Source organism: Flavonifractor plautii ATCC 29863, assembly GCF_000239295.1.
GTDB classification, from domain to species: Bacteria; Bacillota; Clostridia; order Oscillospirales; family Oscillospiraceae; genus Flavonifractor; species Flavonifractor plautii.
Genome location: NZ_JH417807.1, coordinates 1 through 55,550 on the forward strand (window position 1 = coordinate 1; position 55,550 = coordinate 55,550).

The 55,550-nt window shown below is 55.3% G+C and carries 65 protein-coding genes and 2 tRNA genes (1 of these 67 running past the window's edge); 1 reads left to right on the plus strand and 66 read right to left on the minus strand.

Annotation, left to right across the window (positions count from 1 at the left end; all coding sequences use genetic code 11):
• Positions 1-157 precede the first annotated feature (157 nt).
• The 61 genes from HMPREF0372_RS19260 to HMPREF0372_RS12380 form a co-directional block, all read right to left on the minus strand.
• Complete coding sequence (locus tag HMPREF0372_RS19260) at positions 158-379, minus strand: hypothetical protein (protein WP_007492803.1); 222 nt, start codon at positions 377-379, stop codon at positions 158-160.
• A 12-nt stretch (positions 380-391) separates the two neighbouring features.
• Positions 392-646 carry a helix-turn-helix domain-containing protein gene (locus tag HMPREF0372_RS12090; RefSeq protein WP_006876445.1) on the minus strand — a complete coding sequence of 85 codons (255 nt, stop codon included), beginning with the start codon at positions 644-646 and terminating at the stop codon, positions 392-394.
• A 14-nt stretch (positions 647-660) separates the two neighbouring features.
• Complete coding sequence (locus tag HMPREF0372_RS12095) at positions 661-2,475, minus strand: type IV secretory system conjugative DNA transfer family protein (RefSeq protein ID WP_039997417.1); 1,815 nt, start codon at positions 2,473-2,475, stop codon at positions 661-663.
• A 290-nt stretch (positions 2,476-2,765) separates the two neighbouring features.
• A complete protein-coding gene (locus HMPREF0372_RS12100) occupies positions 2,766-4,211 on the minus strand; it encodes a DUF3991 and toprim domain-containing protein (protein WP_007492814.1) in 1,446 nt (481 codons plus the stop codon).
• A gap of 249 nt (positions 4,212-4,460) precedes the next feature.
• Complete coding sequence (locus HMPREF0372_RS21080; RefSeq protein ID WP_269142258.1) at positions 4,461-4,595, minus strand: hypothetical protein; 135 nt, start codon at positions 4,593-4,595, stop codon at positions 4,461-4,463.
• A 13-nt stretch (positions 4,596-4,608) separates the two neighbouring features.
• Positions 4,609-7,605 carry a MobP3 family relaxase gene (mobP3, locus tag HMPREF0372_RS12105; protein WP_007492818.1) on the minus strand — a complete coding sequence of 999 codons (2,997 nt, stop codon included), beginning with the start codon at positions 7,603-7,605 and terminating at the stop codon, positions 4,609-4,611.
• A gap of 22 nt (positions 7,606-7,627) precedes the next feature.
• Positions 7,628-8,035: a hypothetical protein gene (locus HMPREF0372_RS12110; RefSeq protein ID WP_006876451.1), complete on the minus strand. Its 408-nt coding sequence runs from the start codon at positions 8,033-8,035 to the stop codon at positions 7,628-7,630.
• A gap of 561 nt (positions 8,036-8,596) precedes the next feature.
• The gene (locus HMPREF0372_RS20130) at positions 8,597-9,052 is read right to left on the minus strand and encodes a hypothetical protein (protein WP_007492825.1); all 456 of its coding nucleotides are present in this window, start codon (positions 9,050-9,052) and stop codon (positions 8,597-8,599) included.
• Between the two features lie 165 nt (positions 9,053-9,217).
• Entirely contained in the window at positions 9,218-10,660 is a 1,443-nt protein-coding gene (locus HMPREF0372_RS12120) for a hypothetical protein (RefSeq protein ID WP_007492827.1), read from the minus strand.
• The gene (locus tag HMPREF0372_RS12125) at positions 10,660-10,920 is read right to left on the minus strand and encodes a DUF6103 family protein (RefSeq protein WP_007492828.1); all 261 of its coding nucleotides are present in this window, start codon (positions 10,918-10,920) and stop codon (positions 10,660-10,662) included. Before HMPREF0372_RS12125 ends, HMPREF0372_RS12120 begins: the two co-directional genes overlap by 1 nt.
• A gap of 11 nt (positions 10,921-10,931) precedes the next feature.
• Positions 10,932-11,672 (minus strand): hypothetical protein, encoded by a 741-nt coding sequence (locus HMPREF0372_RS12130; RefSeq protein WP_007492830.1) that lies wholly within the window; start codon positions 11,670-11,672, stop codon positions 10,932-10,934.
• 9 nt (positions 11,673-11,681) lie between these two features.
• A complete protein-coding gene (locus tag HMPREF0372_RS12135) occupies positions 11,682-13,145 on the minus strand; it encodes a hypothetical protein (protein ID WP_007492832.1) in 1,464 nt (487 codons plus the stop codon).
• 40 nt (positions 13,146-13,185) lie between these two features.
• Positions 13,186-14,523, minus strand: coding sequence for a hypothetical protein (locus HMPREF0372_RS12140; RefSeq protein ID WP_155117024.1), 1,338 nt, complete (start codon positions 14,521-14,523; stop codon positions 13,186-13,188).
• Positions 14,524-14,528: 5 nt separating this feature from the next.
• Complete coding sequence (locus tag HMPREF0372_RS12145; RefSeq protein WP_007492836.1) at positions 14,529-15,611, minus strand: M23 family metallopeptidase; 1,083 nt, start codon at positions 15,609-15,611, stop codon at positions 14,529-14,531.
• Positions 15,608-17,002 (minus strand): hypothetical protein, encoded by a 1,395-nt coding sequence (locus tag HMPREF0372_RS12150; protein WP_007492838.1) that lies wholly within the window; start codon positions 17,000-17,002, stop codon positions 15,608-15,610. The genes HMPREF0372_RS12145 and HMPREF0372_RS12150 overlap by 4 nt, the downstream gene beginning before the upstream one ends.
• Positions 17,003-17,020: 18 nt before the next feature.
• The gene (locus tag HMPREF0372_RS12155) at positions 17,021-17,830 is read right to left on the minus strand and encodes an adenine nucleotide alpha hydrolase family protein (protein ID WP_007492839.1); all 810 of its coding nucleotides are present in this window, start codon (positions 17,828-17,830) and stop codon (positions 17,021-17,023) included.
• Positions 17,827-19,605 (minus strand): VirB4 family type IV secretion system protein, encoded by a 1,779-nt coding sequence (locus tag HMPREF0372_RS12160; protein WP_230979292.1) that lies wholly within the window; start codon positions 19,603-19,605, stop codon positions 17,827-17,829. The genes HMPREF0372_RS12155 and HMPREF0372_RS12160 overlap by 4 nt, the downstream gene beginning before the upstream one ends.
• A 183-nt stretch (positions 19,606-19,788) precedes the next feature.
• Positions 19,789-20,370: a hypothetical protein gene (locus tag HMPREF0372_RS12165; RefSeq protein WP_007492844.1), complete on the minus strand. Its 582-nt coding sequence runs from the start codon at positions 20,368-20,370 to the stop codon at positions 19,789-19,791.
• On the minus strand, positions 20,367-20,657 hold the full coding sequence (locus HMPREF0372_RS12170; RefSeq protein ID WP_007492846.1) for a hypothetical protein: 291 nt from the start codon (positions 20,655-20,657) through the stop codon (positions 20,367-20,369). Before HMPREF0372_RS12170 ends, HMPREF0372_RS12165 begins: the two co-directional genes overlap by 4 nt.
• 8 nt (positions 20,658-20,665) lie before the next feature.
• Positions 20,666-21,214: a hypothetical protein gene (locus HMPREF0372_RS12175; protein ID WP_007492848.1), complete on the minus strand. Its 549-nt coding sequence runs from the start codon at positions 21,212-21,214 to the stop codon at positions 20,666-20,668.
• 25 nt (positions 21,215-21,239) lie between these two features.
• Positions 21,240-23,051 (minus strand): DNA cytosine methyltransferase, encoded by a 1,812-nt coding sequence (locus tag HMPREF0372_RS12180; protein ID WP_007492850.1) that lies wholly within the window; start codon positions 23,049-23,051, stop codon positions 21,240-21,242.
• Complete coding sequence (locus HMPREF0372_RS12185) at positions 23,051-23,440, minus strand: DUF7768 domain-containing protein (protein WP_007492851.1); 390 nt, start codon at positions 23,438-23,440, stop codon at positions 23,051-23,053. Before HMPREF0372_RS12185 ends, HMPREF0372_RS12180 begins: the two co-directional genes overlap by 1 nt.
• Positions 23,437-24,342, minus strand: a complete 906-nt coding sequence (locus HMPREF0372_RS12190) for a conjugal transfer protein TrbL family protein (RefSeq protein WP_007492853.1) — start codon at positions 24,340-24,342, stop codon at positions 23,437-23,439. Before HMPREF0372_RS12190 ends, HMPREF0372_RS12185 begins: the two co-directional genes overlap by 4 nt.
• A gap of 119 nt (positions 24,343-24,461) precedes the next feature.
• The gene (locus HMPREF0372_RS12195; RefSeq protein WP_006876413.1) at positions 24,462-24,890 is read right to left on the minus strand and encodes a hypothetical protein; all 429 of its coding nucleotides are present in this window, start codon (positions 24,888-24,890) and stop codon (positions 24,462-24,464) included.
• 17 nt (positions 24,891-24,907) lie between these two features.
• Positions 24,908-25,453, minus strand: coding sequence for a DUF4259 domain-containing protein (locus HMPREF0372_RS12200; protein ID WP_039997420.1), 546 nt, complete (start codon positions 25,451-25,453; stop codon positions 24,908-24,910).
• Positions 25,454-25,497: 44 nt separating this feature from the next.
• Positions 25,498-25,962 carry a hypothetical protein gene (locus HMPREF0372_RS12205; RefSeq protein WP_230979290.1) on the minus strand — a complete coding sequence of 155 codons (465 nt, stop codon included), beginning with the start codon at positions 25,960-25,962 and terminating at the stop codon, positions 25,498-25,500.
• Positions 25,963-25,996: 34 nt separating this feature from the next.
• Positions 25,997-26,338 carry a DUF3852 domain-containing protein gene (locus tag HMPREF0372_RS12210; protein ID WP_006874004.1) on the minus strand — a complete coding sequence of 114 codons (342 nt, stop codon included), beginning with the start codon at positions 26,336-26,338 and terminating at the stop codon, positions 25,997-25,999.
• A 132-nt stretch (positions 26,339-26,470) separates the two neighbouring features.
• Positions 26,471-26,935: a hypothetical protein gene (locus HMPREF0372_RS12215; RefSeq protein ID WP_007492863.1), complete on the minus strand. Its 465-nt coding sequence runs from the start codon at positions 26,933-26,935 to the stop codon at positions 26,471-26,473.
• A 14-nt stretch (positions 26,936-26,949) separates the two neighbouring features.
• Positions 26,950-27,423: a hypothetical protein gene (locus HMPREF0372_RS12220; RefSeq protein ID WP_007492865.1), complete on the minus strand. Its 474-nt coding sequence runs from the start codon at positions 27,421-27,423 to the stop codon at positions 26,950-26,952.
• A gap of 15 nt (positions 27,424-27,438) precedes the next feature.
• Positions 27,439-29,127, minus strand: a complete 1,689-nt coding sequence (locus HMPREF0372_RS12225; protein ID WP_039997427.1) for a hypothetical protein — start codon at positions 29,125-29,127, stop codon at positions 27,439-27,441.
• Between the two features lie 60 nt (positions 29,128-29,187).
• Positions 29,188-29,745, minus strand: coding sequence for a DUF6550 family protein (locus HMPREF0372_RS12230; RefSeq protein WP_007492869.1), 558 nt, complete (start codon positions 29,743-29,745; stop codon positions 29,188-29,190).
• Between the two features lie 197 nt (positions 29,746-29,942).
• Positions 29,943-30,488 (minus strand): TadE/TadG family type IV pilus assembly protein, encoded by a 546-nt coding sequence (locus HMPREF0372_RS12235; protein ID WP_007492872.1) that lies wholly within the window; start codon positions 30,486-30,488, stop codon positions 29,943-29,945.
• On the minus strand, positions 30,485-30,880 hold the full coding sequence (locus HMPREF0372_RS12240; RefSeq protein WP_414016161.1) for a DUF4320 family protein: 396 nt from the start codon (positions 30,878-30,880) through the stop codon (positions 30,485-30,487). The genes HMPREF0372_RS12235 and HMPREF0372_RS12240 overlap by 4 nt, the downstream gene beginning before the upstream one ends.
• Complete coding sequence (locus HMPREF0372_RS12245) at positions 30,877-31,197, minus strand: hypothetical protein (RefSeq protein WP_007492876.1); 321 nt, start codon at positions 31,195-31,197, stop codon at positions 30,877-30,879. Before HMPREF0372_RS12245 ends, HMPREF0372_RS12240 begins: the two co-directional genes overlap by 4 nt.
• A 15-nt stretch (positions 31,198-31,212) precedes the next feature.
• Positions 31,213-32,085 carry a hypothetical protein gene (locus HMPREF0372_RS12250; RefSeq protein ID WP_007492877.1) on the minus strand — a complete coding sequence of 291 codons (873 nt, stop codon included), beginning with the start codon at positions 32,083-32,085 and terminating at the stop codon, positions 31,213-31,215.
• Positions 32,086-32,191: 106 nt separating this feature from the next.
• Positions 32,192-32,512, minus strand: a complete 321-nt coding sequence (locus tag HMPREF0372_RS12255) for a hypothetical protein (protein WP_007492878.1) — start codon at positions 32,510-32,512, stop codon at positions 32,192-32,194.
• Positions 32,509-33,438 carry a type II secretion system F family protein gene (locus tag HMPREF0372_RS12260; protein ID WP_007492879.1) on the minus strand — a complete coding sequence of 310 codons (930 nt, stop codon included), beginning with the start codon at positions 33,436-33,438 and terminating at the stop codon, positions 32,509-32,511. The genes HMPREF0372_RS12255 and HMPREF0372_RS12260 overlap by 4 nt, the downstream gene beginning before the upstream one ends.
• Positions 33,435-34,961 (minus strand): CpaF/VirB11 family protein, encoded by a 1,527-nt coding sequence (locus HMPREF0372_RS12265; RefSeq protein ID WP_007492880.1) that lies wholly within the window; start codon positions 34,959-34,961, stop codon positions 33,435-33,437. The genes HMPREF0372_RS12260 and HMPREF0372_RS12265 overlap by 4 nt, the downstream gene beginning before the upstream one ends.
• A 260-nt stretch (positions 34,962-35,221) precedes the next feature.
• Positions 35,222-36,037, minus strand: a complete 816-nt coding sequence (locus HMPREF0372_RS12270; RefSeq protein WP_007492882.1) for a P-loop NTPase family protein — start codon at positions 36,035-36,037, stop codon at positions 35,222-35,224.
• Entirely contained in the window at positions 36,037-36,882 is an 846-nt protein-coding gene (cpaB, locus tag HMPREF0372_RS12275; protein ID WP_007492883.1) for a Flp pilus assembly protein CpaB, read from the minus strand. The genes HMPREF0372_RS12270 and cpaB overlap by 1 nt, the downstream gene beginning before the upstream one ends.
• A gap of 47 nt (positions 36,883-36,929) precedes the next feature.
• The gene (locus tag HMPREF0372_RS21085; protein ID WP_007492884.1) at positions 36,930-37,058 is read right to left on the minus strand and encodes a hypothetical protein; all 129 of its coding nucleotides are present in this window, start codon (positions 37,056-37,058) and stop codon (positions 36,930-36,932) included.
• A 5-nt stretch (positions 37,059-37,063) separates the two neighbouring features.
• Complete coding sequence (locus tag HMPREF0372_RS12280) at positions 37,064-37,483, minus strand: prepilin peptidase (protein ID WP_007492885.1); 420 nt, start codon at positions 37,481-37,483, stop codon at positions 37,064-37,066.
• A 6-nt stretch (positions 37,484-37,489) separates the two neighbouring features.
• On the minus strand, positions 37,490-37,753 hold the full coding sequence (locus HMPREF0372_RS12285; protein ID WP_007492886.1) for a DUF6133 family protein: 264 nt from the start codon (positions 37,751-37,753) through the stop codon (positions 37,490-37,492).
• A gap of 52 nt (positions 37,754-37,805) precedes the next feature.
• Complete coding sequence (locus HMPREF0372_RS12290; protein WP_007492887.1) at positions 37,806-38,201, minus strand: SpoVG family protein; 396 nt, start codon at positions 38,199-38,201, stop codon at positions 37,806-37,808.
• A gap of 55 nt (positions 38,202-38,256) precedes the next feature.
• Positions 38,257-38,808 (minus strand): YodL domain-containing protein, encoded by a 552-nt coding sequence (locus tag HMPREF0372_RS12295; protein WP_039997432.1) that lies wholly within the window; start codon positions 38,806-38,808, stop codon positions 38,257-38,259.
• Between the two features lie 23 nt (positions 38,809-38,831).
• Complete coding sequence (locus HMPREF0372_RS12300; RefSeq protein WP_007492891.1) at positions 38,832-39,563, minus strand: DUF3849 domain-containing protein; 732 nt, start codon at positions 39,561-39,563, stop codon at positions 38,832-38,834.
• 10 nt (positions 39,564-39,573) lie between these two features.
• Positions 39,574-39,993: a hypothetical protein gene (locus HMPREF0372_RS12305; protein ID WP_007492893.1), complete on the minus strand. Its 420-nt coding sequence runs from the start codon at positions 39,991-39,993 to the stop codon at positions 39,574-39,576.
• Positions 39,986-40,528: a hypothetical protein gene (locus HMPREF0372_RS12310; protein ID WP_007492895.1), complete on the minus strand. Its 543-nt coding sequence runs from the start codon at positions 40,526-40,528 to the stop codon at positions 39,986-39,988. Before HMPREF0372_RS12310 ends, HMPREF0372_RS12305 begins: the two co-directional genes overlap by 8 nt.
• Before the next feature lie 13 nt (positions 40,529-40,541).
• Positions 40,542-40,967, minus strand: a complete 426-nt coding sequence (locus HMPREF0372_RS12315; RefSeq protein ID WP_230979291.1) for a hypothetical protein — start codon at positions 40,965-40,967, stop codon at positions 40,542-40,544.
• Positions 40,951-41,787 (minus strand): DNA adenine methylase, encoded by an 837-nt coding sequence (locus tag HMPREF0372_RS12320; RefSeq protein WP_007492898.1) that lies wholly within the window; start codon positions 41,785-41,787, stop codon positions 40,951-40,953. Before HMPREF0372_RS12320 ends, HMPREF0372_RS12315 begins: the two co-directional genes overlap by 17 nt.
• 8 nt (positions 41,788-41,795) lie before the next feature.
• The gene (locus HMPREF0372_RS12325; protein WP_006874028.1) at positions 41,796-42,128 is read right to left on the minus strand and encodes a hypothetical protein; all 333 of its coding nucleotides are present in this window, start codon (positions 42,126-42,128) and stop codon (positions 41,796-41,798) included.
• A 175-nt stretch (positions 42,129-42,303) separates the two neighbouring features.
• On the minus strand, positions 42,304-43,341 hold the full coding sequence (locus HMPREF0372_RS12330) for a hypothetical protein (RefSeq protein ID WP_007492903.1): 1,038 nt from the start codon (positions 43,339-43,341) through the stop codon (positions 42,304-42,306).
• A gap of 3 nt (positions 43,342-43,344) precedes the next feature.
• Positions 43,345-44,592, minus strand: coding sequence for a hypothetical protein (locus tag HMPREF0372_RS12335; protein WP_007492905.1), 1,248 nt, complete (start codon positions 44,590-44,592; stop codon positions 43,345-43,347).
• 322 nt (positions 44,593-44,914) lie between these two features.
• Positions 44,915-45,913 (minus strand): hypothetical protein, encoded by a 999-nt coding sequence (locus HMPREF0372_RS12345; protein WP_007492910.1) that lies wholly within the window; start codon positions 45,911-45,913, stop codon positions 44,915-44,917.
• 17 nt (positions 45,914-45,930) lie between these two features.
• On the minus strand, positions 45,931-46,926 hold the full coding sequence (locus HMPREF0372_RS12350) for a DUF4314 domain-containing protein (protein WP_007492912.1): 996 nt from the start codon (positions 46,924-46,926) through the stop codon (positions 45,931-45,933).
• Positions 46,927-48,264, minus strand: coding sequence for an LPD28 domain-containing protein (locus HMPREF0372_RS12355; RefSeq protein ID WP_039997435.1), 1,338 nt, complete (start codon positions 48,262-48,264; stop codon positions 46,927-46,929).
• 75 nt (positions 48,265-48,339) lie between these two features.
• Complete coding sequence (locus HMPREF0372_RS12360) at positions 48,340-49,470, minus strand: DUF6329 domain-containing protein (RefSeq protein WP_007492918.1); 1,131 nt, start codon at positions 49,468-49,470, stop codon at positions 48,340-48,342.
• A gap of 2 nt (positions 49,471-49,472) precedes the next feature.
• Entirely contained in the window at positions 49,473-50,678 is a 1,206-nt protein-coding gene (locus HMPREF0372_RS12365) for an antirestriction protein ArdA (protein WP_007492920.1), read from the minus strand.
• Positions 50,663-51,376 (minus strand): hypothetical protein, encoded by a 714-nt coding sequence (locus tag HMPREF0372_RS12370; protein WP_006874038.1) that lies wholly within the window; start codon positions 51,374-51,376, stop codon positions 50,663-50,665. Before HMPREF0372_RS12370 ends, HMPREF0372_RS12365 begins: the two co-directional genes overlap by 16 nt.
• 85 nt (positions 51,377-51,461) lie before the next feature.
• Entirely contained in the window at positions 51,462-52,121 is a 660-nt protein-coding gene (locus tag HMPREF0372_RS12375; RefSeq protein WP_039997436.1) for a hypothetical protein, read from the minus strand.
• A gap of 190 nt (positions 52,122-52,311) precedes the next feature.
• Positions 52,312-52,387 (minus strand) — tRNA-Ala (locus HMPREF0372_RS12380).
• A gap of 693 nt (positions 52,388-53,080) precedes the next feature.
• Between HMPREF0372_RS12380 and HMPREF0372_RS12385 the strand changes: the two genes are divergently transcribed.
• Positions 53,081-53,156: transfer RNA gene (locus HMPREF0372_RS12385), tRNA-Ala, on the plus strand.
• Between the two features lie 49 nt (positions 53,157-53,205).
• Here the strand turns inward: HMPREF0372_RS12385 and HMPREF0372_RS20710 are convergent.
• From HMPREF0372_RS20710 to HMPREF0372_RS12400, 5 genes are all read right to left on the minus strand, one after another.
• Positions 53,206-54,120, minus strand: coding sequence for a recombinase zinc beta ribbon domain-containing protein (locus tag HMPREF0372_RS20710; protein ID WP_007492935.1), 915 nt, complete (start codon positions 54,118-54,120; stop codon positions 53,206-53,208).
• Between the two features lie 28 nt (positions 54,121-54,148).
• Positions 54,149-54,346, minus strand: a complete 198-nt coding sequence (locus HMPREF0372_RS20715; protein ID WP_007492937.1) for a hypothetical protein — start codon at positions 54,344-54,346, stop codon at positions 54,149-54,151.
• 3 nt (positions 54,347-54,349) lie between these two features.
• The gene (locus HMPREF0372_RS20720) at positions 54,350-54,829 is read right to left on the minus strand and encodes a recombinase family protein (protein ID WP_007492939.1); all 480 of its coding nucleotides are present in this window, start codon (positions 54,827-54,829) and stop codon (positions 54,350-54,352) included.
• 73 nt (positions 54,830-54,902) lie between these two features.
• The gene (locus HMPREF0372_RS12395) at positions 54,903-55,115 is read right to left on the minus strand and encodes a hypothetical protein (RefSeq protein WP_007492942.1); all 213 of its coding nucleotides are present in this window, start codon (positions 55,113-55,115) and stop codon (positions 54,903-54,905) included.
• Positions 55,116-55,527: 412 nt separating this feature from the next.
• Positions 55,528-55,550: the 3' end of a sigma factor-like helix-turn-helix DNA-binding protein gene (locus tag HMPREF0372_RS12400; RefSeq protein WP_007492948.1), read on the minus strand. 400 nt of this gene lie beyond the right edge of the window; only the last 23 of its 423 coding nucleotides appear in the window; its start codon lies beyond the right edge, outside the window — the gene reads right to left on this strand; its stop codon occupies positions 55,528-55,530.

The window sequence follows — 55,550 nt, forward strand, 5'->3', positions numbered from 1 at the left end:
TCAGAGTACTGTCCTTTCTATAGGTACCATTTTAGTTATTTTCTGTCTTAAATAAAATCCTTAGAGTGGGCGCTTCTGGTTGGTTCATTATGAACCGGGACTCGGTTCACATGATATGTAGACCCTCCCCTTGGCGGGAGGGTCTGCTTTTTACAGGCTATCTCACCAGACGGTTTCTTGCTTCCAGTGCTGATGCGCAGTCATGGCCTGTCAAATACTGTGCCGCATCCAGCCATTCCTGTTCGCTGCATGCACCTAAAGGGATCGCGGCAGTGAGCCTGTGCAGCCGTTCACTTTGCTGGGACAGCCGAAGATCAGAAAGAACTCCGCATCCCATTTGATAAGCCAAATAATCCAGTAGATCGATCTCAACCAGCATTGGACACCTCCGTCATACCACATGATACAGATTGGAAGTAAGACTCCCATTCTCCCGCCAGCGTGGGTCCTTTTGCAGCAGACCAGCCCTGCAGAGATCATCCAGTGCCCGCTTGACCGTAGAGCGGGAAAGCCCCAACTCCAGAGCAATGGTTCTGATGGCCGGCCAGCAGCGTCCCTCGCTGTCTGCCCGATCTTTGAGGTACATATAGACGCTCTTGGCTCTGTGGCTTAGATTGGAATTGTAGATATTTCTAAAGCTGTTCATTCTGTTTCCCTCCGTCAAGGCCGAAATACCGTTTTGCGGGAATCCGGTGCGGCCTGAATTCCCTGAGCCATACCGCCAGCGGATGTGCCGACTCCCTGCGGCTGCTCACTATCCATTACAATCGTCCCATAGTGGCGGCGGATGATGGACTCCTCCAACTCCTGCTTGTCAGCATAGGCAACGAACCGCTGGGCCTTCTCCGGCACTTCATAGGGCTTGCCGAACCGGATGCCCCAGTCGAGGAACAGCCGCAGCTTGACCTTCATGGGGTGGACGCCGGTCTTGGCCACAATAAAGCTGCCCTTGGGCATGGACTTGAGTTCATCCGGGGTCATGAGGGGACGCTCCATCATCTGGAGGGACTGGCTGGGATCGTTTTTCCCGCGGGAGATACTGCCGCTCATCACCGTCCGGCTGCCCAAAGATTTGGACAGTTCCACCGCAGTCTGACTGGCCGGGGCGAAGCCGCCGTAAAGGTTGACCTGGCAGTTGTCCACGATGATCTCAGAGCCCTCTTTTCCATAGTTTTTCTGCAGCTGTCCCGTAATACTCTGGACGATAGGCACCAACATGAGTCCTCTGGACCGGGAGGCGGAAAACATCAGCTCCAGCGACTGGATGGGCGGGCATGTCCCAAGCTCATCTGCAAAGAAGACCACCCGGTTCTTGAGCCGCCCGCCGTTCTCATCGGCCACGGTGAGGATCTCCCGGTACAGATTTTGGAGGATCAGGCTGACCATGAAATACTTGGTCTGATCCTCCTCGGGCAGTACGATAAAGATGGCGGATTTCTCATTGCAAAACTTCTCCGCGTCAATGGCGGTGTCAAAGCAGAGGATCTGCTCCATCTCCGAGTCGAGGAAGGCGTTTAGGCGGGACAGTACCGTTGAGATCACGGAGGCCATGGCCTGCTCCGCCGTGTTGAGGGCGGACCCGGCAAACCAGCGGGCCTTATGATTAGGCGGGAGCTTTTCCAGCAGGAGCTGGAACTGATTCTTTCCCTTCACCCGGCTGGGGGCCAGCAGTTCCTGCACCAGCTTGAACACCGACACGATGTGGCGCTTTTCAATGGGATTGCCGTCCGCGTCCTCGGTGGGCAGATACTCGGCCACCAGCAGGAACATGGCGGTCAGCAGGCCCTCGGCGGAATCGTAGAAAAAGGCGTTTTGCCCATACTGGGCGCTGTCGCCGCCGCTGGTGTTGATGAGCGTCTTTGCGAGGATCTTGGAGTATTTCTCCGCCTTAGCCTTTGCTGCCAGGTTTTTGGGGTCGGCCTTATAGATATCCATGTACTTGTTGATCAGATGAAGCAGGTTGTTGCCGTCCGAGCGGGTGGGATTACGCAGATCCAACACGGCGATTTGGTATCCGTAGCAGTCCTTGGCAATACCGGCATAATTGCGGAACAGGTCGCCCTTGGTATCCGTGCAGAGGAAGGACATCCCGCTGGCGAGGGCATATTCGATGTTGGGGTACAAAAAGAACGCGGTCTTTCCGGCGCCGCTGGCGGCGGTGACCATGGCGTGGATGTCATCGGTGTCCACCAGAGCTGTAACATGGTCTTTGGGCCCTTCGCAGCCAAGGACAAGGCCCTGCTTTTCCGGCAGATGCTCTCCCTTGCGCCACAGCTCTGGTTCAAAAGGGACATGGGCATAGGTCTGCCGAATCTCCTGTTTGGTAGCCCAGCGTGCGGTTCCGTGCTGGCCGTCGCCCACAGTCTTGGATTTGATTCCGTCAAGGGTATAGTAATGGGAGAGAAACGCGAGACCGCCGATCACGAGAAACATGATGGCACCTACCACGATAAGTGTTATAACTTGCGTTGGCACATGATCCTCCTTTTGATATCTACGCCTTAATATCAGAAGGGGATGTTCAGTTTTCGCTTTGTCTGCTATAATAAATTGGTATGAGGTGATTGCTTTGATTTGCGTATGTGACCATTGCTACTATCTGTTTGAGGCGCCGGAACTGCCGGAGCAATGCCCAGACTGTGGAAAGCAGGCAACTCGGCCAGCCAATAAGCAGGAGCGGGCAGAATATCTCAGCAGACAAACAAGCAGCCAGGAAGAAGCGGAGGAGTGGGACTGAGCCATTCCTCCGCTTTGCTGTTTCAGGCTTAGGCCATCACTGGCTCAGCTTCCCTCTGGGTCTTTTCCTCTTTCTGCCGCCGTTTGATCTCGTCGGCCTCGTACTTGACCGGCACCTTGGCACAAGAGATGGCCAGCTCCAGCCATGCGCTGGCCACCTCTTTTTTCTCTGCCTGGGTACGGATACCCTGGCGATTGTTCTTGGCCAATACGCTTTGGAATTGCATGGCGATCTCATCCGCCCGGTTCTTGAGGATACTCCGGTTCTGATGAGGCAGGATGTGGCTTTCTAAAAACCGGACGCCCTGCTCAGTGGTCAGCGCGATACCCATCTGTTTGCACTCCCGCAGCACCACCGAGAGGGCCAGCGCCGCCATGGTTTCCATACATTCCATCGCCTGGTCAAAGCGTCCCCAATGGAGGTCGTTCCGGTACTGTATGAGCAATCCGGGGAACTGATAAACCGCCCGGTCCGGCTGAACTTCCTTGCACCTGGCTCCGATTCGCCGGCAGACGAGCCCCGCCACCACAAACTGCGGATGCTCCTCGGCGGGCTGGGCCTCCAGTCCATTCCACGCTTTCAGATCCTCGTCCCAGTCTTTGTATTCGGATTGCAGCGAGGCAATTTGAGAATAGCCATGCTCCCGCAGAATATCCGAGAGCCGGCCGGCGGCCTCGATTCCGGCGGCATCGTGATCCAGGCAAAGGATGGCTTTCCGCAGATTTGGATTTTTCTCCAGCATCCACAGCATAGCATGTTCCGCCGTACCACAGAGAGCCACATAGCTGTGCTGCTGCCAGCCGTCCGGGTACAGGGTGAGAAAGGCAAGCAGATCGATGGGGGCCTCGAATACATAGAGACGGTCGCTGGTACCGACCCAGTGGAAACTGCACCGGGGATCACTGCCCTCTATGTTGCCCCGGTAGCTTTTGCCTTGGGTATAGAGCCCCCGCTTGTGGGCATGACGGGCAACGCCGCGTTCATCGAATCCGACGAACACGGCGTTGTGATACACCTTTGTCTGATCTATGGACAATTCCCGGCTCTCATAGATCAGTCCCTTCTGTGCGAAAGCGCTTAGTACCTCCCGGCTGATGTGCCTCTGCTGGAGCAGATAAGCATATACCCGCCGCATGGCCTGGTTTGAGGGAGGCAGGGCAAATTCCTTTGGCGGCTTTTTTTCTTTTTTCTCCGCCGGTACATACACCTCCCCCTGTTCACCATTGAGCAGACGGGTCACTGCTTCAGGGTAAGTCAGGCCGTAGAAATTTTGGACAAAGGAGATTGCATGGCCACCCCTCTCTACAGCATGATCATACCACTCATTCCCATGCACAGTAATACTGTGATCTGAGGTGAGGCGTTTGTCCTGGCCGGAGGAGATGAGTTTCTCTCCCTGCCGGCGCAGGAACTCCACCAGGTCAACGGAGTTGGCACGGAGTTTTTGGTCCTCTGTGAAGTGGATATATGGCACGCTACATCCCTCCTTATCAAAAAAAGAGACCGCAGTATGCGGCCTCTCAAATCTGTGTTAATTCATTCGGTTGGTTGGCATCTTTCGGAGCTCTTGGACTTGATCCCGACGCCCATAGACCACAGCGGTAGTGTGACTGGAAAGGTTCCTGAAAGGGTAACTGAAAAAGAGAAAAAAGATTTCAGAACTTCTTGTTGAAGCTCCAGAGGCTATTAATGGGAGTACGCAGGTTCATACCTCATATGCCTCTCACTGATTCCTTCCCTTGAGTTTCCGGTGGAACAGAACAGGTCTGCACGGGATTGGCTTTTGCCGTTTCAGCCCTTGAATGCCTTTTGGATGCGCCAATAAAATCTGCTGTTTAAACTGCTCTTTCTGTTTCAAAAGATTACCTCCCTTATAGCTGCATTTCCGGCTCATGGTCATCCGCCTTGTGGCCCTGAGCGATCTTCTTCGCCTTGATTTTTCGTAGGAGCTTCCGATCCACCGCGACCCGGACGCCACCGGAGGGCGGTGGTTGGTTTTGCTCCTGGAAAATGTTGGACAGATGGTGGAACAGCGAAATGACGGCCGCCACAGGAGGCTGGCCCAAGCGGTCATCCATGTGTTCCAGGAAATATTGAGCATATTCATTGCCCTGATCCGCTGCCAGCTGGAACCACTTGATCGCACTGGATCTATCTTTTGGGACCTCCTTCCCAAGCAGATAGAGCTTGCCAAGGGCATACTGGGCGTATTGATTGCCCTGTTCCGCTGCGGCGGTGAGCCAGCGGATGGCGGCTTTCACATCCTTTGGCGCATCTTCCCCCTGGAGCAGCAGCTTGCCCAGCCGGTACTGCGCAAACTGATTACCCCGGCCTGCTGACCGCTTCAGCAGACTTAGTGCTTTTACGCTGTCTTTGGGTACATCTTCTCCTTTGAGATAGACCAAGCCCAGAGCGTATTCCGCATACCCGTTCTCCTGTTTGGCCGCGGCAGCAAGCCAGCGGATGGCGGCTGTTACATTCTTTGGGATACCGTTGTCTCCCTTCAGCACCAGTTTTCCCAGGCGGTACTGGGCAAACTGGTTCCCAAGTTCCGCAGCGTATGTGAGCCATTTCAGTGCGGCCGCCGGGTCTCTGGGCAGGGCTGCGTCACCGGCAAGATACAGCTTGCCAAGGGCAAAGGCGGCGAAGCTGTTTTCCTTCGTTGCCGCAAGTGTGAACAGAGCCACCGCCTTTTGAATGTCTTTTTCCACGCCCTGACCATCCCGATAGATTTTGCCGAGCGCGTATTGAGCACAGTCCTGGCCGGCTTCCGCCGCCTTTGTCAGCCACTCCAATGCCTGGGCTGTCTGCTCCGGTGTAGAGGATGGATCATTGAAAATCATCCGGGCCAGTTGGTACTGTGCATGGGGATTACCCAGTTTGGACGCCTGTTCAAACCACTCCCTGGCTGCCGCCTCATCTTTACCAGTCCCTACACCATGGAGGAGCATCCATCCGATGCGGTACTGCAATTTATCGTCATGGCTCTGCTGCTCCAATTCGAGAAATCCGGCGAAGGCTTGCCGGTACCACTGTTCCGACGCTTCGGCGTCCTTCTCACAGCCAATGCCGTCCCGATACATCTTTCCTAACTCGTAGGCGGCATAGGGGAAGTCCTGCTGTGCGGAAGCTGTGTATAACTCCAGCGCCCGCGCATCGTCCTGTTCCACACCCTGTCCACGGCGAAACAGGCCGGCAAGGGAATATTGCGCATACTTGTACCCTTTGTCTGCGGAAAGTTGGAACCACCGGGCGGCATCACCATAGTCCTGCTCACAGCCGAGGCCCGCGGCATACAGTTTGCCGATCCGGTACTCCGCATAGCGTTTTTTCTTCTGCCTCTCAACAGCATAGAAAGCGGCCAGCGCCTTGCTGTACCACACATGGGCGGCCTGCATATCAATCTTCCGGCCCAGCCCGTCCGCAAGCATCCGGCCCAGATCGTGCATGGCCAGCGCATTGCCTTTTTGCGCCTCCTGTTGGAACAGGGTAAACGCCTGCTCAAGATCCTGGGGCTGATCCTTGCCGCCAAACAAACAGCGGCGGGCCAGGCGGTACTCATCGCTCCAGTTCATCTGCGCTTTGGCTGGCGCAGACACCGTTTTGTCTGGGACATCGTCCGGTGGGGACTCCGAGAAATCATTCCAGTCATTATCAGGCTGGGGCGCCTCCGGCAGCGGCGCTTCTTCCTGGTCCTCCACAGGGACACGGTCTTGCTGGTCATCTGGATGGAAAACCTGCTGGCGCGCCCCCAGTGTTACCGCTTCCTCAATGACGATGTTTTTGATCCGCTTGAATTCCTTCTGCTGGGAAAGGGGAAGGCGTGGAGGCAGGTCGTCCTTGTAGGTGCGCAGCACATCTTCCCGCAGTTCATACCACAGGGCATAGGCTGCGGCGACACATGGCTCTTTGGTCAGCTCGTCCACAATCTCATCCACCACAGCCTTCAGCGGAGCCTTGAGGTAGCCGTACTGCTTCCGGCCTCCGGTGTGCCGCAGGCGTTCCGCCAGATGCTCCATGAGCTTCTCCATGCGGTGGTTGACCACGGCGCCGCTCCACATCTGTTCAATCAACTGCTCCAGCACAGAGCGGGCGTCCTCATTCAGCGTGTTCCTACTCTGGGTCTGCTTCTGGTAAAGCTCCGTCAGCTCCTGCCGGAAGATCTCTTTTGCCAGTCCCGACTTGATTTGGGCGATGCCCTGCGTGGTGAGGAAGCCTTTCGACGGATCGGCGCTGTAGCAGACCATGTGGATATGGGGATGGTGTGCTTCATCATGGAATGCAGCGTACCACCGGAAATCCTCCCAGGGGATCTTCATCGCCTCCGCCATTTCCATGGCATACTTGGAGAGCAGTGCTTTCCATTCTTCCGCCTTGTCATAGCCGAGGCGGGCGGCGTCTTCCCGCCGCAGAGAGATGATGGGCAGCCACACATTACTGGGGTGGGCCGCGACCGCTTCCGCTACCTGCGCCAGTACGAGCTGATCTTCCTCGCCGGTAAACAATCCATGGGAACCGACGCGCTGGGCGCGGGGGCGGGTGGCGATGTACTTCAGATAGTTATCCTTCTTGGCGATCTGGTCATAGTTGTCCTCCAGAGCGCGAGTGATGAACTCCGATGCGTTGGTGCGTGTCGGCTCGACCGCATAGTCCTCGTATTCAAACATCCCACGGCTGAGCGGGAAGTCCCGCAGGATCTGTTCTACCATCTTTTTCTGCTTTGAGGTGGCCGGCCACTCACTGCGTCCCGGATCGATGCGCTCCACACCATTCCGTGTGGCCATATATTTCACATAGTTTTCAAGATGAGCGGTGGCGGAGGAGGTACCGCCCTTGATGTAGGGGCACTTGAAAATCAGGCGCGGCACAGACTGTCACCACCTTTGTGCATCACTCCACGCCCCGCTGGTAGTCGATGGCGTCCTTGAAGCTGATGCGCCCATTGGTCTGCTTCACTTCACGGACGGACCGGGCGCGGAGTGTCTTGAGATCCTCGTCACTGATTTCCATGCCCGCCGCCAGTACATTCATCATCATGTTGACCTCCACCGCCAGTTTGAAGAGCAGGCGGGCGATGCGGTTCTCACTGTCTTGGACGGTTCCGCGCATGGCTGCCACCAGTGCGGGCGGCAGATATGCTGTGGCTTCCTTGCCGGAAACATAGCCGGCATAGAAGCGGATTGCCTTTTCAATAAACTCGTTCTGGCTCTGGCAGTTATCCCTTTCACAGAGTTCTTTGACCAGTTGCTGTGTTTCGGGAGCAATACGCAGAGCGAACTTGATTTTTTCTCTCGCCATACTTTCCTCCAACCAAAAATCCCTGACCTTTGCATGGTCAGGGATTCGTCTTTTTGAGTGACTTCTTTACTTCAAAACTGGATGCCGTCCATACTTTGATTTTGTGCCTCCTTTTCTGTCCATATCCCTGTTCTAATGCCGGATAAACGCTGGAGTGATGGGCCATTCCAGCCGTGGTGACCCCCGGTGTGATCCCATCCCCTGAAAAGTGACCCCCGCAAAACCGTTCCCCGGCCCGCATTGCGGGGCGGTGTGAGCCGAGCGGGGGACGCTTTGCGACCCCCGCTCTTTATCCCGCACTGTTTTCGACCCCTCGGTTCACCCTCGCTAAAGGCGAAAGTGAGAGGCCATCAACGCAGGACGGTCACCGCTCATTTTAGGAACGGCCCGCACAAAGCCGCCGCAAGCCCCCAGAAGGGCGGCAGGTGTACGGATGCCACCCCCTCTTGGAAAAGGGGACACAGGGCCGCACAGGGGGCAACGGCGGGGGAATGCGCTCCACGCCACAAAAAGAGCCGTGCTGCCGCACGGCTTTTCATGGAGCATCGGCTATCGGCTTGCTCAGTTCTGTGTGCAGGCCATGGGCGCCTGGGCCCCCTCGTTCTCCGTCTGGCTTTTGATGATCCAGTCCGTCAGGTTCTGGCATTCGCTCAATTCCCTGGCCAGTGCGTACATCTCACGGCGGCCAGCGACGCTGTTCAGCTCCACCGCTGTCTCGAACAAGCCCCAGATATTATCCAGGGTTTGGAGGCCGCTGGCGTTTATCGGCAGGTCTTTTTCCTCCATCACATGATTCACCTTTTCGGGCTCGGCTGCTTGGGTAACTGCGATTTCTTCCTGACGGATCAAGTCCAGCCACCGCTGTGTGTCTGGTATTGGAAGTCCCCATACCGTTCCAACCTGTGTCACAGCCTTTCGATATGGAGCTACATCCACGGTTGTTCCATAGAGCACAAGGTATGCAATGGCCTCCTTTGCGAGATTTTCCTGCAGTTTACATACTTGTTTGGCTTTCATTCGTTGAACTCCTTTCCTCAGTTTTTTGGTTTGTTTCAGGCGCCGGTTGGCTGCCCATGCAACAACACAATGCCACACTTCCGGAGAGAAATCCATTCATCACTGCCAATAAAAAGCGGCTTGGGAAGCTGTGGGAAGTCGATAAAATTTACCGAGCGGCGTTTCCTACAGCCGAATCTCCAGCCCTTCTTCCGCCTGCTCCCGCAGCAGGGCGGTCCTTGTTTCCCCCAAGCTCTGTCCATTCTGTTGGTGACAGTAGGCGTCCATCTGGTTCCACAACTGGACCTGTTCCGCGGGAGTCAGCGGGTAGGAAAACTCAAACTCATGACCGTCAGAGCAGACGAGACATACGGTCAATGCGCTGTCTATCCGCCCGGTCTTCCAGTCAAAATTGGCGTACACATTCAGCCAGTCATCGTTGACGGCGGAGGCAACATTGGTACCAAATACTGCGTCAGGATCGAAGTTTATGGGGATATAGAAGCTCAGTTTCCCATCGCACTCTGTGATCTCATCGGTGAAGGACACCGCATCTACCGGCAGCCTTTTGGTACCTGCAGTGAGTTCCGGAGGGGCTTCACGCTCCATATCCAACTGCGCATAGTAGTCGTTCAGCGTTTTCCCGGTCTGCTGTTGGCAGAATTGTTCAACTATTTTGAGGAGAAGATCTCGCTCCTCCTCCATCAATGGATAGAAAAAGTCGTGCCGTACCATCCCATTTTTCTGGCGGAGGGTTAGGCCAAGTTCGTCGCTGATTCCTTGGCGGGCGGCGTCATAACCGCAGGTGATCTCCAAAGAATTCTCCGGTTTCGAGCAGTCCACCATCAGGTTCAGCACCTCTTTCTGCACCCCATAGCCGCTGAGATCCAGCCGGAACTTCAACTCCCGGCCTGCGTAAAAAGGTCCGTCAATACAGAGTATATCTCCCTTCTCCAAGGGACGCAGGCCCCCGATTTCAACAGGGGCAAAACTCTCCGGCTCGATTTGTTTCCCCTCCAGATGGCTGGTAAACTTTGCCCACTGGTCTGCCAGCGATACACGGGAACTGCGGGTGGCGTAGTAAACCGCTGCTGAGACATCTTTGATCTTAAAGGTCTGCCAGCCATCCATGATGCGGAGGCCAGAGAGCCAGCCGGCATCCAGATCGATCTCAAACGCGCCTGCAACCTTGCCGGTATTTTCGAGGTGCAGAACCGCCAGTTCGTCAAACCGCTCCCGCGTAATGGGCTGAGAATTATAAAAGTGGTGGGAGAAATCGCCCTTCACAGCCGCAGCACCTCCTTGCAGATAACGGCGCAGCCGTATGGCCACATCCAGGAACTCCTCACCGTTACCCGTTGAGAAGATACTGTCGTGGCCATGTTCCCGAACATGAAAGGCGGTGTAGACCGCACGTTCCTCAGCCTCCCGCGCTGCCTCTGCCGCCTCATCACTGATGCGTTTCTCCACCTGCTCCCACTGTTCCTGTGGAACCGTCTCGTTGTACAGCGTTATCAGATAGTCCTGCAAATGCTGTTCAATATCGCTGCCCTGGGCCTTCAGCGCCTCCTCCAGCGCGTCCCAGCGCCGCTGATCCAGCCACACCTCGGCGGATGTAGAGCCTGCCATTATTCGGCCTCCTTCCCCGAGTCAAGAGTATCCGGCATGGTGCTTCGAGGTGAGCGGGCAGACCGTGGACGGGGCTGTTCCTCCGGTTCCGCCATGCTTTCGATATACTCCCTGGTCTGGGACGGCACATATCTCTTGTAGAGCTTCTCCATGAACGCATCCAGTTCCGCCTCCAGGGAGGTGTCATTCTTTCCCGCATAGAACTGGACGGCTTTGAGTTTCTCCTGATCAAATGAAATAGTGACCGTGGCTTTTCTCATTTAGATTCCTCCTACATGGTTATTTCCTGAGTTGCCTCTGTTTCCGTGGGCAAATTACATGCTGGATAAAATTCCAGGGCGTCGTGCCATAGCCTGATGCAAATCAAATCGCCACAGGCCGTATCAATATCCTGCAATTCAAGTGCGCCGCCCCAGCCATTTTCGTACTGATCCGCAATCTGCTGCTCAAACAATTCCAGTTCCCGTTGTGTCAGGTCTTCCGTCATTTGAAGTTTCAACGCCGCATAGATTGTTTCTCCATCCACATATATTCCTGGCGTTGCGGACAGTACCTTTTCCCGGATTCGTTTTTCTATCTTTGGATGAGTGGGCAAAACGAAGTAATTCATGAGATTGTTTGAGGGGTATTCATCAGTAGAAAAGTGTTCCATCATATTCCGAAGATCCTCGGCATATCTTGCGCCGTTGTCGTAAAGAGCTTCTTCCACCTCCCCCGAAGTCCGGTCTATGAGGGATAGATGGACAGTGGACAACAGCATTGGCCGCTCCATAAGTCTTGAAAGGTCTGTTTCTGCATTCAGATTAAGGCGTCCCATGTTTATTTCGTTGGATTCCATGCAATAGCAATCCTTCAGATCAAATCCCAACAGCTCAATATCACTGTGGGTCATCCCCAAGTCATGATGCAGTATCTCATATAACTCACTGCTGTCATAATGTTCCCCAAGATAGCTGAAGAGCATATTGAGCAGTTGCTGTTCACGCTCGCTGCGGTTTATACGATAGCCCATAGCTCATCCTCACATAAAAAGCCCCAGGGTATTTTCAGCCCTGGAGTAATTGGCGATTGTTTCGTCATATTGAACCAACAGTTGAGGATCAACCCCGTCCAACATCAGCTCCACACCATAGGGGCCAGGATGAATGGCGGCGACTTTGGCGTCCAGCAGAGCTGAAAATTCTTCTTTCCCCTGGGCAGTCAGCCGAGAAAGATCCGCTGCGGGCACCCAGCCCACATCCTCTGTAGCATGAACCAGATAGACATCGTGGTCCGGCAGGCCGAGCGTGAGCAGATCCCGCACATGGATGGCAGGGGCTTCTGCCAATGCCTGGAGCTGCTGTTCCTGCACGGACTCTGGTGGGAAATACACTCTGGTTTCTCTGCCATCCCTGCAGAAATAATCGACCTTTCTCCACTCACCGCCATGAGCAACCTGCAGCTCCCCAAGATGGCTGTATCTCCAATTCCGACTATTTTCCTTGCACCACTGGGCTACATGGTCGCTGACGCTGCCGGACTTCCAGTCGAAGATGAAAAGGGTTTCACCTCTCTGCCGAAGCAGCTCCGTCCACTGTACCCGGTCTGTGAAGCCCATACTTCGGGCAACAAACGCCTCACACATCCGGATCGCCCAGTCGAACGGCTCTGCCTGATGTTCATGTTTCTTTCTGAACTCTTCCAACTGCCAAAGCAGATCCAACTGATCCTGTTTAATATTGATGTTTCTTTCCTCCTCTTTCGTGTCATCCTTTGACTGTTTATCCAGCGATAGATTGTTTCCAAAGACTTCCGTTAAGCTCTCATAGATGCTCTCCGTATCCCATTCGCCGGCAGCGGACATCCGGCCGGCGATCTCCCGCAGGGTTGTTTCATGGGAGAGTATCTCATCGCAAGAGATAAACCAGGGCCAGATTTCCGAGGTTTCCTGCTCAAAGCGAATGTAGTCCACGATGTCCTGGTATGCGTCACCGCAGTCCGGCTCATATCGGTGGGTGAGATCAAAGCCCATGGCTTCGATCTCCTGATTGGTCAGTCCCAGTTCATCGTGAAGCACCTTGTAGAGTTCCTCGCTTCCGTCATGCTCCGCAAGGAAAGCTATGAGCCGGTTCTGGATTCTGTTGGCGCCTGCCGTTGGAAAATGTTTTGACAAGGCATCCAGGCTCTCCCGCAGACTGCCGGCCCGGTGGTCATATTCCACCCGTATCCGCCCATTGTCCAGGTCAATGACCACCTGCTGTTCCACAATCCCGCCATGACCAAGGTCATGGCTCAGGGCCTCTGCTTCGTCCGCAAACACTTGCCTGAGCGGAGTACCGCGCTCTGCGGCGGCATTGGAAAGTGCCTCTGCGAACCCGCTGTTTTCCACTTCCACGATGGCAGAGGCCCGCTCCAACAGGGAGTGCAGCTCCGTAAACCCACCTTCTTTTTCGCCTACAAAAGCGGTTTGACGCCCCTGTTCCTCTACTTGATACAGCACCGCCATGGTATTCCTCCCGTCGTTCTATTACTGCATACTTCCTCTTTTACATGGAGAGGTCCTGTCCCACCTCCATCTCTGCGTCCCACATCACCTCAGCCTCATGCAGGTAATGCTCGGCCAGCTCTTTATCCTCACAAAAATAGGGGACGATGCCGCGGAATCCATAGTACTCCCCGCCAACCGCCGGGTTGTATCGGCCGAGTACATAGTGTAGGGGGACTTTTTCCATTGTGAAAAAAGTCCCCCGCACCGAGCAGGTCTTGTCCTGCTCATCCACACTCTCTATCACTCCGCCTCGCAAAGCGAAATCACCAGGGCCTCCATACGGCTCGGTAGCGACGAACAGCACTCTTTCTCCAGCCGACAGTTCTTTGGCCAGCAGGCAGTCCCGCATACGGGAAATGATCTCATCGCGGGAAGTGAATTGTCCATCTATCTGGATTTCATCGCCCTTCAGTTCGAGGGCAGACAGCGCCTGCTGGTACACAGCATGAAGCCGCTCAGACGGCACATCGGGGTCAAGGCAGTAACCAAAAGTCCCCGGAGCCGAGTGGGTGATACGCTCCTCATCTGGAAGCTGATGCAGTTCCTCATAGGCGGAGATCAAATTCGCCAGTTTCCCTGACTCCGGGAAATGGCCGGACTGTGCCCCCTCTGCATCAATTTGCTCGTCCACATATTCATCGTGCAGGGCGAAGCCGAGGTATCCAATCTCATCGTCACTCATTCCCAGATTATTATGAAGCATCTCATACAGGTCAGATTTCTCATCGTACATATCACAGAAGACAGATACGGATTTGCGAAATAATTCGGACTGTCGTGCCAATGGAATTTGTCCTTCTATCTCCTCATCGCTCAGGTTTCTGCAGTAGTTCAGGTAATAGCAGATGTCAAAGCACTCATCTGTCAGGGCGACCTCCGCCGCCTCCGGCCGCTGCTCCAGCTTCTCAAGGAGCAGGGCGTCGAAGCCATTTCCATCCTCTATCACCAGTCCCATTTGCTCATAAAGCTCACTGAAATAATAGCACCAACTGCCCTCGTTGGTGTTCTCCGTGCCCTCCTTGATGATCTTTTCCACCGCCTGTTCCAGAATGGAATCGACCACCGCTCTCGCGCCGGGCAGATAGACGAAGTGTTCGCCCGCGTCATAAGCGAAAACGCCATCTGCGCGGCCCTCTCCCAAAATGAGAACACCCCGATAGACCCGTTTGCCGTCCTCCTCATAATAGAGCGGCTGTGCATCCCAGGATAGTTCTTTCTGAGGCCAGTTCAGAAAGGTTTGAAAGTCGTTGGCCGATAGAGTGAGCAGGCGGGTCGCTTCACACTCGGAGATGCGGAACTGGCCGGCCTTGGCCGGCAATTGAAGTTTCAGACGCAAAAATATCAACCTCCAGTCGTCGGTAGATAATAGCGGGGATTTGTGCGCTCCCCATTGATACGCACCTCAAAGTGCAGGTGCGGGCCGGTGGACCGCCCGGTGGAGCCGGAGAGGGAAATGATATCCCCAGCCTCCACCGTCTGTCCCACCTGAGCCAGCAGACGGGAATTGTGGCCATATAGGGTGGACAGGCCATTGCCGTGGTCGATCATCACATAGTAGCCATAGCTGCTGTGGTACTGCGATACGGTCACTGTACCGGGTAATGCCGCACGGATAGGGGTGCCAGTGGGCACCGCCAAATCCATCCCGGTGTGGCCTCGCGTTTCGCCGGTGAAGGGGTCGCTTCGGTACCCGAATTCCGAGGTGACCACGGCCTCCCAGCCTGCTCCGATGGGAGAGCAGAAGCCATCCACCTCAATGAACGGGACATCAGCCCCAGGGAACCAGCCGCCGCTTTCCCCGCTGGGGCTGCCATAAAGGATGAGATGATAGATACCGTCAGCGTTGGCCTGATGGTCCGCGGTGACCTCGACTCCAATGGCATGGCTGATCCGCTCATAAATTTCTGCCAGGTCTTCAATAGGAACGGCCACCATGTAGGTTTCTGTGGTCTCCACCTCATTGCCTTCTTCGTCGGTGGTGGTAACCGTTCGGGTTCGCTCCTCATAATCCACGAAACAGTCCGCAAACTCATGGATGCCATCTGTATCTGGCTGTTCTGCGGCGAAATACAGAGCATAAAAAATGGCCTTGACGCGGGTATCGTCAAGGCTTTTTCCATCTTCGCATTGACTATTGATCTCCGCGATCACTTCGTCCAGTTGGTCAAAGCTGTTCCGCATATCCTCGATGTATCTCCGGTACTCCGGCGTGGCGCTGGCGGAAATGGAGCCGCCGTGGAAGCACAGCTCCACGGCGGACACATTGTGCTGTGAGGTTCCTGAGAGGATGGCGCAAAGCAGAACCACCAGAACGATCAGCGGGGAAAGGATAGCCACAATGCCCCAGCCCACCTTTTTGCGGGCTTCCTCATTGGAAAGAATTACTATCGCCGCTTTGACGGCCGCTGCAACGGTGGCACTCATAGGTTCATACCTTTCATGGGCGAATCCTCTGGCTGCGTACTGTTCTGCAGTTCAGACCAGTACGCGGCCAGCTCCTCCATGGTTTCCGTGTACCCATCGCCTTTGGGCCGATGCTCCGCCCACAGCTGGTACTGCTCCAGATCAATCCCCCGGTCCAGCAGGAGCTTGGCGGCTCCGACCGCCTGATTGCTGACACAGGCATAGAGCGCGTCATAGTTGTCCGGCTCCACCGGCATCCCGTGTTCCAGCAGCCTCTCTGCCATCCACTCCTGATGCTGGCCCGTGAGGGTGCGCAGGATGCCGGCCACCTCATCGCCCGGTCGGACGCCCTTGTCCACCAGATCCACCGCGGTCTGGAAGTCCAGCTTTTCCGCAACCCAGCGGAGAAGCTTCGGGGGCACAGAAGCAATCTGCTCCGGCGTGCATTGGGCGATCAGGTCTTTGGCGATGTTCCGGCAGTTATTTGTATAGGCATAGAGGATCACCTCACCGTGGAGGGAGGGGAGCGGCTCCGAGAGGCGGCCTTCTGATTCCTTCACCAATGTTTGTACCCGCCAACTGTCTCCCGTTTCCACCGCCCGCTTACAGGCAGTGAGATATGCCTCCGGGGAAAACCTCTCCACCGCCGCAAGAAGTATCAGGGTCATATTTCCTCCCACGACACCGGGGCGTCCCGCCACCTCGATCAGCAGGTCATCCGTCTGGCCTGATACCCTGGGATAAAGGTTTTTGAAGGCGTCAAATTCTCCGTCCCGAATGGCCAACACGGTTTTATCGTAGTCGCTGATGTGCAGGGGGTACCGTCCCACCTCATCCATATAGGCGGTGATGCTCCCGGTCATCCGCCGCAGGAGCTGTTCCGTCTGGGACATGGCCTGTTCCTGGCGTTCCTGCTGTTCCACCAGCGCCTCGATGATGGTGCGCTGCTCCGTAGGATTCAGGTGGACGATCATGCCCTCCGGCTCCGCCCGCTCACCCTGACGGAGATGTCGGGCATAGGTTTCGCCGTCCCCGTGGAACGCCTTGGTGATGGCGGAGGAGATGAGGAACATCCGGTCCAGATCTGCGCCGGTTTCGCCCAGCGTCTTGCCGGTGATGAAACTTTTGGTGACGGGGCGGCTGTCTTCATACCACTTCAGGTACACATCTAAATAGACGCCCTCGTTGCCGCCGTAGTCGGTGGTACAGAAGATGTCGGCGTCTTTGGGGATCTCCCGGCCATTTTCCCATTCCCGGTCCATGAGAAAATACTCGTCCGGCAGGTACCCCATACCCTCCAGGCGGTGCTTTAACTCCTCGAAGACCTCCTGAGCGGTACGCTGTCCGGCATACTGCGTCTGTCGGGGATCTCCCGGTAATGGCTCCCACTGTTCCAATTCAATTTCTTTCATTCGAATTCCCTTTCTCTTTTATAGATCTGCTGCTGGCAGTTCACCTTTCATACAGCAGGAACAGGGCAGATCCTCATCTGAGAAAGCGCCCGGAATCGCCAGCTGATTTTCATCCGCGCAGATAAAATCCCGCCAGGCCCAGTTCTGGCCCAACCCCCGCACTGATGTGAGGTTTGGCATGGCTGCGTCTTCAATCGCCAAAGCCCGCCGCAGCAAATCCGGGTAGCGGTGGTACAATGTCCGAATTTCCCACCGCTTCATGCTGGGGCAGAAGAAGCAGGAAGACTTGCCCGGCAGGGGAAGGCCGGCATCCCGGATCGCCTGGATGCAGTCCTTTCGGCTCCAGCCCCACTCCATCAGGGGATATTCCTTCTGGTATTTTTTATCCTGAAGGTCATGAGGAAGGGCGTTGAGCAGACGGCGCTCCTCTCCGGCATCGTATCCAATGAACTTGACGACCTTTTCTCCTTTCTCCCAGGCATCAATGCAGGGCTGGTAGTGCCTGCAGAACTTTTCCTGCGGGGCAACCTTGTGCTTGAGGGAGCATTTTTTGTACCCATAAGCAATGGAGGGCAGCGTTCCTGAGCGGAGGCACTCCTGCTCCAGCGTCAGCCTCTGGCCGTTCTTCTCGGTGTACCACACCCGCGTGATCGCCGGCATCCCATGGTTCTCCAGCCAGCGGCTCATGGTGTCCAGGTAGGCGTAGGTATGCGGCTGCTCGGCTCCGGGATCGGCAAAAAGGATCAGGTCGACTGGGACATGGTGCCGCCACAATCCTATCAGCATTGCCGTGCTGTCCGTTCCGCCTCCATACCCGACCACATTCATCGCCCGCCCGCTGTGCCGAACAGCGCCTCCTTATAGGCAGGAGCGTGAACCTCCAGCAGGTACCGCTCGTTGCCGCATTTGAACAGGCACACACCCCGCTGGGGGAATCGGATGAGGTTGTACTCCGCCTCCTCCAGCTGGAGCAGATCCATATAAAACCGCTTGTCAATGGAGCCGCAGTTGAAGATGAACTGGTGGGGCGGGATAGCGAACAGGGGCTTGGTCAACTCCCGGATGCCCTCCCGGTCAAAGTCCTCCAGATTCTGCGAGGCCATGATGAGGTTGGATTCCTTCTTGCGGACCCGCTTGAGAGTGTTGCGGATATACTCGATGATGGTGGTACCCACCGACACATTATCCGACAGCCACACATACAGCTCGTCCAGCGCCGCTGTGGTGTTGCCGATGGTCAGCAGGCGGTCGGACATATAGGACAGGATGTTGAACAGCATGGCGCCGCGCACATTCTTGCTGGCCTGCAGCAGCCCCTTGACCCCGAAGACGATAAAGCGGGAGGAGGTCACATTGGTGTGCCCGTTGAAGAACTGAGCCTCGGCGCCCTGGCACATGGAGTGGAGGCCCAGCAGGATCTCCTGCAGCAGTTCCGCTGTGTAGAGCTGGTGGCAGTTCCCATCGTACTCTCTGTACTCCTGCTCAATGAGTTTATAGAGGTCGGAAAGGATGGGATAGTCCTGGGGCTTGAGGCCGGCGAAGTTGGTGCTGTCGCTGATGCCCCATTTGGCGTACAGCTTGCCCACCATGATCTCAATGGCGTCGATGTGGCGGTCTGAGAAATCCTTGTAGGCCCGGAAAAAGTCCTTGAGAAAGGAGATGTGCTGGGAGAGCCGGGTGGATTTGCGGAATGCCTCCGGCGCGTCCCTGTCCTCCGGGCCACTGCCGTCATCCCAGCACTTGGGCTCCAGCGGATTGATGCGGTACACGCCGCCCATCAGATCCATGAAGCAGCCGCCCACCGTCTCACACATATCCTTTTGTTCGTGTTCCACATCCAGGGAAATCACGGATTTGCCCGCCTCGAGGAAGTTGAGCAGGAGCAATTTGAGCAGATAGCTCTTACCCTGGCCGGAGTTGCCGAGGATCAGGATGTTGGCGGAGGTCTTATCGTCATCTCGCTTATCAAAATCTACGAGGATATTGGCCCCGTACTTGTCCTTGCCGATGTAGAATCCGTGAGGATCGGTCTTGCCAGAATAATTGAAGGGATACAGGTTGGCCACCGAGCTGGCCGGAAGGACCCGTTCAAATTGGGCGCCGAAGGCGTTGCGGCCGGCCGGCATAGCAGAAACAAAGCCCTCCTGCTGACGGAGCATAAGCCGGTCCACATTGAGCTTGGAGCGGACCAGTTCGGTGAGCACATCGGTCTGGAGCAGCTTGAGGGCGTCGTAGTCCGGGGCGGTCAGCTCCAGGAACACCGCACAGTGGAGGAGCGGCTCCCGGTTGCGGTGCATGGAGGAGACCAGGGTAACCACATCCTGCAGGTTGGCCTCGGCGGTGACAGTCTGCTGGAGATCCTCGGTGCTGGAGCGGGACATTCGGTGCTTGTTGGCGGCGTTGTGGATGATCCGGCGCTCCTCACTGGGGGTGACCTGCCGGGTGTAGATGCGGATGGTGACCCCGTCCATCTCGCCCAGATGCCGCAGGATGGCCTGCTCATCGGTAGAAGTGGGGTACTCCCGCAGCGCCCATACACAGCGGCAGGTGTTGCCGCACAGGTAGTGGTCCACCTTGAAGTCGATGACCGAGGGGGCGACCATGTCGAGGAAATCCTTGATATATGGTTCCTCCACCACAGGCCGGGGAGAGTTCTTTGTTCTGTTTTTCGGCAATGAAAAAACCTCCTGTCCAGGCCGGCAGGAGATCTTTTATCGCACTGTTTCTTCCTGATATGGCCCGGAAGTTCTCCTGACGGCCATATCAATTAAATTGTGGGGCACGGGTCAGTCATTCAGAATGATCCAGCGTTCCCCGTCGTAATCCTCATATTTTTCCGTGGTGGCATTCTGCTCAAAATACACGCCCAGCATGCGCTTGAGATCCTCGCCGCTGGCGAGGCTTGCCTTGAAGCCCTGATCCTCGAGGCTTTTCTGGATGCGGGAGAGGTGGGTGTGCAGCTCCATCCCTGTTTCCTCACGCAACCGGACCAGTACGAAGAACTCACGGGCGGTCGCCATCTGGATCTGCAGGCGGTCCAGTGATTTAGCGTCCGCCTCCAGCAGCCGGCTGATGACCGGCAGGTCCTCCTCGGCAGCCCGCTGGCGATAGTGCCTCTTGTTGTCCTCAAAGCTCTCCTTGGAGTTGAGGGCCAACATCTCGATCTCAGCCTGCCCCTTGAGGACGGTCATGAGGGCATAGATGCGATTGCTCACAGCCTCCGGGGGCTGGACCGAGAGGTTGGTGGGCTTGATGGCAAAGAAAATCAGCCTCCCATGACTGGTCTTTAGGCCGCTGTCGGTGATCTCGTCGATCCCGATGAGCTGCCGGGTAGTCTGTTTGGCCGTTGCTTCTTTTTTTCTGCTCATTTTCTATCACTCCTATCCGTTGATGGATTACACAGCCCCCAGGCATAGGTCTGCTGGCCCAGGAGGAAATATCGGATTGCATAGCGCAGGAAGTCCAAGATACTGGTATCCTCCAGCCGAATCGAGAGGAAGGCATAGGCCGCAGTGATTACCACTGGGGGCAGGAAGCCAAGTTGGGCCATGGCAAACACAGAGATCAGGGTGCCCACGCCAATGATAGCGATGTCCCGCAGTTCCCACAGCCACAGTACGGCTTTGGATTTCAGATTATCGGGATAAATGTACATGTTTCACCTCACATCGTCATGCTCATTCCAAACCCCTGTTCATCCTGATCGGGGCCGAATTCCTGATCTTGTACTTCGTCTGGGCTTTGTTCCATCAACCAAGATTGGAGTTCCTGTGCCACCAACCCCACAACGAAGGCTCGTTTGGATACGCCATTATGCGCCTCCACATACTGCTCAACGCGGTGGAAAAGAGATTCGGGCATAGCAATGGCCAGCGTCCGTTCTTTCTTGTTGTCCTGAAGGGCCGCACTCTGGAGCGGTTCCTCGCCATGTTCCCACTGATCCAGTGCCTGATTCAAAAGGCTCTGAACCAGTGCCTTTTGGGTGAGGGGCGCATGAGCATCCAGGTAGGACTTCAGCCGCTGAAACATGTCATCTGAGATCTGAACGGCCAGGGTGCGCTGTTCCTGCTTTGCTGTGGCAGGCTGGTCCAGATAGGTAGTGAGTATCTTAGTGAGGTACTCACCGTTTGTCATTTCAGGACTTTTGCCCTCCATCAGCCGCTTGTGAAGCGACTCGGGAATCAAGCCGCAGAGGTTTTTCATCGGTTCCATGATCGCATCTCCTATTCATAATCATTCAAGCTATCTGTGCTGTGGTCGCCCATGCGATTCCTTGCAAAACATAGTCGACGCAAGGAATCGCTACACTGTTGCCCAGTGCTTTATAGCGGGCGGAGTCGGAAGCACCCTCGATATCAGTCCAACCATCCGGAAATCCCTGCAGGCGCTCGCATTCCAGCGGGGTCAGACGGCGGATCAGAAGAACCGAGGCACCTCTTGGAGCGGAGGCGCTGTTATCTGGCTCGTCCATATCCACGACCAAATCTGTTGCGTCTTTGTGCTGACGGGCGCTCTGAGTGCTGACCACCTCGTTGCTTTTGAACACATCCACACGCTGGCGGCTGAACACGGCATGGTGATCGGTGGCGGTGAGAGTATAGGCGATGCCCTGTTGATACCCAATCCCGTTCCCGCCGTTCATAGGCTGCCGGTCAATGGCATTTCCGGTGATACAGAATATCGTGTCCGGTTCTGCGACCAGCGGGACATTGTTCCCACCCGTACCGTAACGGGCTGACATTGTGGGCGCCACAGAATGTGGGCCGGTGTAGCGGGCATCGATCCCGTGGTTCTCGAATACAAGCGACTGGTGGCCATGCTCCTGTGCCCGAAGTGTTCCGGCAACATTTTCGCTGCAGGCAATGGCGCGTCCGCCCTGGTCATTAAGGCACAGGATGGATGGCATACAGTTCCCGCTGGCGGTTCCTTTCAAGGTAGGCGAGACTTCCTCTCCATAGCCAATACTGCCCGCAGAAGCACCAGCTCCAGCAGAAAAAGCAGCTGTAAAAATGGCGGGATACCCTTGTCCGGGCATACCGCCGCCTCCGCTTAGTGCTGTGTGCCGCTCCTCGGAAAGGAAGCAATCACCGTTGCCTTTGGCCGTGATTCCGGCCACAAAGGTCTGCTGTTTCATCCCTGGCTGGGCGGTCAGCGCCGCGGCTACATCATGAAGATCCCGCACCTCGTCCCGCTGATTGGCGGCAAAGGCGGTGAGCACACCGTTTCGTCCAGTGGACATACCACAATTAACACCGAGAGTGGCTGCCTTTTCTCCTGTCAGGTCTCCGTTGTATCCGTCGAATCCGATGGGGCCAGTCCCGCCTGGAGGATCAGAGCATCCCGGAGCTGAGGCGGCAGTTCCTTGCCTCTGGCCTCCGCTCGACGCAGAATACCCAGGCAGGCGGTTTTGCTCAAATAGTATTTGCGGGGCGGATCGTCCTGCAAAATCTGCGACAAGGAAGATTCTCTTGCGACGCTGGGCGACACCCCAGAATTGAGCATCCATGACTCTCCAAGCCAGGCTGAATTGATCTCCCAGAATGATTGCCCCAGCAGATTCCCATGTCCCAGAGTCAGGTCGAGGCACTGAACAGGAGCCGTCTTTAATTCGGACAATCTCCTCGAGGACGATGCGGAAATCTTCGCCGCCCGCTGAACTGAATGATCCTGGTACATTCTCCCAGCACATATATCGAGGTCGAACAGTGTGAGCTGTTCTGCCGCGCCGCTCATCTGCATCCCTCATTTCTTTTACAACGCGGATCTGCTCCATAAACAGGCCGGAACGCTCTCCGGCAAGACCGGCTCTGGCCCCCGCCACGCTGAGATCCTGACAAGGGCTGCCTCCTGTGATAATGTCTACCGGGGGAAGTTCGGCACCATTCAGTTTCGTGATGTCCCCGACATGGAGCATGGAAGGGAACCTCTTTCTTGTCACTTCGATGGGGAAGGCTTCGATCTCGCTGGCCCACACCGGCTCGATGCCGTTGCGGACCGCCGCGAGGGGGAACCCTCCGATTCCATCGAACAGGCTGCCCAGCGTGGGCATTATGCCATACCCATGCTCTGCCCTGGAGCTTCGCTTTGCTCCATCTCAGCGGGCAGAGCCTCCTGCTTGATTTCCAGCTCCCCAATCTGTCGGATGGGGATGCTGAGTCTTTGGGCCTCCTCAATCTCACGGGCCATGCCGGAACTGACCCTGCCGCCGCAGAGCCACAGTTCATCGCAGACTTCCAGCACCCGATGTCCCAGCCGCAGTCCAATTTCCCGTTCTGTTGGCTCAGCGTCATCCAACATCTGTGGGTAGAGCAGGTGGACGGCGATGGGCGTATGCCCCTGATGGATGGCATACCGGCACGCCTTTTTCGCAAACGCGGTGTTTGCCTCAATATCTCCTGCATAGGGAGAGGCGATGTAAATCAGTTTTTCTCTGCTCATTTAGCCGCCCCCACTGCCTGTACCACGGTGCGGGTGGTGTTGACCGCTGACTGTGCTGCATAGACAGCGGACATGATGTTGGCGCGTGTCGAGGTGTCCAGCCCAAAGGCGCCGCAGATGCGGGGCACTTCACCGGCCGACAGCATCAGGCCAAGGCCCAGCAGCGCATGATCCTTCAGCACCAGCAGTCCCGCTGTAAGGATGGTGGCCTGCAGGAAGGTGGTCAGACACAGACCGATGATCTGCTTGCACCACTGCACAAAACCGTCCATATAGCCGCGGGGCACCGAGAACATATACAGGGAACCCACAGCTATCTGGATGAGTAAGATTCCTCCGCGCTTGAGGTTGGAGAAAAAGCACTTGATGACGGCGTACCCCATCATGATGATAATAAAAATGACCATGATGGGGCTGGTGATGCTGCCGATCCCGCCGAATACGCCGGAGGAGGCCGCGGCCCCGATATCCACGCCCTGCAGGGAGTTGATGATATCAGTGGAAAGGGCATCAAAGCTCTCGCCATACCCGGTAATTCCAGAGGTCAGGTTGGCCTGCAGCGTGACGGAGAGTTTATAAAGTTCCACCGGCACCAGGGTAAAGCACCCCACGGCCATAAAGCCCTTGACGGCGCTGATAGCCGCGTCCTTGATGCTGGCCCGTCCGGTCTGGTATTCGATTCCGACCTCGAACACGGCCACCACCAGCCCGACGACATACAGCGTCCAGGCCAGATAAGAAAAAAAGAGAACAATGGACTGTACCCAGCTCATCTCAAAGAGCTCGACGCCCATGTTCCCCATCTCGGCAAAAAAGTTGCCAAAGAAACCAACAAGCTGGCTGTAGACCCAGTCGATAAACTGATCCATCAGCCCGCCAAGGAAAAAGTCCAATATAAACATCTGGTGGTTTCACCTCTTTGCGTAAGGGGGACCGTGCCAGCATTGGACGCATACTCCTGCTCAAAGGCACAGGGGCCGTGACTGGGCACGGCCCCTGCTTGTATTCGCTTCCTATTTTCTTAGCACATTTGCGGGCTGTGTTCTTGCGCCTCCTCCTGACGCTGGAACACCTGCAGATATTCGTCCACCGTACCCGCCAGCAGCCTGTAATCCGCCTGAGTAGGCTGGTAAACATACCAGTCTACCTTCCCATAATCATCCCAGAGGTGTGGTAAGATACCATCCGAGAAGTTGGGATTGCTCACTTTTTTCTTTCCCAGTAAATCGCCAAAGCGTAGGATATTCACATCCACCGCGCCCTCGGTCCGGTTCAGGATCGTCAGCTTGAGGGCATTGTACTGGCTGGCAATGTTCAGAGAAACAAACTCCAGCCTGGCCCGCAAATCCGGGTCAAGCTGGATATAGGCGGATCTGCCCGCATAAGACACAACGCCGCTGGTTTTGCACTGAGTGAGGATTTTCCTCAACTCCTGTCCAAATGGATTCAATTTTCTTCTTTCCCTCCCTACATGGTTAATTCCGGGACAGTCGGCGCCAGTGGATGAGCTAACTCCAGCGTACTGCCTTCCAAGGCCAGAACGCCATCCAGCCGGTGAATAAGGCCCTCCATGTGTTTCTGCCATCCGTCCCAATCCTTCGGATCAAACCAGCCGCCGGGCAGCTCGCCGGCTTTGATCTGCCGCTCCGCTCTGATCCTGGCGTATTTCAAAGTGTCCGCAAGGTAATCCCGGAGTTCCCGGAGAGAAGCCCTTGATGCTGTAAACGAGGTGATGGACCGGAACTTGTTGTCCTCGGCCGCCCACTCCTCATCATAGTCCAAACTGCCAGGATCACCGTCAAGATACTTTACAATGATCTCAGCCAGTGCCATAGGGCTGGTATGCGCACACCCCAGCTTTACATCACAGGGGGCATTCCATCGGTCTTTCTTTAATCGTTCAAGCATTTCTCCCAGGTCCAGTTGTCCATCTGCCGGTAAATTGTACCGGACACATCCAACCGCATCCAGTCCATCGTCGGACTCCAGTGCGGTGATTCCCCAACAGCCCATAGAAACCGTCTCCCATTTCCGGCTTACGCCTCATCATTCTTGTCCTACATTTCCAGTTTCGGTCCAATCTGCTCCTGCTCATCCAGCCCAAATGCCTCGCGCATTTCCGCATCCACCAGAATCCCGAACGCTTCCTGACAATCTGCGCAGCTCACGATCCAGGTCTTTCCTTCAAAGTACCGGAGCATTTCCGCCAATATTCTGGTCTTCGGGTCCGAGGCAGAGAGAAGCTGCTCCACCTCCTCCCGCGAAAGATATTTGCGCTCTCCGCTCCAGGAGCCAATCACGCCGACAGTGTACTCAGGGATTTCCTCCGGCAGTATTTTACAATTCAGAACCGGATCTGGATCAAAGGTGAAAAACACATCAATGGGAGTATCTTCTACCACGCTTACCCCGATGCCGTATGGACCTGCACCTGCTCTGCACATCCCGATAGACCGCTGGTACAGCTCGTTAACCAATGAAAGCATTTTATTTCCGGATGGATTTGGAATTGGATATTCCATTGCTTCCTTCCTCCTGTATTCTCAGAATAATTCTTTACATTCCCAGGATCGTCCAGACATAGGTGGGAGCCGTCAGGGTGAAGATAAGGCAGGCAAACAGGATGGCCGGCGCAGTCCATTCGAACTGGCCGTGCTTTCTATAGTCAAAATACGCCATGCCCAATTTGGCGAAGAAGAACACAGCCAGAACAAGGTCAATCACGGGAAAGACCACATTATTGACAACCGTTTTGATCTGGGCGGATGCGTCCGTCCAAGTGCCTTCAATGGCACCAGCCACATCCCCGGTTCCTGCCGCAAATGCGGGTACCGTAAACATGATGGCCAGCATCATTACCATTACGACCGCACAGAGCATCTTTTTCGTTTTCATCATCAAATACCACCTTTCTTTGCTGAAAAAAGAAAGGCCGCAGGGGTGTTCCCGCGAATGGATGATCTATCCCGAACAGGCCGCGAGGCACTTTCCCACGGCCCGTTTCTTTTCTGATTTTGTTACTGTGAATGCTTACATCGTGAGCACAGGTCCACTCAGTTCCTGTGTTTCCAGGAACTGAGCCCGGATTATTTCTTCAAACGCTTCCTTTGCTAACCTACAGAAGACAGAGTACATAGGCAGACCGTTCTCAGCCGTGTATTCATACGGTTCAGGTAACCGCCCGCATTTTGTAAAAAAGTTCTTTTCCGCCTCCATAAGCCGCTCAATAGACCACTCACGTACTTCGTTCCGATATTCCAAGACGGTTTGAACATGGCGCTCATCTCTTGCGGAGAGAAGCGTGGGGTAACGAAGTTCAGCATACTCTTGGGCGGTCATGTCCATATAGCGTTCAAATGTTCTGCGTGTCGGCAGCCCATATTGAGGCTTCATTTCCCTTGCCACTGGCAGCCTTCTGTTCTTTTCTACAAATCCCGCAAAGGCTTCTTCGATTTTCTCCTTGGTCCATACTGCCGGAGGCCCTTTTTTGCACATTGTCAACCGCCTCTTTACATCAAGAAAGAAATATCTAAAAACTGCGTTTGAGCAGCCTCGACCAGTGGGGCTACTTCAATGACCTCTGGATTCTGTTGGAACTTCAAATCTCCCCGGAAGCCCAGTTTCAGGTTACTGAATGTTTCGGCGGCCTTCAGCAGTTCGGGCGGCGATTCTGGAGGCATATCCTGCATCCACTGTACCCATTCACCTTTCTGAAAGCGGGGATTTAGCCGAAGGATCACATAGTCCTCCGGCACAAACTTGGGATAGCGGCCGATGCTGCCGCCCACCTTATAGTAGGGCTTTCCCTCCATCATGACCGTGGCCCGCATGAGCGTCAGGGTATCCTCCAAAGAGGCGCAAAACCAGCACTCCCTATCGCCCATACGCCTGATTCGGCCATCCCGCAGGATGCTGTCCAGATTCTTTCGGTGCGTGTAGTGGTAGACCTCGCCAGGCTGCTCATCCAGTCGGATGTATCCCATGGCTTCACCTCCCGCCTATAGATCAAGCGGAGCGATATGCCAATCGTCCCATAGATTGCCCCGGATATTCAGTGAATCGGTGAGGTTGACCGAGAGCATCCCTGCCGGGGTCCAGCAGTCAATGACCCAGGTGTTGACCGTATAGGAGCCATCCGGGTACCAGATAGGAGTGAAATGGGTACGCCGGTTATAGGTGCTATACTCGTTCTTCTGGAACTCCAGCCGGGAGGACGAGGAACTGATAGAGATGCGGTCCAGCAGCCTCCAGAACGACTCATAGTTAAATTCCGGGAAGTAGCTGACTGCGTTCTGCAGGGCAGTCGTGGCCGATCTCTGGGAACTGCTCACCCTGGCGGTGACGACCTGATTTACGCCATAGCCGGACTTCATGCTGTTGCCGCTGGCGGTGGGGTTCTTCTCATCTGGGGTAATTTCCATGTCGGCGGAAAGGCTGGCACTGTAGCGGTCCAGATCAAATTCCCACCAGCCGTGGTCGCACCAGTATCCGTCCTCATCATCGCCATGCCATACCCAATACTCCTGCCACCATGGGTCCCAAATGGTCCACTGGGCCGAGGTTTTCTCCGGCCGGTCTGGGACCGGGGAGGGTGTGAAGGAGTCGTTCCGGTCATCTGCTACTGGATTGGGCGGCGGATTCTCGTCCAGATCTACGATCTTACAGTGGATGGTGGCCTGTGCTGATCCTGGGCCGGATACATCCACATCGATGGTCATGTCCTGCGGCTCGTCCGGTGTAGTCCAGCGTACCCAGGCCAATTGGGAATCTCCGTCCGGGTAGTAGACATTGCTGACCGTATAGGTCGTCCCATCAATATGGAACCGTACAGTGACCGGATCATCCGGGTCACTTTGGCCACCGCTGACCTCTACCGCCGTGATGACCTCGGTATTGGTTCGGTATTCATAGTCATAGGTGCTGATCTCCGGCTCCTCCGGCTGCTCCTCAAAGCGGACGATACCAAGCCCAAGGGAGGACTTGATGTCCGAGTTGGACACATTCTTATTGGTGGGGCCGGACCATGCAGGGTAGCCTAAATCGGGCGTTTCCAAGAACATGGACAGCGGGAGGTTTTTAGCGGTCAGCGATCCCATCCAATAGCGGAGCTGTCCTCCAACCACCTCATCATAGAGAGCAGCTTCGGTCGCTGTTGTAGCGATCATGACACCTTCGAACTTATAATAGGCGATGGGTTCCAGCAGAATTTTATACTCGCCGCCGATAAGTGTTTCATAGTTCATGCCAGCCTGCTCTGCGATTACTCGAATTACTTGCTCATCCGTAAAATAACTCTTGATTGCTTCAATGTTATTTTTTCCATTGGTACTAATAATTCGAGGAATTGCCTGACTTGGAGTTTTATAGGTATATCCGCCTTGGACTGGCGACAACCCTGTACCATTGTTGTATTGAATCTTGCTTACTTTTCCGAAATGGTAGATAGAAGAAGATGGCGCTTTGTTCGTAAGGTCAAAGGGAGTTGAAACTACCGCATGATCGCTGGAACGCACGATGGTCACTCGAACGCCCTCATTCCCAGGATTCCAAGAGCCATGGCTGGTGGCGTCACCCATATTCCCACCGCCACCGTCAATGTTGCCTTCGCCAGTGGCAAAGGCAGTTAGCGGACTGAACATGCAAAGAACAACAGCAAATGTGAGCAGTATGCACCAAAGCCTTCTCATTGTTCCTCCTTTCTGGCAAAACAAAAAGCACAGCCGAAGCTGTGCCTTTTGCCCTGGTCCTTATCCCATGATGCCGATTTTATTCCCGTTCTCATACATATCGTCAAGATATTCCCCCTGATTTTCTCCCGCATTGGGGACATTATCGAAACCAGGCAGACCGCCACTGGTGTTGGTGGAGGGCTGTTCAGGGGGAGGCGTCACATTGTTGTGATCCTGCGACTCAGGAGTACCCTCGACCGGAGTCCCATCCGGCGTCTTGGTGGGGTCCTTCAGTTCATCCTCTGTATATTCCGGTTTGACCGGGTCCGGCTGAATGGTCTGCTCTGTGCCGGTAAAATCCGCGCCGTTTCCATCATCGGTGTTGGTACTGGCATCCGGGGTTTCCGGGTTAACGGTCACATTATCTCCCGGCTTCTGGTTATCCTCGGATTCTGCGGGAGGCGGGGTACTGCTGTCCAGGTCCACCACTACATCGCCCTGCTGGGAGCTGTTGGGCGGGAGCGGGTCATCGGTGACCTTGTCTTTGCTGAAGCTACTTGCGATCACAATAACCAGCACTACGCAGACGGCGAGGCAGCCGGCCACAGTCAGCCATTTCTTGGTGCTATTTTTCATCGTCTGGATTCCTCCTTTTTCTGTCGGTTATGCTTCTTGTAAAACTGTCCGTGTGATTTCAAGCCGTTGAGGGTAGGTCGTCGTAGAAAAACTATTACCCACATTTTCCTATACCTCTTGGATCTTGTCAACACGAACCCTACCACAAGCATGGCAAGAAGTCTATCAAAGCAATAGAAAACTTTTTGAAAACAGTATTAAAACTGGGGCGTGTAGCCCGCGCTGACTTTGACTGTCATCCGCATAGGCGGCAGAAGTTCTCCGCCAAAGGATACCGGGACCTCCAGCTCAATTTCACAGTCCGCTACAAAACGGTCACCGGCGCTGTCTCCGGAAGCGAACGGCGCGTTGCGGATCTCCACATCAAGGCCCCATACACGGAACTCCATGCCGCCATCCTCCGTGTACTGGGTGTGGTAGCCGCCCCGATAGGTCAGCCCAAGGATATCGTCCAGGCGTCCATAGATATCGCCATAGTCCAGTGATTCCTCAAAGTCTCCCGCCAACGGCTGGTAGGCGCCGGAGTAGCCCTCCCGGACGCCATGGTACACATCGTCATAGTTGTCGTTGACGGTGGAGATCACAGCCTCCTGTACCGCGTCCCGGACGCCCTGGGCCACGATGAGCAGACGGAAATATTCGCTGATGCAGCACATCAGCATTACCAGCACCAGCACAATGGCAATAATCAGGGGGAAGGCCACGCCGCGCCGGTCTTTCAAAATCTGCCGGAGTCTGTTCATTTCCAGTACACCTCCGACTTTCCTGTGGCATCTGCCCGCAGGGTGATGGGGAAACTGCCAAAGCCGGCAAAGAGACCGAGGTCGATCTCATGAGTGAGCGTGACCGTGACCTCCTCGTTGAGCTGGATGCGGCCGGTATCGCTCCATTCAATCTCCGGGTCCAGGCCGGTCTGCTCCCGCAGGGCCTGTTCCCGGCGGTCAGTTTCCGGCCCGACCCTGCCGGCGATTTCCGCCTCACGCACCAGTTCAGTGGCAAAGGTATCGAGCTGCTGTTTGGCAATAAAGGCTGGGAGGACCTGCACTGCCAGCGCGATCACCAGCATGGCGCAGAGCACCAGGACGCACACATCGATGTATCCCTCTCCGCGTCGGGATCTTAAAATCTGTTTCAGCACATGGTCACCTCCATCCCGACATTACTTTGTTCCAATTCGGAATGATCACTGATGATATACCACGCTCCCTCATGGTAATTGCAGTTTGCGATTACCTGGGGGAGAAGTTCTTCCGCAGGCATCTCCCGGTCGTATCCTGGGCATCCCGGATGGCCGGACATGCTTTGTCCTGTCAGCAGTTCAGCCGCCTGTGCCACAGTCAGATCCACATATCCGCCAGGGGTCATCAGATGAAATGCTTCCCCTGGATGAGCGGCGATAAAATCCTGAACGGTAAGTGGCTGCTTCTTCAACGAGTCTTGCATATAGTCCATTTGGTGCCTCCTCTCTTAAAACATCCCGCCCAGGGAGTGGATGATTTCATAGATGATGATGGCCAGATAGGTCACCAGGAAGCACATGAGCAGGACAAAGGAGAATACACGGATCTTAGGCGGGATCTTCATGGCCTTTGCCTTGAGCCGCTGGAGTTCCAACTGCTTCATATCGTGGCTGAGCATCTGAAAGTAGTGGACTCCGTTGTCGCCCCGCAGCACGCCGATGAGTCCGCGGACAATATCCGAAAGCAGCGGAGAGTCGAACCGGGCCTCAAAGCGGGTCAGTGCCGCCTCATAGGAGCCGGAACGCATATCCGCGGTGAGGACATCCAGTTCAGCGGAGAAAACAGGACCGGAGTTTTGCTTGTAATGCTCGATCATGCTCAGCACATCCCGGCTGGCGGCCAGTTCTTGGGTGATGGTGGCCACGAACCGGGGCAGTTCCGCCTCAATCTCGTCCCTCTTGGCAGAGAGTTTTTCCTCCGCCCTGCGAATCTCTTTGAAATAAACCGCCACCGCCAGAAGAACAACTATCAGCGCCAACATTGGGAAAATCAACAGGCACGGAATCACCGCCAGTAGCACTGCACCGGTCTTGACCATGGCAAAGGCGGTGTACTCCTCCGGTGTCATGTTCAGCCCAGCAGCGGCCAGCGTATTTTTCAGACGGCCCCGCTTATACTCATCCATATGGATGTGTGGGGCCAGCTTGATCGCCCAGCCCATGAGCAGGGCCTCCACACTGCGGGCCTGCTTCTTCTCCTGGCGGCCCACCGAGAGCATGGCACGCTGGGTGGCCAGACGGGGGAGTCTGAGCAGATCAGCCATCAAAAGAAACATACCCAGTGCAAGGAATATGCCAAATAAAAACAGAAGGAAAGTCATGGTTGTTTTGTTCACCTCCACATAAAAACAGAGCCAGTACACGACAGATGTATACCGGCCCTGTTTTTCTTCTTATGCTGTATTACAAGGCACTCTTTCTATGGCATTATTGCATCACATCTAACTCCGCAACAAATGACGAATCAAAGTCATCCCGCCAGTTTCGATAGTCAGGATACAGTCCCAAACCCTTTCGGATGAGTTCCCGGTTTTCCGGGGTGTCAATATAGATACCGTCCGGAATGCCGTCCATTCCATAGATGAGCCGGACCCCATCCTGCTCCGCTGCCTTTGCTGCTTCAAAATCTCCATCATAGAGCGCCATGTCATCGATGCGTTCTACATGGAGGGCCTCCGGAATATAGGAACCATGGTTGATCGTTGCGGTAATAAAATATCCCTTTTCCTGGTTACTGATGAGGATCACCTCCGATACTCAATGGGCTGGGTCAGCTTGATGACCGCTGCGGTGCTGATGAACATCACAGCGGCAATGATCGCCAACAGCGCCTGCCCCAGCGGGGTGTGCATCAGGACATCGTACCAGTCCTGATTGAGCCAGTACAGCAACGGGATATTGCCGATGACCAGCACCTGCATGGTGATAAACTCCTTGCGGGGCTCAAACACCAGATTCTCCAGCTCACCGTTGACGATCCGCATATCGGAGAGTTTAGCCACGATGGGAGTCAGGATGGTCTTGAGCCCCCGGTCGTGTCGGCAGGTCAGCAGAGCGGCCACCCACTCCCGAAACACGGCGTTGTCGATCTTCGTCCCCATGTCCTGGAGGGCGGCGTCCACATCGGGGTCCACCAGCTTGATCCGGGTGAGAAACTCCACAAACACACTCCGGACGGGCGGGTTGAGATAGTCAATGTTTTCCTCCACTGCCGTCTGGATGTCCTCATTGCGGAGATAAGCTGTGGTGATGATAGAGAGGGCGGTTTCCAGTTCAGCGGCGATGTTCTTTTTGTAGTGATTTGCGGTCAGACGGATAAACCAGAACGGCACGAACATCATGCCCACCGCCAGCACCGGCACCAGGAAGAGGTTGCCCAGCGTCAGGGCGAAGGCGGCCCCTACCAGAAAAAGAAGCAGGGACAGGGCGCACACCATGGGAAACTTGGCGGCCCGGCCAGTCATCCGCAGAATGGTCTGTGTCTCCTCGATTTCCCGGCGCAGAAAGGATTTCTTTTTGCGCCGTGTACTCTCATTAACCTCCGACCGGATGCTTTTGGGCTTACTGGTGATTCTGCGGAAGACCCCTTCAGTGAAGTCCATAGGGGAGATGTGTAAAAGGACAAAACAACCTGTGATCAGCCCTATACAGGCAATCAACTGGATCAGATTCATACAGATTCGCCTCCTTCCTTGCCGGTTTCAGGTTTGGCAGGCGGCTTGGACTGTGCGCTCCTGGTCTTCGGAGCGGGCTTTGCCTGTCCTGCCTTTGCCGGACTGGAGCCTGACTTACCCTTAGAGGGAGCGGACTTTTTGCCCACGAGCTGAGTCAGCACCTCCTGCGGCATACCATTGTCGATGAACCGCTTCTGCAGGCTTTCCGAGATGGGGTTGACCGCCTCGTGGCGGCCCTTAATACGGTATTTGCCGTCCTCCAACCGGTTTTCTTCGATTTTGAAGTGATAAAGGGTGTTGTACCGGCGCTCCCCAGTGGGCAGGATCTCACACTCCATGATCTCCATGATTTTACGGCTCTTATCCTCCAGCTGCTTGGCGAACACCACGATGGGGAATGCCTCGGTGACCAGATCCATGAGGGTATCGTCGGCCATCTCGTGCTTACGCTTGCAGAGGGTGACCATACGCCGCCATGTAGCCTGGGATGAGTTGGAATGAATGGTGGTCAACACGCCGTGGCCAGTACGGGCGGCCTCCTGTGCGGCATACGCCTCCGCAGACCGCATCTCGCCCACACAGATGATGTCGGGGTGGTACCGCAGGGCCATGTCCAGCAGCATATCCTGATCGATATTCTGCTTGGCGTTCTCGCTCTCACGGGTGATGGTGTGGATGACGCTGTTGCACACCCGGCCATCTTTCTCCCGCACCAGGTCCAGCTCACGGGAGCCGTTCTCGATGGTGAAAATACGCTTGTTGTCCGGGATGGTGGTCAGGAGCCAGCCTGCCACCGTAGTCTTGCCGGAACCGGTGGCCCCGGCAACGCAGACGGAAACGCCGTAACGCAGGCAGGCGGCCAGAAAGTCCAGCATGGGGCCTGTGGCTGTTCCACCTTTTACGAAGTCCTCTTTCTGCATATTCTGCGGGTTGACGATACGGATGGATGCCGTGACGCCCACATCCTCGTCCACCAAAGGGGTCTTGAGGACCGCGATGCGGATGTTCTTGCTGAGATGGCCCAGGACGGCGGGACTGGCATTGTCCAGCACCATACCGCTGACATGGAGCATACGGCGGATCACATTGACGGCGTGTTCAGGGCTGTCGAAATGTTCCTCCAGCTTGACCGTTTCGCCATTGGCGTACAACACCTCGATATCCCGCCAAGAGTTCACATTAATCTCCTCAATGCCGGTTCCGAAGATGTACTTGGTGAGCAGGCCGAACTCGGCCATCTCCGTGTAGAGGGCGTCCACCAGCTGGTCGCCGGAATAGCCTTTGACCGCGATGCGCCGGTCCTGCACATATTTGGTGATGTACCGTTTGATCTGGGCCTTGGCGTCTTCATCGCCGCCCTCGGTGATGAGGGCGGAATACTTGCCGGAGATATATTCCTGCACATCCTGCAGGACGGTGTTGAAATCCTGCCCTTCATTCTCCGGGGTGAAGAAGAGAGAATGCGCCCGATAGCCGCCTGCAGACTCTGTATTCAGGGACCGCCTGGGGAGATCCTCCGCCATGTTCACGCTATCTGTGGGATCAGCTTCAACCCCTGTCCCATCATCAGCTGGGGCGTGACGCAGCGGCTCATCCGCGGGCTGGGGTTCTCCAACGCCGGCTTCATGCTGATTCTGACCCATATTGCCGCTTACCGGGCAGTCCGGGCCGAAATAGAGGGGAAGTTCTTTCTTCCGCCCGTCCGGACCTGTCGTGATATGTGTTGCGGCGGCTTTCTCAGCGGACGCTTTGGGAGTGAACAGGGACTGACTTCGCTTCTCGCCTAACACCCAAACACCTCCCTGGCAATCTTCTCGATCTCCTTGCGGAATACCCGGCTGTCCTTCATGGATAGGTCCGCCAGCAGGTTGCCGGCCAGATACTGTCCCTCCAGCTCCGCCGAATGGGGCAGCGTGAAGGCCACTGTCCCAAGCGCCTGACTCATGTGATCCCCGGCCTGCTGGGGCTTTACATTGCTGGCGGTCTTGTACTGCTTGTCCGTATCCCATTTGGCATCCCGCAGGAGGGGAAGTTGGCTGGACAGGTAGCTGATGCTCTTGAGGTCGGCGTTGGCCAGCCGCAGGACGGAATCCGCCTCCATGAGCGCCACAGCGGAGAGGATGTCGTTGGCGATGTAACTGCCGCAGTCAATGACCACATAGGGGGCGATCTCCCGCAGGCAGTCAATGAGCTCCCGCGCCTGCACCTCGTTGTAAGGCGGGTAGGTGTACTCATTCTCTCCCTTGAGCATCCCCAGCACGGTGAGGTAACCCAGGCGTTTGTGGGTGACCAGGTTGTTCTTGACCAGATTCTCCGACACATGGGCGGCGGCCAATACGCTCCCGAGGGAACGCTCATACTCCAGATCTGCCGCCGGGCAGATACAGGGAAGCATTGGGGCTGTCATGTCGCAGAGAAGGAGGATCACATTCCGGTGCTTGTCGGCCAGATACTTGGCCAGCCGCACGGCCACGGTGGTCTTGCCGCTGCCGGGGCTGCCCCACACCGCCAGCACCCCGCCGCTCTGGTCCTCCTGCTCACAGGCGTCCTCCTGGCCACTTCCTCGGGAAAAAATACCCGCTTTCTTGAAGTTCAGCATCAGGCCACCTCCTCGGGTTTCGCGGGCGCCTCCGTTTCTGCGGTTTCGCTGGAGTCAGCGGCGGGTTCGGACTCTGCGGGATTCTCCTGTGGTTTCTCCTCGGGGCCCGGCTCCGGGGGATACAATTCCAGAATGATCTCGTCTTGAGCGGTCAGGAACTTGTCGGCATTCTCCCGGTCGCCCCGGTAGACCAGCGCCAGATGGATGGTCCCCTCGGCCTCCAGCTCGGCCAACACTTTGGCCTGCTCGGGGGACACCAGCAGGGTGACAGTATCGGGCAGTTCCTTGTCATCCTCCTCGTCCACAGGCTCACCGGTGTTGGCGTCATAGCCGGAGGAGGCGGTAACACTGATGATCTCCACATACTGCAGCTCAGCGGGGACAACGGTCTGGCCCTGCTGCTTGTAGTCCGGGGCGATCACCGACACAATGTCGCCGCTCTGCAGTTTGCCGGAGAGCCCCTCCGCAAAACTTTTGATGGACACGGAGATGGCCTGCTGGCTCCCGTCCAGGCTGTACAGGTAGGCGTTTTCCGCTGCTGGGGCGTCTGAGAGTTTGGAAGGGATGATATAGTCGCCCACAGCCAGATCCGCAGTAGCGTATTTACCCACGGCGCTCTCTTTCTGCCGCAGGACATCCTCTGGGAGATTATAGCCGCCCACCTCCACGGTCTGGACCATGCTCTCGGTGATCTCATCGCCGGCCCGGATGGGCTGGACTACCCGCACGATCTCAGCTTTCTGGCTGACGCTCTGGTTGAACAGCGGGGTCAGACCGAAGCAGATCAGCAGGGAGAGCAGGATGCAGATTACACCGACCACGGTGCGATTTTTCAAAAAACTCATACTGGCATTTCCTCCTTGATTTCATGTTGGGTCGGAAAGTCCGGGCATTACGCCCGGACCGATCTGGCCCTTCTGCTCCGCTTCAGCCGGCGCAGAAGAATGGCGGCCGCCGTCAGGGGCAGGGTCACGCCAACGATGGTGAGCACAGTCTTTCTCGTTACATGGAACTTCTTCATAGCAGTCAACCTCCAAAACAGTATAGTGCGGCAAAGCCGATGGATAAAAACGGTCCCAGCGGCAGCGCCGCCCGTGTCATTGCGGGTAGCGGATGATGAATGAATTTTTGAAATAGCATGGCGGCACAGAAATACAGCACCGCCAGCAGCAGACCCAGCGCCATCCCCCAGATCCCCCGCCAAAAGCCCAGCACGAAGCCGGCCGCAGCAGTGAGTTTGATGTCGCCGCCGCCCATGCACTCCGGCCGGATCAGGGCGGCAATCAGCAGGGGCAGAGCCGCCAGCACTCCAAAAAACTGGGCGGGGCTGAAGGAGATCAGCCCCGCCGCAGCGGTTAAAAGGCAGAGAAAATCAGGAATCGTGCGCTCACGGCAGTCCACCGCGGAGGCGGCAGTCAGTGCCGTGAGGAACAAGAGCGCCTGCACCGGGCATCAGCCCTTGTAGTCAAACATTTCCTCCACGCGCTCGGTCACGGTGGGCAGGACGGTGTCCCCGAACAAAGTGTAGAGGCCAGCCAGGAGCAGGGCGCCCAGCACCACGGCAATCAGGATCTTGATGGCGGTGTCGATGTAGCCCTCGCCGCGAGTGTTGCAGAGAGGGGCGGAAAGGCGGGCACGGGCACAGGTCATGGCGCAGTGGGCCTTGCAGGTCATCGCCTTCACGGTGTTGGACATCTTGTTGAACATCTTCTTCATAGAGAGTTCCTCCTCAAAATTTTAGATTGTTGATTGTTGTGTGGTCAGTGGGTCACATACCCATCTTCTGAGCCTGCTGTGCCGTGGGGTCCGGCGCGGACTGGGGAGAGCGGTTCATCCCCTGCGTCAGTGCCTGCTGGTAGGCGGTCACGACAGCCGATTCCAGTTCGGCGCGTGCCTCCCGTGTGTACGGAAAACAGATGTCCTTGATTTCACCCTTGCTGTTGATCTGGCCGGGCATGGATACAAACAGCCCATTGCTGCCCTCCATGAGCTTGACGCCCCGGACGGCAAAACAGCCGTTGATGTTCAGCGATGCGGTGGCCCGGCAGGGACCGTCAAACTGGATAGAGTGGATACGGACATCATACTGCATGGGAAGGACAGGAGTATCCTGCTGGGAAACCTCTCCCTGGTGGTTTTCACTTGTGGTCTGCGCTTTTGCCATGGTGTGTTCCTCCTTTTTATGAATATAAAAAATAAGTGGCTTTTCCGCTCTTGGGTCACAGGGTCATGGTCATGCCTGATTCCTGCTCCGGGGTTTTCAGTTGGACGGGGACGATAGCTGTGCGGTCCACATAGTAGAACTCGCTGCCGGAATCGTCGTAGAGTTCGACAAGGTCTGAGATGGCCAGCGGCTGTCCGTCGCTGCCCAGGGACCTGCGACAGAATGCCTCCCAAATCCCATCCAGACTGTTGGTGCTGACAGTGCCGTCAAACACTGCCTGGTAACGGGTAAGGTCAGGTCCGCCATATTCACCACTCATGCGGTCCAGCCCAATGAAGCGCATGGCGGCGGGAGCTGAGGGGCCGAGCTGCCAGATACGGCAGGATTTCAGGGCTGGCCCGTTGTCTGCTGCCTTCTGGTATCCACCGCTGGAGAGACGGTCATAGATGCCGTCCTCCCACCGGACAGCCAGCCCCTTCCTTGCCAGCCAGTCCTCCAACTCCTCACGGCGGAACATGGAGTCCGCCACCACTCCTTGTTCTGTCCTATAGCCCACTGGATTCCCATAGTAGAGCAGACATCGATTTTTCATTTCCACACTTCGCATGGCGGCATATCTCCTTTCTGCGGTTAAGTCATTTCCATCCCTCCCATGCCTGCGTTCTGCCCTTGAAGCTCCTCCAGCTTTTCTCTGGCCCAGCCGGGGAGGAATTCCTCTTTCAGAACGCCGGTGAAGTCTGTGCGGTTCCATCTGGTCTGCTCTCCATCGCCCAGGCAGGTACAGCGGATAGACCGGACGACAGCGTGGGGGCTGCATCCAAAGCCGTCATGGGCCAGCCAGAGCTGGTTCTGGGGCGTCCAGCAGGACTCCTTGAGGGTGTCTGGACTGAGCACCAACACCCGGCCCTCATAGTCCAGAGATTCATAGGAGTTGGGTTCGCAGTGCTCCGGCCCAAATAGTTCCAGCTTGCCGTATGCCTCCCTCACTTGACTGATAAATGCGTCCAGATACGCCAGGGCGGTGTCCACTTCAAAATAACGGTTATGGGCATCATCGGGTGGGACATAGGTTTTCTTTTGCCATTCTTGGTTTTCCGCGCTGAGCTGCTCCTTGTAAGGCCCCAGCCTTTCCATCGTGTTGGCCAGGACGAAATTGGTCCGCTTGAAGCCCCACCGTTTCAGCACCATTTGGGATGCTTCCGGCTTTAATGCGCTGCGGCCGTCGCCATAGACGCGGATGACGGCTTCGATGTCCCGCGCACAGGATACATTGGCGTGGAAACTTGCATCCCAGAGCGCAGCTTCCCCAAGTCTGTGGGCCTCTGACTGTGAGCCGGGATAGAGGTAGATATCCTGTTCCATCTTGCCTCCTTTACGGCAGGCGCCATTTGCCCGCTGGGGGGATCGTCAGCGGGCTGATGCCCAGCTCATTGAGCAGGCAGCAAAGCTCCACCGAAAGCTCCCGCAGTTCCTCCGTTGAGGGGACGATGATGAGCGCTCCATCCGCGGCCAGAACCGCGACTTCTTCTCCCACGGGGATAGATGCCTCGGATAACAGTGCGGCGGGCAGATTGAGTTCCATACCGCTGCTGGTGTATCCGGTACACTCAGCGTCGTCACAGGTTCTGGTCACCAGGAGGCTGTTTGCGTCACAGTCGCAGATGTACTGGTTCGCTGGGGTGGTGATGGGAACTTCTTCCCCCGGCTCATAGCCCATTCCGCGCATGAAAAATGCAGGCAGGGTCAGAGACCCGTCTACACCGACCCGAACCGTTGTATGGATCTTACTCATCGCCGTGTTCCTCCTGCCCATTGCATGCGGTGCGTTCTCCGTAGATGAGATTCCCCACCATCAGCTGTTCCTCCAGCTCGCCCAGGCAGATTCCGGCTTCACCCAGCATCTCCAGCAGGTAGGGAGGCACATCCCGCAGGTCATGGTCATATCCGGCCTCGGCAATGGTGACGGTCTTTTCTTCGTCATCCACATAGACACAGAGCTTGGCCCCGGCAGGGATGCCGGCTTCTTCCCGCAGGTAGTCTGGCAGTTCCAGCATACCGTCCTCCAGATCATCGAATGGGCAGCCATCCTCGCAGTCATCACAGGTGCCACAGACTCTGGCCAGATGGACGGTGAGCTCCGTGGCCAGCCGGTGCAGGGCATCCATCGCCTGGATCAGTTCCATGGTGGTCATTTGCTTTTTCAGAACGACCACCGCGCTGTCCAGCGTGTGGATCTCGACCTTTTCTCCGCCCTCAAAGCCACTGATCTTGAACGTTCCGCCGGGAATCAAAAGAGTACCATTGTTTATCTGTTTGTTGAATTTCATCTTCTTCTCCTTATTACATTGAAATTGTAGAACGGGCTGGATTGGATGCTCCCGGCCATTCCTGTCCTTGTTGGGCAGCCAGCCCGTCCCGGAAGGCTGTCAGATCTTCTCCTGTCGGCGTATAGCGCCTTGCTTCAAGGGCGGCCATCAGCGCATAGGTCTGGCCAACCTCGGACAGCAGTGCCCGAAGATCGTCCGCAACCATATCCGTCCCCATCCGGCGGAGCTGCGCGGTAAAGGTGATTCGGTAATGCGGCTGGCCGGGGATGCTGTCGATCCGCATATCCATTCCCAAGTTGGAATCGTGTTGCGGGCGGATATAGACCTGACCCACTACGCTGGGGCAGACCTGAAGGCGGCCCTGACTCATTTCCTCAATCAGCTGAGCCGCCTGCTGGAGCTTTTCCAGTTCAGAGAGCTGTTCATCCAATTGCCTCACCCCCGTTCCAGTCAAACAGCGTCATTTGAGAGGGAACCGCCCGGCTCCGCTCCCGCAGGTCATAGTTGGCGATAAGCAGTTCCGGGAACTGAGCCCCATTGTCGTACCTCTGCTTGATGTTGTTGATACGGGTGGTTTCCATGAGGTAGATGCCTGGCCTGTCGTACAGCCCGCGGACAAAGGCGTCGTCGTTGTAGGAGAGCAGGAATTTGCCCTCGATCCGCATCAGGGCGTCCCGCAGGCGGATGTGGTCGGCTTCGGTGAAACCGTCTTCACCAATGTTCTGGTAATACCCCTCGGTGGCATGGTAGGGCGGGTCGAGATAGAAAAAGCTCACTGGCCGGTCATATTGACGGAGCAGTTTTTCAAAGTCCTTGTTCTCAATAACCACCTTGGCAAGCCTCCGGTGGGCCTGCTCAATGAGCGGAAAGTTGCTCCGCATATCGTGGGGCTGGCTGCCAAAACTGGTCAGCCCGGAGGCGTAGCTGTAGCGGATGAGCTGATAGAACCATGCCGCCCGTTGGACATCGCTGGCGGGGCTGTCCCGCGCCAAGGCGGAGCGGATGCGGTCAAAGTCCTCCCGTGCGTTGAGTACATACCGCAGAGCCTCCATCAGCTCCTCCGGTTTGTCCCGCACACAGCGGTACAGGTTGACCAACAGGCCGTTGAAGTCATTGTAGACCTCAAAGTCGTTGCCGGGAGGCTTGTGGAACAGTACCCAGCCCCCGCCGCCGAACACCTCAATGTACCGCTCATAGTAGAGGGGGAACAGCCGGACGATCAACTCCCGCAGGGCCTTCTTGCCTCCAATCCAGGACATGAAACTGTTCAGGGCGTATCACCCCCATCCAGCGGCAGGCGGGTCTGTGCGGTATCCTCTCGCTCCAGAGTCCGATCCAGTCCCCGGATGGCGGCCGCGATTCCGCTGATCCGCCTGGTCAGATGGGCGATGGTGGCCCGCACCTCCTGGTCCGTGGCGGCATAGAAGTATCCACTCCCGTTGCTGGCGATGGGGACGCCATCCCGCCGCAGGGCATTGACCATGTGTCGAACCTGAATCCCTTTGATGCCGAAGGTCAGTTCCAACTCCCGGCTGGTGGCGGCGTTGAGAGCTCCCATGTGGTACTGCTCCAGATATTCCGCCAGCCGTTCTTTCTCCATGAATGCCTCCTTTCCGGGCCTGTTTTCCGAAAAAGGGCATAAAAAAGAAGGGGCCGTTTTCCCCTTTCGGAAAACGGCCCCTGTGTCATATTCTATATCCTGTTTTTACTTCATCGAATCACCCCCAGCTCCCGCAGCGGACAGATGCGGTTTTTGTGACTTGGCAATAGATCGGCTATATTGACAGAGCGGGACTGTGGTGCTCAGGCTGGCTATACTCATACCGGCGCTCTCCACCGTTCCAGGCTACATAGCCGTGGTCGGTGGTCGAGAGGCCATATTGACCCATATTGGCCTCTGCGTAGGCAGCCCCGTCAAAGGCGTCTGTTATCAGTCTGCTGGGCGGGATCACGCCGTTTTGGACCGCAAGTTCCCGCCCGTATGCGGCCAAGTCCATGCCGCGGGGGAAGAACTCATAGTGCTGGAGATTCTGGGCGAGATCCAGAGCCAAATCCAGCCGGTGGCAGTCCTCCAGCTCCAGCACCGCCTGCCATTTGTCCAACCAGTGGGGTGCCCCCTGACCCTGTTCCGCCCAAACATAACCGAAGTCAATGGCATGGCGAACCAGTTCGCTGGCTGAGTCGTACTGGTCGAGAATACCCGTCAGCTGGGGCAGGCAGCAGTCCACCTCCAGTGCGATGCACTCGCTGAGGCTCTCTGCCTGTAGCGAGTCCAGCCCCAGCAGGAGTTCGTCCGGATGGTTTGAGTCGATATACTCGCCGGAATCCGGGAAGCCAACCCAAATCCCCTCCATATTGCTCCGGCTGGCCAGTTTAACTCGTATGGCATAGTCACCGGCGACCGGCTGGAGGGTGGGATCTTCCTCTACGAAGGGATCTGCCAGTTTGATGTTCCGCACATAGTGACCGTTACAAAAGGCTCCATTCTGCGACTGGTGGTAGGCGGCCCCCAAATGCTCCGCATTCAGGAATGGACGGGCGGCATCCGAGGAACACTCTATGCTCTCCATGACAAATTTTCCAAGCGCGGCCTCGTCTCCCGCGCCATAGAAGAGGTCGTAACAGTCCAGTTGGGACGCAATCCGCATCACATGGCCGATCTCTTGGGGCTTCTCCAACTCCATCGCCCCTTGGAACAGGATCTTTTCTTTCTCTGTCATATTGGAAAAGCGCCGCTCCAGCCAGTCATGCTCCGATTTTGTAACATAGAAGCCGTCCAGCTTGTCAAAGAGGGCGGCGTTTTGATCTGACATCGCTCACATCATCTCCAGTCCTTGTCCTATTTCCTGTTCCGGCTGAAATACCGGGAGAGGCTGGCCGTCCTTTCTGCGGATCAGACCATACTCTGTGATAACCCCCAGCCGGTCATCCAGCATCTTCTGGCCGATCTGGGCCGCCTGCGGGGTCTGGAACAGCTCCTCTGGTAAAGCAGAATACTTCTCACGGAACATCATCTCCGCATAGCCCCAGGCCTGCGCTACCTCGGGACGGAGTTCGTACTGGTCAATCTCGCCCATCAACCGTGTGGCGTCCTGCAGACTGGGGTGGTCAACCACGGATAAAAGCGCCTTATACTTGACCATATCCGATTCGGGCCACTCCCGTTCTATTTGAGCCAACCGCTTGGCAAATTCGTCGGCCTGTTCAATGCCATCCTCATCGTCGATAGCGTTGTTGATAGCATCCCGCAGGAAGGGGATCAGGCAATCCACACAGCGGAATGCACATTCATCCACTGAGGCGGCATCTACTTTTTCCACCGCTCTCCATATACCGGCATCCGCTGCGGGAAGATTCAGCACTGCGGTTTTGTCGTTATCATAGCTTGGGTCATTGAAAAATCCCTTACGCACCTCCAGCACCACCGGAGCATCGGAGCGATGGAAGCAAGCCGTTTCATTGGACTGGCACACATAGATGTCCTTGATTTCTCCACCCAGTTCCGCATAGCCGAAGTCGGTGAACACGCCGCCATGATCCTCCTGATGCTGTTCTCCCAGCAGTTCCAGCAGTCTTTCCCGAAAGCCGCTGCCCTCCTCTGTGGTGTCAAGCAGAGCCATAGCCTCATTTGAGAGCATTTCATTTGCGTATAAAAACGCCCCCAGTTCTTCATGATTGGAAACTCGGGGCGCAAAACAGCAGATATCGGTATTGTAGGTCAGGTTAATCAATTGGTTCAGCGGAATGGGAGCGACGCGGTGATTCTGCTTGATTTTCAAAAGAGCATCCATCCCTTTTTTCTGCTCCTCTGTCAGTGAGGCCAATCGCTGGGCAAACAGGTTTAGGTCGTATAGATTAGCATTCCACCCAATCATGGCATGCGTGAGGCCATTGTAATGGATGCAGGTTAGCTCATTTTTGCAGAAGCTACCGTCTTTGATTCTCGCCTTTTGGAGTGCGTCGCTGAACTCCGCAAAGGATGCTGGCATTTTCATTACCGTGGCCGTCTCATAAGATTTAGGTCCACTGTTGCTGATCTCCACCTCGAAAATTGTCTTATCCAAGAGTAATCCCTCCCTGTGTAGACTCTTGCTCAGGAGCCTCGGGCGGTTCCATGTCTGAGTGAACTTCGTTCACGGTTTCCAATATGGATTCCAAGTCTCTTTTCCGAGAAATATTCGCAAAATCCACGGAGCGGCAGTATACTTCGCCATCCTTTCCCACAGAGCACTGTGTCTGCTCTTTGCCTCGCATCTTTTTCGATTTCACTGCCAGGCATCCGTCATCGGCAATTCGTGAGGAGAAGCCCTTTTCCTTTAACCGCTCCGACAATACCGAAAAAAACTGCCGCGTTCTCCCATCAAGATCCATTTTATACGCCTCTTTCTATAAACTCATTCCCTGCATCTCAATATCTTCTGCAGGAGCGGAAGGGGCCTCATAGAGTGTGCTTCGGCCATAAGCGATGCGGATGATATCCTCTGCGGAGTAGTCGGAGCCAGCGCCAAAAAGATGCCTGAACTGCAGGCGGTCTGACGGAGCAATGTACCATGTGGAATACTGAGACTTCAGCCCTTTCAGGGATTCAGCCGATGTTTTGAAGGTCAGTTCCACTCCGTCCTTCTGTACCGTGACATTGACCGCCTTTGCGCCACTTTTTTGGAGGGCATCTGTAATCGCCCGCATCCGATAGACCGGTGCATCGCTGTCCTGGCTGAGCATCTGATACTCTGCCAGCAACGCATCCTTCTTTAGAAACTGCGCCAGAAATTCCTCCTGGTTGTCCCGCATATACTGTTCCGCAGTTGTTTTTATATAATCCTCCGGGGATTTGAGGTAGGAGAGCAGGGTGTCTTCTGTCAAGGATGTATAATACTCACTGTGAAACTGTACATCGGGTTTCTCCCCAGAAAAAACGAGGGAAGCTGCCTCCCGCCCTGCCTCGGTTCCCTTGTAATACCGGTATGAATTGATGTTCCTCTCACTGGTGAGTTCCCTGACAGAGAGGCGACTTCGGTCATTGGAAATGGCCGCCTCAACATAGCGGTCGACCTCCTGAGCGATGCGCTTCCCAAACGCCGTAGAATCCTGGCATTCTTCTTCCGTCAGTCCGGAGACAAAGTTGGGAAGGGGGTCATCCAGAAGATGGAGCGCCTGGTGTTGCCGGTCGTACAGGCCGCAGAACTCCAAACGGTCGCTCCAGCTGATCCTCTCTCCATAAAATGTTTCGCATCCAAAGAGGTAATCAATCTCTGGCGTTGCGGGAACTTTCACTACTGAGCCCAAATGCTTGCCCTTTTGCAGAACTAAAACTGGCACAGCGGCATTTTCCAGCCACTCTTGAAACTCCTGCCGGGGAAGTGGGGCCTGCTTTTGCTGCGACATTACAAAATCCTCCCATTTTACTGTTTCTGCTCAAAGTTTGCACAACTTGTCTGTCCCGAGTATGACTCTTCATAGTGTTTGGGGTCAGCACCAGGCACATCCCACCCAGCCATGCTTCCTATCTCCATAGCTTGCCGCTGGATGGGGGTGACGCCCAGGTCTTCGTTCAACTCATCCGCCAGTTCCACATTCCCTTCCTTGTCGCCGGTATCCCAGTCGGAGGGGTAGTAGCCAGTTTCACCCCGTTTGATGCAGATAAGCTGTCCGGTGGTCCGCAGGGTGGAGAAGCACAGTTCCGGCAACCCCTCGGCCACCTTGGGGGCAAACCGTTCCTGTTCGGTTTGGATGCTCCAATCATCAGGCTGCCACAGATGGACATACAGCTCGCCGCCGTCCACCTCGATGGGGCGCTGCTCGAAGCCTTCGCCCCATCCGTCAGAGGCTTGTCCACCCAGGTACTCTTTTAAGATGGTAAGCTCTTCCGGAGTCAGCTCTCCGGCCACCCGGCACTCCGCTACACCCCAGAGCTGGCGATTCCTGACCTCAACAGTAAACACCGCCGAGCGGACCTTGTGATCTACACTGTCGTCCTCACCGTACCAGTGCATGAGGCCGCTCTCGTTTTCCTCTGGTACCCGGTTTTTTACCAGAGCGGACAGAATTTGTCCCTCATAATCCATGAGGGTGCGGCCATCCCACTCCTCACCGTCCTCTGACATATCCCCCCACTCGTCCCGTCCATAGAAGTCCGCTGTGAGCGGCATATACAATTTGAATGTCTGAGGCTCTGGCAGATAGACCGAGAATCGGTCTTCTCCCAGCACCAGAGCCAAGGTACATCCATTGTCCCACTTTACATGGAATTGCCCGGCATCGTCGATATAATCCAGTTTCCCGGTACTGCCGGGGGAAATGGGCCGGGGATTACCGCCTATCTCTGTGAGTTGGATGCGGGAATCCTTGGGGAACTGCTGCCGCAAGAAGTCCAGCCACTCTCTCGGTACGCTTTGCATTTACATCTCTCCCATTCTAATCCCAATATCCGGCTGATTTAATTGTTGATAGAGCCGTTCCATCGCCTCCGCCACCACGAGGTCCGACCGGAAGCTTTCCAGTTTTTCGTGATCCGTAAAGAATTGCTGTTCACCGCTCTGGAAATGAACAAAGTCCACTGTGGCGATACCGTCCTTAATAACGCCCAGCCGTTTCTCACTGGTATTGCTGTCCTGGTAGATTTGGATTGCTTCCTCCAGAGTCAGATCTTGCCTGATTATCTCCTGCGGGGTATTGGTGTCCGCCATGACAAACCAGGCATAGGTGTGGGGAATGCTGGGATCTGCGGCTTTCCTAAGAGCCTGCTTCCCAGTTTCAGTCAGTCCATAGTTGCAGGTACGGCGTGAATTGTCCTCACCGGCAAAATCCAACAGGATATCGTCTACCGCTTTTTTGACCTCCGGATCGTCTGTCAGCGTTTCAAAGCGGAAGCCGGTTGTGCTGCGGAAGGGCAGTTCCTCCCGGATGGCCTGGAGCAACGCCTTGGAATCCGTGAACTCCTGCTGTTCGCCGCTGGCGAAGGTTACCCGACCTACCACAGGGTGTTCCTGTCGGTACATCTCCTGCTGGCAAAGATCATAGCAATAGAGGTACCCCTGATACTCGCCGGGAAAGGGAGTACAGCGTAGACAGAAACGGTAATTTTCTGTTTCCGCAATATAGCCATAACTCCTGCGGTCCTCTGTGATGGAGCCGCCATGCTGCCAGCAGTAGGCGTCCATGGCCCCCAGATTCTTCAGGAGTCCAGTCTGACGCAGGTCGTCCACAAATCGCTGCAGCACCTCTTTGAACTCCGGGGTGTTGAACCTATCCTCGTTATGGGGCCACCAGGTGTGCCAGAACTCCTTCTCACCATGGCCGAAATCCATGCGGAGGTGGCCTACAGTACCCAGTGCCTCGTCCAGCTTTTCTTCGGAATAGAACAGCCCCGCCTCATCCAGGGAGGCGGGGCGCAGTACAAACTCACGATTATCCTGGGGGTAGGCCAGATCATGCTCCTCGCAAAACTGCTCCAGCGTCATTTCTTCTCCCAGCAGATAAAATGTGCCGTTGACCCGGCGCGAAGCAGTACCTTCATGCTTTAAAGGGATTGGAGAAAGTACGGTTCCTGCATGATAGTCAGCGGCATGATCCACCAGAGTGGTTCGGGTGCTGGGAGATTTATGTGTCCCCCGCAGGTCATAGCAGTACCACCCATCAGGAATGATATCCCGCTGAATCAGCCAGTTGGTGAACAGCACAGGTTTTCCAAGCAACGCTGCGTGTTGCATGGAGTCTGTCCAGATGTTAATGCTCATTTAATCCCTCCCATATTCACAGTGTTTTCCCACTCGTGCTGGTTCCACAGCGTATCTTGTATCTGCGTACAGGGATTAATGCATCTGCAACCCATCTTGTACTTCAGGGAACGGATCACTGAGCTTTCGGAGCAGGCCAAATTCGGTCCTTCTCACACCATCCTCCCGCATATAAAAGTTGCCCATTGCTTCGAAATCCGTAAAGCCATCGAGGGTAGAGATCAGCTCCTCGTCCGCCCCGATCCGCTCCAACACCTGCTTGCCATATTCCTCCGGATCGTCCGGTACACGCTCGTAGTCATCCAGTTCGATGGAAAACCTCAAAGCCTCCTGGAGCGTTGCCGGCTGTTCCACCTCAAGGACAGAGAGGTATTTCAGCAATGCGCCATCCTCCTGATCCATTATCCGGATATTTTCCGCCAACTCGTCCAATTGCTCCAGTCTCAGATCCATCCCCTGGAGAGGAAGATATTCCCCCAGATAAGGCCGCAGGGCCTCCACCCGAGTGAGTTTCGCCATATTGAGGCTGTCCACTCCCAGAAGTTGTCTGGCGCTCTCCAATTGCTCAAAGGTCGCAGGCAGAGTGATCTGCGCTGTTTCGCTCTGTACACGAACAGGGCAGGGGTTTTCCATCCATATCCGGAAAACGCCGTCCAATCTCTCGTTCTCCAAAAGTTCAGGTGTCTTTTTCTGCACATAATTGCCGCTGGAATATTCTCCTCCATGCTTTTCCCGATATTCAGCCCCCACACGGGCATAATTGATATAGGGCTTGAAGCGATCCGGAAATGGTGTGATCCCTTTGTTCACAAGGTAGATGCCCAATTCTGAATCAGACGACACATTGTTGACGAGCATATACTCATCCAGCCTGTCCGCCACAGTAAGGGCCCCCTCCAAGTTCCAGACACACTCCGCATCCAATGCCCCGGAAAAGATGGCGGCTTTCGCCGGAGAAAGTGCCTCTGTGCGTTCCGCCAGTTTTTGTAGTTTTTGAAACTGCTCCGAATCTTCTACATCCACATCGTACAGGCATCGGTAAAGGACCGGTACATTGCTGCTCACATCCAGGATGGCGGTGGCTGTGGTATCGAGGCTGATTCTGTCCAGGAAGGCAAATGCCTCCCCAATCTCAGCGGGACTGGCGGGCAGTTGCAGACGGACAGTTTCTTCTCCTTTTCCCCGGCTCAGAGTCAACAGAATCATCGTTACATTCCTCCCATCTGAAATTCCTGTTCCCGCTGGTGCTGCTCTGCCGGACCGCCGGCCATCAGCTCCCCCAATGTCAATGTGCCACAGTAGGCCACATATCCTTTCTCCGTGAAGGCTCCTGTTTCCTTCTCCATACGGAGTTTGCCGTAACGCTCATAATCATAGAACTCCTCCAGATTGGGGTCATATTCATAATGGCCGGAGTCCTGGATCATGTATCTGCCATATTCGGCGGGAGTGCGGACTTTGGGTGCAAACTCAAACAGCTCCAGATTTTTGGCCAGTTCGCGTATCTCGCTGGCACACTCCGGCTTGGCCATCTCCATGACCGCCGTCAACTTTTTCTGTTCCAAATCAGACAGTGCAGCGATGGCCGTCGCCATATCATTCAGCGCGAATAGATCCTCCCGTTGTCCCTCCAGGACCTCCTCCACCTCGGATGGAAGCAGACTGTCCTCATACCAGATGCGGGCATCGTGGATGTTAACGCCTGAGCGTGCAATTCCACGCTGGAGCTGTTGCTCGGAGCAGGGCAGGAGCAGCCAAGTGATTTGATCTGTATTTTCCGGCTCTTGCCGGGAGGAAAGCCCTACCGCCAGCAGATTCGGCTGGTAGTGGTAACAGGGGAAGTGGCGGCCGTCATAGAGCTGCTCCAGTTTCATCCCGTTATCATAGACCACGCCATAAGGGGTAATCCTTCCCTCAAGATGATTGAGGATCAGGTCCAGAGCGAACTTGCGGCCATCCAGCCGCTCGAGCTCCTCGATTCTGCAGCCCCCACCCTGCATCGTCATGTAGTGCTGCCGCCCAATGGCGTCCAGGTCGGAGAAGTCTGTGATGACCGTGGCCTGCTGGCAGCAAAAGGTCAGATTGATGAAATCCTTTATATTTGAGACGCCCAATTTGCAGGCCATTCCCTGGAACTGGGCAGCCTCACCGTCATCAAAACTGTCCAGCCGTTTGGCCAGATAGTCCAGCTCATCAAAATTGACCAATGAGCCAACCAGCCTGTTCAGTACGGTATAGAAGCTGTCCAGTTCATCCACCCGGCAATCCTGCCGGAGCGCGTCACCGATTTCCAATGGCTCCAGCAGTTCGATCATGCGGTCATATTTCTCATCGGGGATAGGGAATGGAACCGTAATCTGCCCATATTCCGGGTGCTGAGCGCTGCTCAGTACCGCTTTCAGCACATAGCCCATTCTGGTGCCTCCTTACTCGCATCCATGACCGCCTTTCCATATCTGGCAATCATGGTTGCGTAAATAATATTGTGGAAGTCCAGATCACTCACCAGTTTTGGGTGTGCCAAATCTTCTGCCTCCATGGGTGACTTCAGGTCATACAGCCGTCTGGCGGAATAAAAGATGGGGTAATCCTGTATCGCAAATCCATGGGGTTTGGATACGATGCGGCTGAAATCAATGGAATCGTGTGAAAGAGCGGGGAGCGCCGGTTGCCAGAGTCGCTCCTTTGAGGCGAGAAGATAGAGCGCCGCCAGATAGCCAGGAGGCGCATCATCCCATACCCTGTCCGCAAAGCGGCTTCTGAGGTGGACGGACACTGTGTGCAGGACTGCCTGATCCGGCCCGCTCCAGTGTTCCACAGCCTGAATCCTCTTGTGCAGGCCGGCATGAGGGATGTGTCCGAAATATTCCAGAATCAAATCCAGGTACTCAATCGCGCCGGACTTCAACCGCTCCGCGATATACGGACAGGTGCGGACTTGACAGGATCGGCGGCGGTAATGCAGGCAGTACCGGCAATCCACATCCTCCGGCTTGTAGCAGAAGCGGCTGAGGATCATCATCCCGCCGCCGCGCTTCTGGAAGCCAGGGACGCTCATCATCATATGCTCCAGACCAGCTCGAGGGGTATTCTGAGCGAAATATCTTGTCATGGCACACTCCTTCTTTCAAAGCAAAAAAGCGGGAGCCGCTTATGCTGCACAGTGTGTGCAGATGCGGCTCCCGCTTTTTCTGATGTCACATATCAATTTGTGGCTCCTGTGCTTGTCCCTGCTCCAGTCTGTCCGCCAGATCTGGGACAGTGTATTCGATCTTTGTCCTTGCGGTCTGCATGGCTTTGAGGTGTCCATCTTCCAGCTCTGGGCCTTCATCCAGCAGGTAGTCTGTGGCCCGGTAGAGTTCAGTTAGCTCCTCCGGTGAGAAAAGCTGGGTCTTGGAGATCAGCCCAGAGCGGACGGCAAAATCCTGCTTGGCCCCGCAAAAATCTTCATCATAATAATGTCCGTAGCTCACGCCGGTTCTGTTATAGTCCCAGATCCAAGTGACAAACTGATAGCCCCTGCCATTTTCCAACTCCCGGCCAGCCAGCACTGCGCCGCCAAAATCCGCCAGCAGATGGAATTTTTCGCTCAGACCGCTGATATGAAGGGTGGGCGCAGTTTGAACCGCCTCAACATAAGTGTACACTTCATCTGCGGTCTGTGCGACTCTGTGGTACAATTCACTGGCCTCCGGATTATTGCTTCCGGCAGGAAAAAGGAACACATCGTTTCCTGGAGAAACAAAGAGGACAGGCTGACCATGGAGGAAAATCTCCAGCCGCCTATCCTCTACATTGGATGATTCAACTCCGCCTTCTCTCAGGCGCCGGGAAAGTTCTTCAAAAAATTTTTTCAATGGTTAAACCTCATTTCTTTTTTATCTGTTGGGACGACAACAAAAAAGCGGAGATTCTATCATCGAATCTCCGCTTCAATAACTATATTGGTTTTTCTCCGGGGGAAGGGAATCAGGTGTCCGTCCTCTTTGTGTTTTCGTATGGATAGAACAATGACTCACACATTTGGTCTGTGTGAGTCATTGTTTTTGGTGGAGATAAGCGGGATCGAACCGCTGACCTCTTGAATGCCATTCAAGCGCTCTCCCAGCTGAGCTATACCCCCATGTTGCCAGAAACCCTTGATTTTGCTGGATTTCTGAGCTATTCAATTTTTTGACTTTACTCTCCGTTGCGGGGGAGCATACCCGGTTGCTTGCGCTCCCAGCTGAGCTATACCCCCATGTTCAATTTTTGCTGTTTTGCTGACCGAACGAATTGTATTTTAGCAGAGTATTACCCATTTGTCAACTACTTTTTTCGCTTTTTTACAAATTCATTTAGGTAAGCTGTGTGGACGGCGTATAAAAGTGAGAGCATCACGCAAATTGAATACTTCGTACTATGTTTGCAATTAATAATAGCATCTATCTTTTTGACGCACGCAACCTGAACCGCCCCCCTCTTTTGAACAAGTCTAAAATATGTGCCCTGCATCTCCCAAGGGCTAAAAATTGGAACGGCACTCTTAGAGACTCCAGCAAAACGATATTTATTTTTGATTATGCCTGCTTATAATAGTCCACTATAGCGCTCAACTCCCAAATTACAAAGAACTCTCGCTCTTCTCGCTCTATTGGCAAAAAAACAAAAAAGTAGTTGACAAATGGGTAATACTCTGCTAAAATACAATTCGTTCGGTCAGCAAAACAGCAAAAATTGAACATAGGGGTATAGCTCAGCTGGGAGCCTGGTACAAGCGTGTACTAGCACCCCTCACCAAAATTGAAAATCGAAATCTTGTGCCTCTCCCATATATGGGGGTATAGCTCAGCTGGGAGAGCGCTTGAATGGCATTCAAGAGGTCAGCGGTTCGATCCCGCTTATCTCCACCATGAGAGGCACAAGTCAGAAATCCGTTTCCGCAAGGAAGCGGATTTTTGTTTATGCAGCAAAGGTCACTATGTCCAGGCCGCCGTTGAACTGCTCAAAGTCAATATTAAAGTCGATGTGCAGCTTATAGTCCCGGCAAACCTCCACCCGCTTGATTAGGCATTTGACGATCATTTTCTTTGCCTCCAGGCTGGCGCTGTCATACATATCCGCCCAAGAAATGATGTCGTCATATTGAGCCTCCAGAGAGCTCAGGACAGTTTGCCCTTCCTCATAGGCGGCCTGGGCCGCTTCAAACTGCTTTTGGAGCTCGGTGCACTTGGCCTCGGCTTCGGACACCATAGAGCCCAGCAGGTCTTTGGAAAAGGCGCTTTCCCCGCGCAGGGCCTTGATGACCTCTGCTTTCAGCATATCTAATTCAACGGCAGCTTTGACGTGCTCCGCCCGGACACTTTGAAGCAACCGTTTCCGCTCCTCCATTTTTTCACGGTAACGAGTGTTGACAATCTCGCTTTTAGGGATTGCTTTCATGCGCTCAAAAATCTGACGTACCATCTTATCAATGATCCCATCCAGAATATGGGCCGTGTAGCCCGTCTGCCCGTCACAGTCTGTCTGTTTGCGGGTTTTACCATAGCAGATATACCGCACCCGCTTGATCACCCGGCGGGGATCGTCTTTACAAGGGTATGCCTTCCCGCTGGTGGTGAGAGTGAGCCTTGCTCCACAATGGCCGCAAAAGACATTTCCAGACAAGAGGGACTGCCCGCCAATGTTGCGGGGAACAGTGCGTTCCTTTTCGGCAGCGTTGGCCCGGTTTGTGCGGATGCGCTGAGCGGCCTCAAATAACTCCGGTTCAATAATCTGTAAATGCGGGAGCACCTTGGAACGGCTCTCACCGCTGCGGAGTACGTCTGTATAGGTCAGGTTACAGATGATACCCCGGATGGTGGCGTGATGCCACATCTTGCCGCTGCGGGCCCGGTAGCCCTGGTTATTTAATGTAGGTGGCGATCCGCTGGGCTCCGTAGCCCTCGTGTACATACTTATCAAAGACAATGCGGACGACAGCGGCCTCGGTTTCGCTGAGGGCCAGCTCGTAAACCTCGTGCTTGCGCTTGTTCACCCGCCCGCTTTTCAAAAGGTCATAGCCATAGGGGGCGACGCCACCCTTGAAGCCTCCATCCTCCACAAGCTACCCCAGAGCGGTTTTGGTACGGATGGAGGTTTTTTCGCTTTCGCCGTCCGCCTGCCAGAAGCGGATGTAGTTGGTGAGCTTGTCGGTGTGATTGTCAAACCGCTGCTCACCCTCCTGGGTACTCCAAACCCGGACGCCGTTCTTGACGAACCATTCCACCACAAAGGGCGTTTCGTCTGCGATCCGCCCGATGCGGTCAAACATGAACACCAGCAGAATATCAAACTTGCCCTGCCGGGCCCGTTCCTTGATGATTTGTAGCTTGTCCCGGTTTTCCGCCCGTACCTTATGGCCGGAAACGCCATCCTCCTGTTCCTCGTGAACAATCGTCCAGCCCATTTTCTCGCAAAAGGCGTGGCAGGCTTTCCACTGCATGGGAATGTCGGCCTGGTTTTTATCGTTGTGATCCACCTGCTTATCGGTAGACACCCGGTATAAACAGTCAACGCGAGTGCCAGTTATCATTTGATTTTCCATGTATAAGCCATCCTTTCAAATGTCATTTAGGCAGGTGAAAAGAGGCTTTTCGTACGCAGGATTTTTGAACTTGTCAAGGTGCATAGGGACTACCCCCACCATTATTATCCCTCTGTTCCGAGGGCTTGACAAGGATGACTCCGGGCCGGGTGGATGTGGTCTGCGCCACAAAGGACGAGAGCAAAATCTGCTTGACCTGCCCAATGGCCACGGTGTTTTGTGACTCCGCAAAGGTGGCGGATATTTCAAACCCATCAATGGCAAAAACGGCATTTGACTTTGGCATATACGGCCTCCTCTCTCATGGATGGACTGACACGGACAAACTCCCCGTTGTCCCGTGGGGAAACGAACAGGGCCAGCACCGTTCCTGATGCTGGCCCTGTTCCTTGCCTCACTTCTGGACAAAGTATCCATAGGTCTAAAGATGGGGCCGCCGCACTCATTTTCTTGGCCTGTCGTTAGACAGCAATACTCGGCGCGACGGCCCCGCACAAAGGGGCGGCGGCCCGGACAGTCAGGCGGCCAACCTGACCCGGCGGATCGTGGCCGTGGGATGGCCTGTCCCACTTGCGGCGCTGGTGTCAGACACCCACCGCTGAGCTCCCCGTGCTATATCAGGGGCCCCGGTGTCCCTTTGTTGAGAGGAACTTCCTCTCATATACCACCAGAAAAAGGGGGACAAATGGAGATGGCAGTTAGAAATTTTCCTGCAAATATT

Coding starts and splice junctions, on each gene's coding strand:
- HMPREF0372_RS19260 (WP_007492803.1), bottom strand. CDS start 379: ATGCTGGTTGAGATCGATCTACTGGATTATTTGGCTTATCAAATGGGA.
- HMPREF0372_RS12330 (WP_007492903.1), bottom strand. CDS start 43,341: ATGTCAGATCAAAACGCCGCCCTCTTTGACAAGCTGGACGGCTTCTAT.
- HMPREF0372_RS12325 (WP_006874028.1), bottom strand. CDS start 42,128: ATGGAGAAAGAACGGCTGGCGGAATATCTGGAGCAGTACCACATGGGA.
- HMPREF0372_RS12165 (WP_007492844.1), bottom strand. CDS start 20,370: ATGAGCAGAAAAAAAGAAGCAACGGCCAAACAGACTACCCGGCAGCTC.
- HMPREF0372_RS12180 (WP_007492850.1), bottom strand. CDS start 23,051: ATGCCCACGCTGGGCAGCCTGTTCGATGGAATCGGAGGGTTCCCCCTC.
- HMPREF0372_RS12300 (WP_007492891.1), bottom strand. CDS start 39,563: ATGGAACAGGATATCTACCTCTATCCCGGCTCACAGTCAGAGGCCCAC.
- HMPREF0372_RS12350 (WP_007492912.1), bottom strand. CDS start 46,926: ATGCAAAGCGTACCGAGAGAGTGGCTGGACTTCTTGCGGCAGCAGTTC.
- HMPREF0372_RS20720 (WP_007492939.1), bottom strand. CDS start 54,829: ATGGAAAATCAAATGATAACTGGCACTCGCGTTGACTGTTTATACCGG.
- HMPREF0372_RS12150 (WP_007492838.1), bottom strand. CDS start 17,002: ATGAAAGAAATTGAATTGGAACAGTGGGAGCCATTACCGGGAGATCCC.
- HMPREF0372_RS12205 (WP_230979290.1), bottom strand. CDS start 25,962: ATGGAATATCCAATTCCAAATCCATCCGGAAATAAAATGCTTTCATTG.
- HMPREF0372_RS12210 (WP_006874004.1), bottom strand. CDS start 26,338: ATGATGAAAACGAAAAAGATGCTCTGTGCGGTCGTAATGGTAATGATG.
- HMPREF0372_RS12225 (WP_039997427.1), bottom strand. CDS start 29,127: ATGAGAAGGCTTTGGTGCATACTGCTCACATTTGCTGTTGTTCTTTGC.
- HMPREF0372_RS12125 (WP_007492828.1), bottom strand. CDS start 10,920: ATGAGAAAAGCCACGGTCACTATTTCATTTGATCAGGAGAAACTCAAA.
- HMPREF0372_RS12190 (WP_007492853.1), bottom strand. CDS start 24,342: ATGTTTATATTGGACTTTTTCCTTGGCGGGCTGATGGATCAGTTTATC.
- HMPREF0372_RS12360 (WP_007492918.1), bottom strand. CDS start 49,470: ATGATTCTGTTGACTCTGAGCCGGGGAAAAGGAGAAGAAACTGTCCGT.
- HMPREF0372_RS12250 (WP_007492877.1), bottom strand. CDS start 32,085: ATGACTTTCCTTCTGTTTTTATTTGGCATATTCCTTGCACTGGGTATG.
- HMPREF0372_RS12370 (WP_006874038.1), bottom strand. CDS start 51,376: ATGACAAGATATTTCGCTCAGAATACCCCTCGAGCTGGTCTGGAGCAT.
- HMPREF0372_RS12320 (WP_007492898.1), bottom strand. CDS start 41,787: ATGTCCTGGATTGGAGGCAAGAAGGCCCTGCGGGAGTTGATCGTCCGG.
- HMPREF0372_RS12215 (WP_007492863.1), bottom strand. CDS start 26,935: ATGTGCAAAAAAGGGCCTCCGGCAGTATGGACCAAGGAGAAAATCGAA.
- HMPREF0372_RS12235 (WP_007492872.1), bottom strand. CDS start 30,488: ATGAACAGACTCCGGCAGATTTTGAAAGACCGGCGCGGCGTGGCCTTC.
- HMPREF0372_RS12145 (WP_007492836.1), bottom strand. CDS start 15,611: ATGAGTGCCACCGTTGCAGCGGCCGTCAAAGCGGCGATAGTAATTCTT.
- HMPREF0372_RS12130 (WP_007492830.1), bottom strand. CDS start 11,672: ATGGGCTATCGTATAAACCGCAGCGAGCGTGAACAGCAACTGCTCAAT.
- HMPREF0372_RS12345 (WP_007492910.1), bottom strand. CDS start 45,913: ATGTCGCAGCAAAAGCAGGCCCCACTTCCCCGGCAGGAGTTTCAAGAG.
- HMPREF0372_RS12155 (WP_007492839.1), bottom strand. CDS start 17,830: ATGAATGTGGTCGGGTATGGAGGCGGAACGGACAGCACGGCAATGCTG.
- HMPREF0372_RS12120 (WP_007492827.1), bottom strand. CDS start 10,660: ATGGCAGGCTCTACATCCGCCGAGGTGTGGCTGGATCAGCGGCGCTGG.
- HMPREF0372_RS12175 (WP_007492848.1), bottom strand. CDS start 21,214: ATGGAACCGATGAAAAACCTCTGCGGCTTGATTCCCGAGTCGCTTCAC.
- HMPREF0372_RS12160 (WP_230979292.1), bottom strand. CDS start 19,605: ATGGTCGCCCCCTCGGTCATCGACTTCAAGGTGGACCACTACCTGTGC.
- HMPREF0372_RS20710 (WP_007492935.1), bottom strand. CDS start 54,120: ATGTGGCATCACGCCACCATCCGGGGTATCATCTGTAACCTGACCTAT.
- HMPREF0372_RS20130 (WP_007492825.1), bottom strand. CDS start 9,052: ATGAAAGCCAAACAAGTATGTAAACTGCAGGAAAATCTCGCAAAGGAG.
- HMPREF0372_RS12305 (WP_007492893.1), bottom strand. CDS start 39,993: ATGAGTAAGATCCATACAACGGTTCGGGTCGGTGTAGACGGGTCTCTG.
- HMPREF0372_RS12285 (WP_007492886.1), bottom strand. CDS start 37,753: ATGAAGAAGATGTTCAACAAGATGTCCAACACCGTGAAGGCGATGACC.
- HMPREF0372_RS12170 (WP_007492846.1), bottom strand. CDS start 20,657: ATGTACATTTATCCCGATAATCTGAAATCCAAAGCCGTACTGTGGCTG.
- HMPREF0372_RS21085 (WP_007492884.1), bottom strand. CDS start 37,058: ATGAAGAAGTTCCATGTAACGAGAAAGACTGTGCTCACCATCGTTGGC.
- HMPREF0372_RS12365 (WP_007492920.1), bottom strand. CDS start 50,678: ATGGGCTATGTGCTGAAAGCGGTACTGAGCAGCGCTCAGCACCCGGAA.
- HMPREF0372_RS12245 (WP_007492876.1), bottom strand. CDS start 31,197: ATGGACTATATGCAAGACTCGTTGAAGAAGCAGCCACTTACCGTTCAG.
- HMPREF0372_RS12355 (WP_039997435.1), bottom strand. CDS start 48,264: ATGAGCATTAACATCTGGACAGACTCCATGCAACACGCAGCGTTGCTT.
- HMPREF0372_RS12270 (WP_007492882.1), bottom strand. CDS start 36,037: ATGCTGAACTTCAAGAAAGCGGGTATTTTTTCCCGAGGAAGTGGCCAG.
- HMPREF0372_RS12295 (WP_039997432.1), bottom strand. CDS start 38,808: ATGCGAAGTGTGGAAATGAAAAATCGATGTCTGCTCTACTATGGGAAT.
- HMPREF0372_RS12110 (WP_006876451.1), bottom strand. CDS start 8,035: ATGGCGAGAGAAAAAATCAAGTTCGCTCTGCGTATTGCTCCCGAAACA.
- HMPREF0372_RS12135 (WP_007492832.1), bottom strand. CDS start 13,145: ATGGCGGTGCTGTATCAAGTAGAGGAACAGGGGCGTCAAACCGCTTTT.
- HMPREF0372_RS12310 (WP_007492895.1), bottom strand. CDS start 40,528: ATGAAATTCAACAAACAGATAAACAATGGTACTCTTTTGATTCCCGGC.
- HMPREF0372_RS12200 (WP_039997420.1), bottom strand. CDS start 25,453: ATGGGCTGTTGGGGAATCACCGCACTGGAGTCCGACGATGGACTGGAT.
- HMPREF0372_RS12230 (WP_007492869.1), bottom strand. CDS start 29,745: ATGAAAAATAGCACCAAGAAATGGCTGACTGTGGCCGGCTGCCTCGCC.
- HMPREF0372_RS12090 (WP_006876445.1), bottom strand. CDS start 646: ATGAACAGCTTTAGAAATATCTACAATTCCAATCTAAGCCACAGAGCC.
- HMPREF0372_RS12185 (WP_007492851.1), bottom strand. CDS start 23,440: ATGAGCAGAGAAAAACTGATTTACATCGCCTCTCCCTATGCAGGAGAT.
- HMPREF0372_RS12220 (WP_007492865.1), bottom strand. CDS start 27,423: ATGGGATACATCCGACTGGATGAGCAGCCTGGCGAGGTCTACCACTAC.
- HMPREF0372_RS12290 (WP_007492887.1), bottom strand. CDS start 38,201: ATGGCAAAAGCGCAGACCACAAGTGAAAACCACCAGGGAGAGGTTTCC.
- HMPREF0372_RS12265 (WP_007492880.1), bottom strand. CDS start 34,961: ATGGCGGAGGATCTCCCCAGGCGGTCCCTGAATACAGAGTCTGCAGGC.
- HMPREF0372_RS12260 (WP_007492879.1), bottom strand. CDS start 33,438: ATGAATCTGATCCAGTTGATTGCCTGTATAGGGCTGATCACAGGTTGT.
- HMPREF0372_RS12395 (WP_007492942.1), bottom strand. CDS start 55,115: ATGCCAAAGTCAAATGCCGTTTTTGCCATTGATGGGTTTGAAATATCC.
- cpaB (WP_007492883.1), bottom strand. CDS start 36,882: ATGAGTTTTTTGAAAAATCGCACCGTGGTCGGTGTAATCTGCATCCTG.